The sequence below is a fragment of the Psychrobacter sp. TWR1-1-1 genome (assembly GCF_049895865.1).
In the GTDB taxonomy this organism is placed as follows: domain Bacteria; phylum Pseudomonadota; class Gammaproteobacteria; order Pseudomonadales; family Moraxellaceae; genus Psychrobacter; species Psychrobacter immobilis_A.
Map to the genome: position 1 here is coordinate 1 of NZ_JAFCTE010000001.1, position 57,671 is coordinate 57,671.

Consider the following 57,671-nt stretch of genomic DNA (forward strand, 5'->3'; position numbering starts at 1 on the left):
TTATATCACTACAACCACGAGCGCCCGAATATGGGCAATGGCGGTTTTACGCCAATGCAGAAACTAAACCACGCAGCTTAATTCTATTTGATAAGTGTCTTATGGTTGGGATGATTACCATATGTATTTGCCAGCCTTGGTCGGCAAAAGTATTGAGAGTGAGATGACAAGATTCATCGTTGGTGCATGTTCTATTGCTCAGATTATTTACATGTCTGAAGTGGGCGCGCTGATTTTGAAATCAAACATCAAGCTTAATGTGTTAGAGCTGTTTATGATTTTTATTCTTCGTACTCTGATCAGTTTGGTGGTGATTACCTCAGTGGCGCATCTACTGTATTAGCCATGTAGCCAATATCAACCCATCCTTATCAACCCAGCCTCTAGCATCACGATAATGTGCCAAATAATCGGTTTATTCTTTAGTTAGATAAACCGATTACTTAGCGAATGATTGATAGAGACACTTATAAATGAAATTAAAGACAATAGGTATAAAACAATTATATCAAACCATATAAGGTGATTGACCATCATGGAAATGACGAATGCTAACAGTTTAACGAGAGAAAGCGCCATCCAAACGGTTCACGATGAAGTGATGTTAAATGCAGCTTATATAGATGGCAAATGGATGACTATTGAAGCGCCTGCTACCGATACTGCTGACGCTGATAGCTATGATTCGAATTATGATTTATATGATTCAAATTCGGGAACAATCATCGCTACCACTCGATTGTGTACCAAGGTACAGGTAGAAATGGCAGTCAATGCGGCTTCTGCGGCGTATCCATCTTGGTCGCAAACCGCCGTAAGCACGCGTGCATCGTATCTCAATGCCATTGCCGAGACGATGGAGGAGCAGTTTGACAAATTGGTGGGATTGTCTGTGTTAAATAATGGTAAGCCCATTGAAGAGGCAAAAATAGACGTGAGTGATGCCATTGCCTGCTATCGCTATTATGCCAATCTCATCACAGAACAAGCGACGTGGTCGGAGGTATCCACCAGCGAGTCAGGCATACGCTTGCTAAAAACGTATGCACCTGTTGGTATTTGCGCCCTTATTGTCCCGTGGAATTTTCCAATGGTCACTACTGCTTGGAAGTTAGCCCCTGCATTGGCTGCAGGCTGTACGGTGCTATTAAAGCCCTCCGAGGTGACATTATTGCCAGAGTTGATGCTGGGCAATATGTTGTCTGCTATTAAACTACCGAAAGGCGTCGTTAATATTTTGCCGGGTGCAGCTGAAGTGGGCGCTGCCATGACCTGCCATCCATTAATCGACAAAATTTCTTTTACTGGTAGCAACGCCGTTGGTGAAAAGGTAATGAGCCAAGCGGCAAAAGGTATTAAGGATATCAGTCTAGAGCTGGGCGGTAAGTCAGCCATCGTCGTATGTGCAGATGCTGATATCGACCACGCTTGTGATTTGATTATCGGTGGTATATTTACCAATGCCGGTCAGATCTGTTCAGCCACCTCAAGACTGCTTGTTCATGAAAGCATTGCTCAGTCGTTGTTCGATACATTAAAAGTTAATACAGAAAGTTTGCAAATTGGTGATGGCTTTGACACTGACACGCAAATGGGTCCACTGGTTAGTGAGCAGCAACTAAATCAAGTAAAAAAATATTTCGACCTTGCTGCTGCCGAAAACCTGACTTGTCTCACAGGTGGTGAGATCTTAAATCGGCAAGGGTATTTTGCGATGCCGACGATTTATACCAATGTTCTAGTGACCAGTCAGTTATGGACAGAAGAGGTTTTTGGGCCGATACTAGTGAGTCAAACGTTTACCGACCATGCCGAGGCGATTGCTTTAGCCAATGATAGCCAGTTTGCTTTGGCCGCGAGCATTGTCAGCGCTGATGAAACGGCGGCCGTAGAGATGGCGCTACAGATTCAAGCGGGTCATATCTGGATCAATGAACAGCAAATTGTACTGCCAGAATCAGGGTGGGGCGGATTTAAGCAAAGCGGTATCGGTCGTGAGCTGGGCGTAGACGGCTTGTCTGCGTATCAAAAAAGCAAGCACGTGCTGTTGAGTCATTAAACGTTGGGCGCTTTCATATCTTATTTAGCCATTAATATTGCTACCAATGGCTAAATAAGATATTTGCTTTGTAAATTAACTTTACTGGACTAAGAATGCCATTCGATATAAAATTGAGCAATCATTCAAATTTTATCGCTGTGCTTATTTTTATATGAGATTACAGCTTTTGAGATGGAAAAACTATGTCACGTACCGCACTTTATAACCGTCAGGATGCCTTAGAACGCGCGTTACAGCTTTTTTGGCAAAAAGGCTTTCATGCTACTTCGTTAAAAGACATAGAAGAGGCGCTCGATATGCGTCCAGGAAGCATTTATGCTGCGTTTGGCAGTAAAGATGGATTATTTCAAGAAGCGTTAGACTACTATGCTCGCCTAGGTTTGAGTGAGCTTGAGCGGGTAATGGGCGCTTATCAATCGCCGCTGTTGGGGTTAGCCGCTTTCGTGCGTCAGCTGGGCGGTATTCGTGATAAAGGGCTGCCGAGTCAGGCTTGCATGTTGGTCAAAAGCTTACTGGAGCTTGGTGCTCGTGAGCAGACAGCGCTACAAAAAGTTGAAATGCTGCTGGCAGGTATGGAGCTGCGTTTTATAAATTACTTTACCGAAGCACAGCGGCTGGGTGAGCTTGATAGTAAGTTGGATCCGACTAGGTTAGGTCGTCGCTTGCAGGCTGAAGTGATGGGATTGCGTGCTTTTGCGCAGCGTGATGTCGAGAGTGCAGCGGTGCAAGCGTTGGCTGAAGATATGGCACTCTCTATAGAAGGGCTGCGTATTGATAAGCCTGTTGGCGTGTAGTTCATGTTGACTATTTGCAAATAAGCACTGCTAAAGGGTTATTGCCGATTAAGTAAGGCTGATTGCTAAGATATTTTTGGTATGAAAAAAGGGTTTTAGAGTTACTGTATAGTCTCGGGCTATACAGTAACTCTAAAACCCTTAGCTTTTCTAAAACTCTCAGCTTTGAAGACTAAACCATGACTTCATGGTTTAGTCTGGCATGTCAGCTAACTGCTGCAAAATGCTTTTATAATTTTCAATACCTTGTGCGCCGCTAATTAAATGACGCTCATTGAAAACCATAGAAGGCACACTTTGAATGCCTTGTTGCTGCCAATGCTGCTTTTCTTTTTCTACCGCTGCAGCAAATCGCTGATCTTTTAAGACCGCTAGTGCTTCGCTACGATCCAGTCCAACATCGGCCGCAACATCGGCAAGCACACTATGATCTGATACATTTTGATTATCGACGAAATGTGCGACCAACAATGCTTGCTTTAGCTCGTGCATACGCCCTTGTTGATCGGCCCAATGCAGCAACTGATGCGCATTAAAAGTATTGTAAGTACGAAAGTCATCGGTAAACTGAAAATTAAATCCAGCTTCAGCACCTACTTCTGTCATTCTAGCTCGGTTCTCTTGAACGTCCTCAGCAGTCGTACCGTACTTCTCCATGATATGCTCACGATAGTTTCGTCCTTCGTGCGGTGTATTAGGATTTAACTCAAATGGATGCCAGTGAATCTCGTGTGGAGTGTTGGTTTGTTTTAATGCCTCGGCTAGTTGACTATAGCCGATAGCGCACCAAGGGCAGACCACGTCTGACACGATATCTATTCGTAATGGCTTTTTTAAATTACTCATGGTGGCTCCTTATTTGGTTCTTATATAATTAGACAGCTTTATGCCATTCAAACTTTTGGAAAGGCTTGTCGATTGGCGTGTTGGCCAAATGGTTGGTGTAGTTGCTCATCACTTTTTGAGCCGCTGCAAGAACCACTTCTAAAATCTGACGTTTAGTAAAGCCTGCATCTAAGAACGCTTGCACTGCGTCATCATTTACATTACCACGATCACGAACGACCGATAGCGTAAAGTCGCGTAATGCTTCTAGTTTTTCAGTTGGTAGTGGTGTCTCATTACGTAATGCATCAGTAATGGCGTCATCTACTTTCATGCTTTTGGCGATGCCAGTATGAGCGGGTACACAGTAATGGCACTCATGCTCGACGTTGATGGTTTGCCATACGACCGTGACTTCCTCATCATCGAAACTGCTGTCTAAAAACAACTGATGCAGGCGTTGATAGCCTTCTAATAGCCCAGGTGCTTCAGCCATGACGACATGTAGGTTAGGTACCATGCCAAACGCTTTGATAGAAACATCAAGCAAGTCTTTGCTTGCTGCTGGGGCTGTGTCTTTGTCGTGTAGAGTAAATTCAGTCATGTGAAAGTCCTTCGGATAATTATTAGTGAATTGTTGTAAAAGTAAGTGTGTAGAAACGACTTGAGAACCTATTATATAGTTGAGTGAATACTCAATTTTATAAGTGAGATTTTCGTGAGTCGCTCAACAACTGCAGCCACTATAATTCATTTTGAGCAATCGTTCAAATAATATTTGAGTGAATGCTCAAGTTGTTTGTAACTTTGACTTACATTCGAAGCTAGGCGACATCACGACAGTTATTTGTTTTTCTTAACCAAGTTATTGCTAAATGGCATTGTTAACAATCCCCATAGCGAGGCATTTTGTTTGGCTGCTGGGTATTCTTTTAGCCCAATATCTAGCTCATTATCAGACTGCTTTGCTTTACCCTTATAACTACCAAAAATCCAATCCCACCAAATGACACTAAAACCATAGTTTGAGTTGGTCTCACTAACGCGTTGGCTGTGATGAATACGATGCAAAATCTGCGTCATCAATATTAAGCGCAGCTGTTTTTCAAGCGCAGGTGGCAGGCGAATATTGGCATGGTTAAATATCGCTAAGCCATTTAACGCAATCTCAAATATCAATACAGCGATGGCAGGAACACCCAATAAGCTAACGGCAGCGAGCTTTACTAGAATGCTTAAAACGATTTCAATGGGATGAAATCTAAGCCCTGTGCTGGCATCAACATGCGCATCAGCGTGATGGACTTTATGCAAACGCCATAGCATAGGCACGCGGTGAAATAATCGATGCTGCCAGTAAATGATGATGTCGAGCAATATCAAGCTTAGTATGACGACGACGATGCTTGGCAAATTGATGATATTAAATAGACCAATGCCATTCTGCTGATTATACAGCGCCACAGCCGTTAGACCGACAGGCACCGCTAGACGAGCAATAACTGACGAGATAAAAACCAAGCCAAAGTTAGCGAACCAGCGTTTGCTGCTTTTGATCGGTGCTTGACGTGCAGGCATGCGCCATTCTATCAGCATCATAATCACTAAAATGCTTAAAAAGAACCCAAGCCGCCACCATACTTCGTTAGTCATTAGCTGCCTCTTAACTTATTCTATTTATATACTGTTTTTATCTATTTCTAGCTGCTTAAGGGTATGATAGCCGCCATGGATACGGGTAAAAATCGTAATTGCGCAAGCAGTGGCAAAAATGCTGGCGAGTAATACAAAGTGCTGTGGCCACAGGCAAAAGGCGACAAACAGTGCGATGGTTTCGGTGCCCTCAGTCAAACCGTTTAAGTAATAAAAGCTTTTATATTTAAACTGTGGTTTATCCAGTGTAAACTTTTCCGCAGCAATGGCAAACGCTAAGAAGCTAGAGCCTGTGCCAATAAAGGTGGCGAGTAATAAAGCGCCAGCAATGGCATTCTGTTCAGGATTTGCCAAGATAAAACCCAGCGGAACTGCTGCATAAAAGAGAAAGTCGAGCGTAATATCTAAATAGCCGCCTGCGCTTGAGCTTTGCTTTGCGTGGCGAGCAAGCGCGCCATCAAGACCATCAAAAATACGATTCAATACAATGGCTACCAGTGCGCCATACCAAAGCTCAAATGCAATTAATGGCAAAGCTAACATGCCGATGAAAAAACCCATCACCGTGAGTTGATCAGCCGTAATGCCGCGTTTATGCAAGACAACGACGACAGGGCTTAGTATCGGCTTAATCATGGGCGTAATAAATTTGTCTAGCATGCGCTTGCCTTTTGGATTTCGCTTTGACGTTTAAGATTTTATATATAAAACGATAACTCTAAAACTACAGTTCTAAATGAATGATTTTACCGTTTGCGGCCTCGGCATCGCTATAATCGTGGGTGACCATGATGGCGGGAAGTTTATGAGTGCGGATTTGCTCAAATACCAGTTGCCGCGTATCTACTCGAAGTTGGGTATCAAGCTTGCTAAAAGGCTCATCGAGTAGTATCGCTTTTGGTGCGCTGAGCAAGGTTCGCAGTAGCGCCACTCGTGCTTGTTGTCCGCCCGATAAATTGTCAGGATGGCGATTTCCCATGCCTGCTAAACCAACTTGTTCAAGTGCCTGCTCTATTTTTTCAAAGCGCTGTTTTTTATTGAGCTTCTCAGCGCTATTCTTATTGTCTTTAGGCATCGCAAAAGCAATATTACCTGCGACCGATAAATGCGAAAATAGCAGAGCATCTTGATACAGTACCCCAATATGACGCAGGTGCGTAGGCAGATGGCTTACATTTTTATCATTTAACCAGACCTCACCAGTAGCGGTAAAACCATTTGGTAAGGTGCCTGTTAGCCAGTTCAATAAGCTCGATTTACCACTGCCAGATGGGCCCATGACAGTCAATATTTCACCACCAGAAATCTGCTCATCTAGGCTGAGGAGTAGCGTGTCTTGTCGATATAACTGTAAGTCTTTTATCTGTAAAGAAGATTGCATCAAAGGCCCTTTTATTTGCGTTTTTATTATTAGGTATTTTCAAAATCAGTGCTATTAAAAATAATTTTCTTCAAAATAAACAGTTTTAACGCCTGCTGTTGCTGCCACTTTTAAAGAAATATTTGGGCAATACCCACGCCAATATAAAGCCAATTAACGGTAACGCCATTTGGATGATGGCGTACACCGCACTGGTGCGCCTACTGGCACCATTTGCGAGAGTCACCGCTTCGGTGGTGATGGTGGCGATACGTCCGCCGCCTGCCAATAATGTCGGCAAATACTGACCAAAGCTGATTGCTAAACCAAGGGCGATAGCAATTAACAGCGGCGCAAATAATTGTGGTAATTTCACCTGCAAAAATACTTTGGCTGGGGTTGCACCAAGGCTGGCGGCGACATGAGCAAAACGCGGATCTAAACGCCTGTAACTACTGGCAAGCGATAAAAATACATAGGGCAGCACAAAGAGCAGATGGGTGAACGCCACATTAAAAAAAGCCGTTTGGTTATTCACCAGTTGCTGTAGCCACACCAAACCAAATAAAAAGGCAATGCTTGGCACTAACAATGGCAGATAGATAATGAAACTGGTAAATTTTGAGAGTGGTTTTTTATTTAATTGTTCAGCTTCTAGACATAATAAAGTCAGCACAATGGCAAATACGGTACTCAAGATACCGATTGCAATGGTATTAAATAATGGCGTACCCATTTGCGTAAAGGCACTTTGAAAATGTAATAACACCAATTGCTCTGGCAATACGGCGGGAAAGCGCCAAAAACCAGCCACTGACCACAACACCAGTCCAATGAGCGCCAGCAAGATAAAGCCAATCACCACAGTGGTCAACGCGGCGGTGATTTTTTGCCAGAGTGCATCAGCATAGTGGCGCTTACCATTTATCAATGTGGCATTAAAGCAAGCTTTTATTGCTCTCTCACCACCCAGCCACAAGGCGATTAAACCACCCGTCAACGCCAATTGTAATAACGCGCCTGCCGAGGCTTTTATACGTAAGTTCAAATCCACATCGTTAAACCATTGCATGATAGTAACCGCAAGCGTTGGCGGCGTGTTTGGACCCAATATCAATGGCATCTCTACGCTGGCACTGGCATAGGCCAGCACGGCTAAGATAGGTAAACGTAAAAAAGGATAGAGGATAGGGAGTACGGCTTTAAAAAAGGCAGTAATGGGGTAATAGCCGAGATTTAACGCAACTTTATATTGCTGGCGTAACTTTTTACCAAGCTCAGGTTGTGCCAAAGCGCCTAATGCCATTAATAATAAAAACGGCAGCTCTTTTAAGGTTAAACCCAAAATGATACTAATGCCATAAGGGTCATGGGGAAACATACCGCCTGGTGCCAATTCCCAACCGCTTAGCCACGGTGAAATAAGCCGTGAAAACATACCAGAAGGCGCGATTAAAAAACCAACCGCGATGGCTGCCGCTGCATGAGGAATGACTAAAATTGGACTCAGCAAACGCTCAATACGGGTCAGCCAAACGCTATTAAAAAATGCCGCCAATATCATTAAGGTCATGACAAAAGCGAGTAGCGTACTTATCAATCCAGTAGCGATGCTTAACGCTACCATTTGGATAAGACCAGGCGTCTGCCAAAGATCGTTAAAGCCTTGTAGACTAACGGTCGTTTGCTCAAGTGCAGGTACCCAGCTAAAGGCAGGTAACAGCACGCTAACCAAACCACCGAGCACGGGTAATATCAGCAGTAGCAATAAAAATTTCGGACTCAAAGATACAATGCGCGTAAATAGATCTGTTTTATAAGGCGCAGTTATGCCAGTGATTGTTGCAGAATGGACTTTTTCCTTTGCCGTTTTATGATTAGTATCTCTACTCATGGGCTGACCCCATAACGCGCTTGCCAGCCTTGCATAATGGCATCAACCCAGCTTGGATGTGGTTCACTCACGGTAAGTTTGATGCTATCAAAGGGCAGGGCGCTAGGATGTGGTTTATTGTCTTTAAATAGCGCTTGTTGCTCAGGGTTGAGCGTAGAGGGAACAAGTACGGTTTTATCACCCCATATAGTAGGGGTTTGCTTTTTTGCCTGTGCTTCTGGGCTCAGCAAAAAGTTGGTGACCAGCTGCGCGGCTTGCGGATGGCTGGCGTTATAAGGAATGGCCACAAAATGCGTGTTACTTAAGCTGCCATCACTCATTGCATAGCTACGAATGCTCTGGGGTAAATCATAACGCTGCACTGCCGCTGGCACTTCAGGCGCGGAAAATGTAAAAGCCAAGCTCAGCTCGGTATCATCAACCAAGCGCCGCATTTGCGCGCCCGTTTGTACAAATTGTTCACCTTTGCGCCATAGGGTGGGGTGCAAATCATCTAAAAATTTCCATAAAGGAGCTAATACAATATCTGTATTTTGCTCAGTGGCTGGCAGGTTGAGCTGTGCTTTGGTGTTTTCGCCTGTTTTCGTATCCTGAGTTTCGTGCAGCATGACTAACGCGTATTTTAAAAAGCTCATTCCTAAAAAGTCAGGTGGCTTTGGGTAGCTAAAGCGTCCAGGATTTCGCGCTGTCCAATTGACCAGTTCATTCAAGGTAGTTGGTGGATTATTAGTCGATAAGCTGTCGTAATAAAAAGTCAGCGAGGCTTGTCCCCATGGCGCTTCCATGCCATTGGTCGGCACACCAAAATCAAAGTTAACCGCAGGATTATTCTCTGGATCGGTCAAGGCAAAGTTAGGGAGCTTATTTGCCCATTGTTTCAGTAATAATGAATTCTCACTCATGGTGGCAAAGTTGGCACCATTTATCCAGATGAGATCCACGCTGCCTTTATCATTGTTGTTGGCAGACTTTTCTGCGAGTACGCGACTGACGGCTTCACTGGTGTCGCTCAATTTGACATGAACTAAGTTAATATTATATTTATCATCGACTTGCTTGGCGGCCCATTGTAGATAGGCATTTATCTGCGGGTCACCGCCCCATGCATAGAAATAGACGTCTTGATTGCTACCTTGCGCCTCTATTTGCTGCCAAGATGATAAATTTTGATTAAGGTTACCAGTAGTGGGTGAGGCAGTGCTTGCTGATATACCAACACAAATGCTAAGCACCATAGCATAGGCGCTATAGCGGCTTAGATTTTTTAACGTGGTCAAAGCGGGCAGAGATTTGATAACGTACATTTAAGTTTCCGTTATGATGATATGTTTTCAGCGCAGTTAACAAAAACTCACCTAACCTCGACGCCATGTATGGTATTTCTCAAGCCAGTTTAATACCGTTTCAGCTGCATGATTGCGTTTCCATTCACCAGCAGCGTACTTATTAGCCTCTGCCCACGTTGGATACATATGGATAGTGCCGAGTATTTTATTCAGCCCTAAACCGTGCTTCATCGCCAGTATGAATTCTGGCATTAAGTCCCCAGCATGTTCAGCGACGATGGTCACGCCAAGTATTTTATCTTTGCCTTTAGGGGTAATGACTTTGATAAAACCATGATTGGCGCTTTCTGTCACTGCACGATCTAAGTCTTTAAAGTCGTAGCGGGTAATCTCAAAGTCGATGCCTTTTTCAATAGCTTTCTGCTCATTTAAGCCAACGCGTGCGACTTCTGGGTCTATAAAAGTCGTCCACGGAATGACGCGGTAATCTACTTTAAACTTCTTTAGATGTCCAAACAAACCGTTCACAGCGGCGTACCATGCCTGATGGGAGGCCACATGGGTAAATTGATAAGGGCCAACAACATCACCAGCAGCGTATATATTGGGGTAGAGGGTTTCTAGATAATCATCGGTAGTAATGGTACGTTTCGTTTCGATGCCCAAATCTTCAAGACCATAACCTTCTAAGCGGGCACTACGTCCAACGGCACAAAGCAACTCATCATATTCAATCGCGATTTCTTGCTTATCTATACTATCGCCTTGCGGCTCAACGATAATGAACTTTTTACCATTGCGAGTTTCACAGCGCATCGCTTGATGCGAGGTTAAGATATTCACACCACTCTCCACGAGCACTTTCTGCGCAAACTCTGAAACTTCCACGTCTTCTTTTTTCATGAGACGCGCGCCTCTTTCGATTTGGGTTACATTAGAGCCTAAGCGTGCAAAGGCTTGCGCCAGCTCAGAGCCGATTGGTCCGCCGCCAAGGACGACCAGTTGTTTCGGTGCTGCTTCTAATTCGGTAAATTTATTCCATATAGTATCGCTGGTCACATAACCCGTTTCTTCCAAACCCGGCAAATCTGGGATAAATGGGCGCGCGCCAGTAGCGATAACAATGGAACGTGCGGTGAGTGTTTGCGTGCCGCCATCGTTTAGCGCGATCTCTACTGTCCACGGGTCGATGAATTTGGCATAGCCTTTTAGCACTTCGACACCCAAGTCCGTATAACGCTCAACGCTGTCATTTGGGGCGATGTCAGCGATGATTTTATGGATGCGGGTCATGACGTTTTTAAATGAAAACTCTGGTGGGGTATTTTCCAAGCCGTAACGCTCAGCATGGCGCATTTGTTCTGCCACTTTTGCGCTTTTAATGAGGGCTTTACTGGGTACACAGCCATAATTTAAGCAGTCACCGCCCATCTCACCTGCTTCGATTAAGGTTACTTTTGCTCGGACGGTCGCCGCGATGTAGCTGGTGACTAGTCCGCCAGCACCAGCGCCAATCACAATCATATTACGATCGAATTTTTTAGGCTTGGTATAGTGTTTATAGACGCGGCGTTTTTTTAGCATATTTAATATGCCTTTTGCGATTAATGGGAAGAAACCTAACAACGCAAATGAGACAATCAAATTAAACGATAAAATCCCAGACAAACTGTCAATTTTCGCCAGTTGCGTACCGGCATTAACGAATACAAAAGTACCCGCTAGCATACCGATTTGGCTTACCCAGTAGAATGTCCTTGCTTTAATCGCGGTGACACCCATCAATAGGTTGATTAAAAAGAAGGGAAATATCGGCACTAAGCGTAGGGTGAATAAGTAAAATCCGCCTTCTTTTTCAACGCCAGCATCTATAGCCGCAAGACGCTCAGGAAAGCGCTGCTTAATCGTATCACGTAGTAAATAACGTGAGGTTAAAAAGGCGAGTGTCGCGCCAATACTGGAGGCAAAGGAGGCGACCAGTAAGCCTTGCCATAAACCAAATAATGCACCAGCTGCCAAGGTTAAAATAGCGGCGCCTGGTAAGGATAGGGAGGTGACGACGACATAGAGTAAAAAGAACCCACCGATAATTAATAATGGTGATTGCGTTTTATAGTCATTAAATTGCGCCATGGAGCCTTTTAAGCCGTCAAGCGTCAATAATTGATTGAGGTCAAAGTAGAAAAAGCTTGCTGCCAATATTAATATTAACAGTATCAACAATATTCTTTTAATCATAAAATATCCGGCTAAGTAGTAGAGCGAAGGCTAAAGTCATCGTCATTCTTTTATGATTAAGAACCTTGACCGTGTTACTGATAATGAAAAGTTAGTGGTAATAACAATTACGTTAAGCTTTTTGCATGGTTTGTTCATTTATTTATAATAAAGCAGCTAACTAAATCAGGGGTCTTCATAATATAGGGCTTAAGTTTCGTAGGCTAGTATTTATATTTATGCATGTTCAATCTAACGATAAATATGACTGATGTTTATGCTAAAGAGACTTTTTTGCCCAAGGTTAAGGGGTACAACGTTCTCATTAAGAAAAGCATCAAGCATGCTACGGTTATAGAGCATTGTTACGTTTTTCAACCAAAGCAGCAAGGCTCGCTTAAAGGTGCTCATTTTTCACATAATAAAAAGCCTTTCATAGACTGATATAGTCCATGAAAGGCTTTTCGCTTACATCATAAGCATCAAGACATTGAACGGTTACCACATCAAGTCATCGGGAATCACATAGGCGGCATAAGGATCATCTTCTGCCAGTACTTCTTCTGATGTATCGTTAGACACGACCATGAAGCCCTCCATTTTCGCATCGATGCGATCTGCCAACGGACGAGGAAGGAGGGCATAGCCTTCTTCTAAGCGTGCAATCACCACATGACCGGCGACGATTTGGTCATATAGTTTTTGAGTGACAAAGATTTTTTTAACCTTAGCATTATCGACAAATTGATAATTGACATCGCCATTGGTATCAGCAATCTGATGCTGCTTAATCATTTGTACGATATTGGCCTTGAGCATCTTCTCTTCTAAAACACGTTGTTTTTCTTGATTGAGCTTTTGATCTTTCTCTAGTTTTTTCGCTTGGGCTTCTGCCAACGCTTTTTTTGCTTCCATGCTTTCTGAGTCACCAGTACGCTTGGCATGCTGAGTCTGCTTGCTGATTTTTTTGGCTTTTTTGCTATCCACCAATCCTGCTTTTAATAACTGAGCCTGTAGGGCATTTTTGGCCATAATTCCATCACCTAGATAAGGACACTTAAATCATAAATGCTAAAAAGCCATTGTAGCAAAATTTGCTAAGGCATGTTGTTAGACGATGACAAGACTTTTTAGTGTAACAAGGCAGTCTATCAAGACAATGTTTGAAGGTAGTGCTTTAAGACGATGCTTCTAAAGGCTTTTTAAAACCTTGAGAAATGAGGATGATAATAAACTGACTATTATGCTAGAAGCAGACACACATCGCTGGCTGAAGCCGTTTAAATTGGTTATTATCAAAGCAGTAGATACGCTTTTTTTGCTACTATGTTTTTTGGTAACCATGTTTTTCGGTGACCATACTTAGAGTGGGCATAGAAAGCTGTATAGGATTAAATTGTTAAATTTAAGGATGAAATATGACAACATCACAGCACATTTTAGCCTGTATAGACGGCTCGGCAGTGACTGAATCGGTTTGTGATTATGCAGCATGGTATGCCAGTAAGTTAAATTTACCCGTAGCGTTGTTGCATGTGAGTGAGGTTCCAGCCTCGACCAGACGCGATTTGTCAGGTGCAATAGGAGTCAATAGCCGCCAGTTTTTATTGGAAGAGTTGACGCAGTTAGACGAGCAAAGAGCGAAGGTGGTGAACAATTATAGTAATGCTTTGGTGCAAGACGCAAAAAGCCATATCCAAGGCAACTTTACTCAAGTCGATATTCGTATCTACCAACGTCGCGGCAAGCTGTTACCTGCCATTGAACATTTTAAAGCAGAAAATCGTGCCATCGTCATGGGACGCAGAGGTGAAGATCACAAAAGCAGCCGTATTAATATCGGTAGCCAAATCGAAACCGTTGCCCGCGCATCTGACGTTCCTATATTGATTTGCTCAGAGACGTTCAAAGAACCCAGCTCATACATGATAGCTTTTGATGGTAGCAAAACCGCCATTAAAGCAGCATGGATGGTTGCAAGAAGTCCTGTATTAAAAGGATTGCAAGGTCATATTGTCATGATAGGCAATCATAACGACGCGTCAAAACAGAGCTTAAGCGCCGCAGCTGCACAATTGGAGGACGCAGGTTTTAGCGTAGCGGCACATCATTTATCTGCCTCTGATGCCGTTGACGGCTTGTTAAGGTTTCAGGTAGAAAACAACATTGATATGATGGTAGTGGGTGCTTACGGGCACTCTAAATTGCAACAATTATTTCTTGGTAGTACCACGACAGAAATTATCGCTAGTACGCTATCTCCTGTGATTTTAGTACGTTGAAAACTCGGTAAGGTTTATAATAGCGAGGTGCAATCATTGCGCCTTCAGCTGTCGATAACGTTCAATGATCATCACTGACGTTTGCTAAAGGGTCATCTCATCATACTGTTTCTGGACATGGTTTTATGCTTATTAACGCAGACTTTACTCGCCGCGCTGCCCTTACATCTGAACAACACCAGTGGATTAAGTCACCACAAAATGGGGTAGAGCGCGTGATGCTTGACCGTGTGGGTGCAGAAAAAGCACGTGCCACTAGCCTTGTACGCTATGCGCCTAATTCTTATTTTCCGCATCATCTGCATCCAGGTGGTGAAGAGATTTTAGTATTGTCAGGTACTTTTTCTGCAGATGACAAACATTACCCAGCAGGGTGGTATTTGCGCAATCCACCGACCTCAGGACACAAGCCTTATAGTGATGAAGGCGCAGTGATTTTCGTCAAGCTACGTCAAATGCCAGCTGATGAATCTCATTATGTGGCTATCGATACTAAAGATAAGGCTCATTGGCAACAGCAGAGCAGCCGTGATGTTTGTCCTCTATTCTCAGGTGATAATGAGCAAGTGAGTTTGCAGCGTATCAAGGCAGGCGAGTTACTGTTTAATGAGGCAGTCTGTGGCGGTGCAGAAATACTGGTATTAGCAGGCGAGTTGATAGATGAGGGTCAAGTTTATCAGCGCGGCGGCTGGATACGTCTGCCAGCAGGTGAGCATGCGCAAATACAGGCAGGATCTGAAGGAGCTACAGTGTATCTCAAGACAGGTCATTTAATGCAAGTGATAGGGTTGTAAGGGTAGTGATCACATTTTATGAGCAGCTCACCAGCTGCTCATATTCTACAATGTCACTATATTTTGTCACCATACTTTTATTTAGCCAACAAAAGTAGATAAGAAGCGGGGTAAGGATTGGTAACGTAAAATTTAACAATCATTATTTAAACCGCTTTCAAAACAGTTCGAAAATACAAAACGTCATTGCTTATCATTCTATACTTTGGGCATCCTCTCGTTTGACAATTTTATGCTGATCCTCTGTGCTATCGACTTTCCAGTAGCTAGACACATATAAATGCGTCTTTGGTACTGCGCGCTCAACTTTGAAGTACTGACGTAATGCTCGCATACTATGGAACTCGCAAGCTGCCCAAATAGCAGGTTGTCCTGTTAGCCACGTAAGCGTTTTAACGCGATCAAGTAATGGGCTGCTTTGTTCATTTGGATGTGCATTTGGATGCGCATTTATCACCCAATGAATGTCAACGTTGTCTGGCTTCTTGAGTAGTTGCTTATCTGCTTCAGTGGTAATCTCAAGGACTGCATAGCCGTGTGCGTCAGCAGGTAGCTGGGCAAGATTGACGGTAATCGCCGGCAGCGCTGTCATATCACCGATCAATAAAAACCAATCAGCCTCATTGTTAATCAGCTTCTTTGGTCCAGGGCCGCCTACCAATATTTGCTCGCCCACTTGGGCGTTACGTGCCCATGCTGAAGCAGGGCCTTCTGTCTCATGCAACGCAAAATCGACATCTATTTCGTCATCACGTTGAAGGCTGACGGTATAGGTGCGCATCAATGGTCGAGCCTCATCGCCTTGAGGGAATATCAGCTTAATGTACGCGCTTTCTTGATCTGCCGGAAAATCAGTCAGTCCAGCACCGCCAAGCGTGACACGGCACATATGTGGCGTGAGGTATTTACTGCCAATTACATCTAGCATTCTTGGGGTGGGTTTTGCCATTTTAATACCTTCCTCCATTTAATTGTTTCATGTTTGAAGTCATTTTTGATCCATTTGGTCAAGTTCGTTCAGATTGAGGACACGTCTAGTAAGCGTAAGTTCTACATTGCCTAAAAACTGGCCTTTAGGCTGACGGACATTTGGCGCTCCGGTCCCATCCAGCAATTATTAATATCATAACAAGCGCCGACGTAGGTCTTATCAAAGAGATTGTTGATACTCGCGCCGACAGTGAGCATCGGATTGATTTGATAATTGCCGCCAATGTCTACCAAAGTCACGCTTGGCAGCTCATCTGAATTTTGTTTATCAAGTTGCATACCGCCTTCATAGCGCATGCCAGCATTGAGACTGAGCTTGTCAGTAGCATAATAATCTGCCCACAATGTTGCCTTGTGTTTAGCCGTTTGCGCAGGGGTATTGCCGACCACCTCAGGGTTGAATTCATCTTCTGTAATTTCAGCATCGGTATAGCTGTAACTGGCAGCAATATCTACCCAGTCGTTAAGCATGTGGCTGCCTGAAACTTCAAAGCCTTTAGAGGTAATTTCACCCGTTTGCGTTTGACTTCTATAATTGATTTCATCAGCCACCACGACGTTTTTTTGGGTGATATCAAATACTGCTAATGTTCCTTGTGTGGCGCGATTGGCAGAGAGATATTTGACACCAGCCTCTAGCTGATCGGCGGTGGTGGGTTTGAAGGCTTCATTGGTAATAAAATTGCTGCCAACGACTGGCTGAAAGGACTGAGAATAGCTGGCATAAGGCGATAATCCATTATCGAAGTCATAGATAGTTGCGAGACGACCACTGGTTTCTGACGCATCGTTATCAATGGTTCTATCACTATAAATGGTACCTTTAGAAGCCTTGGTTTGCTTAGTGATACTATCAAAATTATCGTGACGTAAGCCTGCTACTACTATCAAATCTTGCCATTTCATCTCGTCTTGCACATAAAAACCAAGCTGGCTTTGTTTAATATCCTCTTCTTGACGATAAGCCTCTAAAGGCAACGTATTGGCATTGATTTGCGAAAAATCTGGGTTGGGTAAGTCAAGATTTGGCGTGCCATCTGCACCAGCATCATAATAAGTGGCGGTACTGTCTGTCTCTTGATACTCAATACCAAATAATAAATTGTGCGAGGTATGGGTAGTATCTAACTGATAAGCAAGCTGGTTGTCCGTGATCCAGTTGCTCATGCTCTCATCGGTGGTGTAGGCCACGCGATTTAGTATCTTATCACTACCGCTTACAAACCCGCTGTTGTACATATTACGCTGCTGCGCGTCGGCATCGGTATAGCGCAGAATGTGTTTAAAGGTGAGCGTATCATTGATGTCCCAGTTCACCGTGACACTCGGCATGAGTACTTCTTTGCTGAAGTGATTCCACTCATCACCGGCATAGGCATCACTGCCCAATTTGCCATAGCTGGCATGGTAGACAGTGCCAACGGCAGGCAGTGGGGTGGAAGGCACCATTTCTGGATCATCCTGATAAAACAGATTGGCAAGAACGGACACATCTTCTGTCGGTTGCCATTCCAGTGACGGATTGATCAGGGTGCGTTCTTCTTCTGTGGTTTGCATCTGCCCATTTTTTTTGCGTGTTAATGCCACCAAACGATAATTGAGCGTGTCTGAGATAGGTCCTGTCGTATCGACCGCTACTTCTTTTAGGTTTTGACTGCCCACTCGCAACTGTACCTCAGATGCTTGAGTGCTTTTTGGGGTTTTGGCGACTTGATTGACCATGCCACCTGGAGATGCATAGCCATAGAGTGAGGATGCTGGCCCTTTGACCACTTCGACAGCTTCTGTTGCGTAGATATCGACTTGCGGCATCAGATTCCAAGCCCCATCGTAGGGCAGTCTTAATCCATCGTAAAAATTGGAGTACGTTTTAAAACCGCGAATATTGTATTCATCAAAGATGGACACCGTACCGCGACTCTCAGTGCTCACCCCTGGCTCATAACGTAACGCTGCATTGACACTGTCTGCTTGACGTTTTTGTAACAGCGCTTGATCGATTCTCGTATAGCTCATGGGCGCGTCATTGGGATCTAACGCTGTTTTGGTGCCCGTGCTACGGTAGTTGTCGGCATAGACAGTAATGGTATCCAAGGTGGTCGATGGTGTCACGGTCTCATCATTATTAACGTCGTTCTCAACACTGTTTTCGATATTATTCGGCATTGTCTCAGCATAAGCTGCGTGGCTCAAACCCATTGCCAATCCCAATTGCACCGCGAGAGTTAAACGTTTTTGACGAATGGATGTAGACGTTGAGATAAAACGCATCATTATTTCCTTGTAAGTTATCAAATGCCGAAAGCGAAAGAAAAGGAATAATAACATTAATGATTATCATTATCATTAAAAATTTACAAACAAAGCGTTGTTAGTGAGGTGTCGAGTGAAGTAGCCCCATTTTTAGCCCATCAAGATGACTATGATGCAAACATGAAAATTGAAGAAACGCCCTAATATGACGATAATTTTTGGCTATAAGCAATGGTGTTTATAAGGCTTTTCTCGTATGATGCAGCCGTCTATTTGGAATCAACTTTTAGATCAACAGGCAGACAGGATTGATTACTACTATTAATAGGTCTAGATCGTTCATTGAGCAACCAAAGATTGTTAAAGGTCATATTTATGAACAGACATACAAGTCAATCAACCAATACTCAACGCTATTTTACGGTATGGCGTTGGCATTTTTATGCGGGAATGTTTATAGCACCTTTTTTAATTATGCTAGCTTGCAGCGCACTTGGCATGCTGTTGATGTCTAACCTTGCAGGTCGTGATGACGATCGCCTCACCATTACCACCCCAGAGTCGGCGATGACCGCACCTATTTCTACGCAAGCTAAAAATGCGCTGAACACTTTACCTAACAGCACGCTGGTGAAATATATCGCGCCTCGTGATACGGACACCGTTGCCTTGTTTCAAGTTAAGTCAGCCAGTCATGAGAATATGGTGGCGGTGAATCCTTATACGGCTGATATCGTCAAAAGCACACCGACTAATAGTGGTTTGTACTATACCTTTAATGATATTCATGCTGATTTACTATTGGGCAAAGTCGGTGACTATATCCAAGAAACCACTGCGTCATTAACCATCTTAATGATTCTAACGGGTTGGTATCTATGGTGGCAAAAACGCAAATCGCTCAAAGCCATGCTTATCCCCAGTGATGCTGTAAATAATAAGAAAAAACGCTCATTCATACGTACCATTCATGCGACATTGGGCAGTTGGATATCTGTGTTGCTACTGTTTTTCTGTATTTCAGGAATGGCATGGGCAGGCATCTGGGGCGAGCGTATGGTACAGGCATGGAGTCAGTTTCCTGCCGGCAAATGGGGCGTTGCGCCAATGCCGCTTTCTATTGATCACAGTCAACATCATGCTGGTATGGATATTAATAACGCTGAAGCCACGCCGCACGTTCATGGAGCAACACCAGTCACAGCACCCACGCATGGTGATGCACTAAATACGGGTAGTACCAAAGATGTGCCTTGGGTGCTTGAATTGACACCAATGCCAGCATCTGGCACTGTCGCTGGCAAGGATGGTATCGCGTCCAATATACCGATTATGATCGATACCGTAGATCGATTTGCCCGTGAGATTGGTATTGTCGGACGTTACCAATTAAATCTGCCACAGGGTAGTACGGGCGTCTGGACGATTAGCCAAGACTCAATGAGCTATGATATGAAAAATCCAATGGCTGATCGTACGGTACATATCGATCATTATTCGGGCAATATTTTGGCAGATATCCGCTTTGATGATTACAATGCTTCTGGTAAATTTATGGCGGCAGGCATTGCGATTCATATGGGGACACTTGGATGGTGGAGCGTACTGGTCAATGTCCTATTTTGCTTATCGGTTATTGCTATTTGTGTGAGCGGTTACATCATGTGGTGGCAACGCCGTCCACGTCATGCCAGTGAAAAGGTTGGACTGAATCCACCAGCGCGTGGTCTCAGTTTTTCTATATGGTGGCCGTTTGCGATACCTTTGCTGATTGTGTCCATTATTTTTCCAACGGCAATTATTGCTATTGTCGTCATCAGTTTATTGGATTTTCTGCTGATTTCTCGTGTTGGGTTTTTACAGAAACTATTGAAATAAATGAGTGAAGTAAACGATTAGACTTAATAATTGACTCGTATCTATACTGAAAATAGGGGCGTCTTTCTAAAAGACGCCCCTATTTTTTATCGTTATTGCTTTGTTTTCAAGTATTTTATTCTTCAGGCCGTATTTTTACCATTTTCAAAAACTTGAGTAGCAAGAAAGATGAGTGCAAGTGCTATATTTCATAGACTAAGCGAATTTGACACAGCCAATCATATTTTTTGGCATTGGTATTACTTCAACATAGAGATTGCATCGGCACTGGCGCGTTGTCGCTCTTCAGCATTCAGCTCGATCAATTTTCCCTCTTTCATCAGCAGCAATCGATCAGCATGCTCAAAGTAGCTGTCATCATGACTGATAATAAATAGGGTTTTACCCAGCGCTTTTAGCTCAGGAATCAAGGTTTGATAGAACACACGACGAAAAGCAGGGTCTTGGTCAGCCGCCCATTCGTCAAGTAATAGTATGTCCTTATGTTCAGCGATAGAGATTAACATGGCCAATCGTTTACGTTGTCCCTGCGATAATTTGTCTGTAGACAAGCGATGATCTATCACACTGACTTTATCCTGTAAATTTAACTTGTGTAGCCATGTATTTACGAGTGCTTCATCGGGCTGCTTTCCCTCTCTACCAATCAGTTGTTTAAAAAGATGCTGATCGCTAAAAATGGCAGAAAAAAGCTGTCGATAATCGGTATTATTTTTTGAGTCAATAAGCTGATTATCTATATGCACAGAGCCAGTGGTCGGGGTAAAAATCCCCGTAATAATCTTTGCAAGGGTAGACTTACCGCTACCATTAGCGCCGATCAAAAAAACCACATCGCCACGTCTTAAAGTGAGATTGACGTCTTTTAATATATCGCTTGAGTGAGTAGTGTTTTCTATTGCTAAGACAGACGTATCAGAATCATTGTTTTCGTAACGGTAGTGAATATTGGTCAAAGAAATAGACTGCCAGTCTGTTGCGACGGTGTCAGTGGCAAATGCTGGTTGATAATTCGCCAGCTCCAACGACTGTATTTTGTCCAAGGCGACTTGTGCCGTTTGCATGGTTGGATAAGCACCAACCGCATGCAGAAGAGGCGACTGCATAAACAAAATCGTTAAAGAAAAAGTGGTCGCAACGCCCATGGGTATATCAAGATAGTTGGACACGGCAAACACCACACCAATCGCTGCAAACATCATGATGTTCGACCAGTTCACCGCCGATAAATGATAGGTATCTGCTTTAATAATTCGCTCTTGATAAGACTGGGCATGATTTAAAAAATCATGTTTGTAGAGTTTTTCGGCGCGATGATGGTTCAACGCGAGCTCTTTACGACCTTCTATAATAGATTGATAATCTGCATATAACTCATCGTTGATCTCTCTGATGGCAGTTAGATGGTGATAGACATGTTTGACCAGAATAGTACTTATCCAAATGGTCATTACAATCCAAACCATGATAATCAGCAATAGAGGCAATGACAGCCAGCCCAAATAAAGAGCGACACCAGTAGACAAAATCACCCCTTGCACCAATTCTGGCATGCGCACAAAGGCAACGGTAATTGATTGGATATCTGAAGACAGGCTGGCGAGTAATCGCGCGCTACCCAAATGGTCTATTTGTGGGACGTTGGTATCGATGATTTGTTTGACCAGTTTGGTTCTGAGCTCATAGACAAACTTGTGACCCAAACGAGTTAAGGCATATTGTGATAAAAAAGTAGTGACCAACAGCAGTACAACCAAGGCTGAAAATTGACCCAAACTTGCCCACGATAGAGTATTAAAAACAGGCTGACTGATAAAAGTGTGATTGATAAAAGCGATGATGCCCACACTGACAGCCGCATTAACCAAATTAAGAAAGATAACTTTAAGAAAGGGCAGGCGATAGTGTGCCCAAATCATGTGGTATAAAGAGACGGTGGTGCGAGAGGACATAATGGCTCAATAATAGAATAGTTTTTTGCGTATTTTTGATGGCATAAAAGGGAGTAGGTTGTGCCTAATCCCTTTTATCTAAGTCTTATAAATGTGGTTTAACCCGCATGTCTTAAAAGTCGAAAGTCGCTGACACTTTTAGGGCAGTAGGCTCACCGGCATTTAAATATCCAGCACCCGCATAACCGCCTACTGATTGCCAATAGTCTTCTCCTGTCACGTTAGTAACCACTCCTTTTAGCGTCACGTCTTGTCCAGCGAGCATGGTTTTGTAGCGAGCACCTAGATCTAACGTGGTATAACCGTCAACTTTTAAGCTGTTGGCAGCATCGGCATAACGTGCACCTGTGTGAATGATATCGCCGGTCAAGGTCATTCCTTCAACTGCTGCTAAATCATACTCTAGATTGACGTTGCTTTGTAGCGTCGGCAGTCCGATGACTCGGTTGCCGTCTAACGTCACATCGCCCGTGTCTTTTTGCTCAGCATTTAAGTAAGTAACACCAGCATTGAAGCGCATGTTTTCACTCGGGCTACCAAATACCGTTAATTCCACCCCTTGATGGCGATTTTCTCCAGCAGCGGTAAACGTATTTGAGTCATTGATATAAGCACGCGGCTCATCGGTGCGAAATATCGCCAAACTACTGCCAATCAGACCATTGTCATACTTAACGCCAACCTCAGTTTGCTCACTCACATAAGGGTCTAAATTTTGACCACCATTGGTGACAGCACCACTACTATTAGTCAGAGGTGCCCTTGCGCCTGGCGCTAAGCTTTCGATATAGTTACCGTAAACAGACCAGTCCATGCTCGGTTGATAGACGATACCGATACTTGGTGTCCACTCACTTTTATCGTAATCAGCAGTTTGTACTTGATTATTAGGATCATAGCTGGTGGTTTTTATATTCTGATGACGCACGCCTAAGGTAGTTTTTAGTTTGTCATCGAACAGTGATATGGTATCGGCCAGCGCAAAACTTTGGAATTGCTTCTCGTTGGTTAGTTTCGGATCGTCTAAGTTACCACCGAAGATTGCTGTGCTTGTAAAAGGGACCTCAGCGTAGTCGGTAGGATGGTACAAATTGGTTGCAGGTTGATTGCCAAAATCAAACGCGAATGCCCCTTTTTCTTCTTGGTCATAGAGATCTGCTGCTAGTACCCAATTGTGAGCCACTTCACCTGTTTGCCATTTTCCGCGCAAACCGAGCTCGGCACTTTGTACCAAATCTTTTCTAGAATTATCAAAGCGATAAAACGTACCTGCACCATCAACATTGTTGACGGTTAGATTGGCCAGTGAGTTTTCTTCCTCACCACTTCGCACACCGTAAGCACCATAAGCGGTAATATTATCAGTAAAATCATATTCTCCTCGAATGGTACCAAAGACATCTTCTTCATCTGAATACGTCCAAGGCTGCGCCCAATTCTTTGAGCCGTCTGGTGCTTTTGGTACTCTAGAAACACCAGCAAGTGTGACACTAGGACGGGTCTCTTTGAGTTTGTTGTCTTGCCAGCCCAAATCAGCTGATAGTCGATACTGATCGCCTCTATAATCTAATCCTAACGCTGCCAGACCCAGTGTTGAAGATTCATCATCAATCGCGCTGTCGCCATCTTGATAAGCGGCATTAAAGCGAACGCCAAACGCATCCTCCGTGCCGAAGCGATCGCTGACGTCTACGGCAACTTTGCCTTGATCGCCCTGACCATAACCGAGTGTCACCTTACGTAGCGGATCATTGCCAGCTCGTTTGGGCAGCAGGTTAATCGTACCACCGGCGTTACCACCACTGGGTGCTGCGCCATTGAGCATGGCGGATGCCCCGCGCTGAACCTCAACACGCTCGAACAATTCCGTTGCGATATACTGCCTTGGCAATATGCCGTATAGACCATTGTACATCGTGTCGTCAGAGGTTGTGACAAAGCCGCGCATAAAGTACGCTTCTTGAAAGTTGCCAAAGCCTCTAGCGACACGAACAGTCGGGTCTTTTTTGAGCAGGTCGCCCACACTCTGGGCTTGTTGATTGCTGATATACTCATTGGTATATGAGGTAGTGGAGAACGGCGTGTCCATGATGTCTTGATTGCCCAAGATTCCGACACGGCTTCCTGTCGCTACTTGACCACCTTCATAGGCATCTGGCAACCCATCGGCTGATGCATCAGCACTACTGGTCACGACAATCTCATCGAGTACCACGCTTGGGGTATCAGATTGAGCGTCAGCACTTAAATCTGTTTGTGCCCACGCGGCTTGGCTTGCACCCAGTAGTATTACCGATGTAGACAGACAAGATGAGCACAGTGATTTTAATGACAAGGGATGGCGAGACATATTCAATAGAGTAGGGCGAAATAAAGCAGAGTATAAACGAGACAGTTGCATGAATATTTTCAGCACATAATATTAAATGCTTATTATAATGATAATCATTTTCATTACAATATATTACTGGATTAAATCTCAATATATTTTTATCGTGTTAAGTGTACGTTTTTGTTAGGCAAAGTAGTAAGTCGTCTAAAGTTGGTCAGTCGCGCTATGTTGATTAGTTACGCTATGACATCAGCAAAGATTGTTATTAGCTTAATTTAGCAGTCAGCATAAGCGGTCGGTATGTGGCTAAATACCTATTATTTACTAAATGCTTACTATTTATTAAATGTCTGCTGTTTACAGAGATATGCCACTTATAAAAAACATAATGATTATTGCGCACGCCAGTAGACTTTAATGACCATATCCTGACGTGATAATCCAAGATTTGCCTTTAGTTGCTGTCGTAATGATTTGATATTCGCTGCTTCCAGCGCGCCCCATACTTTGTCAATTTTGACAAGCAGTCGCGCAAATTGTGTATTTAATAATGCCATTATTTGCTCAGTAATATCAGTTGTTGGGGTATTAACCAGATGGCACACATTATTTTGCAAAAAATGCGCCTCATGGCGTAGTTGATTACTGAGCGTTAGGGTATGTAGATAACGGATGTCCTCTGGATCATTAGTGATGGCAATGACGAGGGGTGGCAATGGATTCTGCCAGTTTTCCAATAGATTGGCCACCGTAGGCAAGGAGGTTTCATCACAGATGAGTAAGCACTGACCAGTGCTGAGATGTTCTATTTTCTCTGGATATTCACGTACTGTTTTGATTTGACTGCCACAGTTAAGTGCGCGCGCCCAACTGCCTCCTGCCGTATCGCCATGAATATAAACGTCTATCCACGCTTGGACAGACGAGCTGCTCGAATCTCGCCATGCTTTTCGCAAGGTATAGTAGCGCTGCAAAGGTTTGTCGCTATCTTTCGACTGGTTGTTTGTAGCAGATAGACCGTCCGAATCCAGCTCAAACAAATACGCGTAGCCCGGATGAGAGAGTGGCGTACTATCAGGTGCGGTTACCAGCAGTCGATACATATTGGGGCTGGCATAATAGCCATTAATGACCGTAAAACGCTGTTCTTGAAGCTTAATCGTGCGCTTGCCAAGCTTATTGGCAGAGGTTTGCAATAGCGTTATATATTGCTCTTGTAGCGTCATAGAGTCACTAATAGGAACTATAAAATCGATAAAATATTGACGGCTGAGCTTGCTGCTGTTTGTCAAGGTATCGTTGTCATGATGGGCGGTTGTGACATTCATTAGTATCCCATCAGTATACAGCTCTGTTATCGAGGCGATCTCGTGCTCACTCACTGCCGTGGTAGTAAAGGCATTGATAAACATCGCGAGTTCATCTTGATGCTCTTCATTGACATGACTCATAAACTGGGCTTTGTCAGCCATGTCGAGCGGTGTTTTATCGAAATCGTACTGAGTAAGTGGTTGAGCCATAAAATGTCATCCAAGCCAAAATTTAAATAATTGTTCAGCAAAATTTTTTAATTAATAAATGATTGGCTGCTGATTAAGGGCAAGATGGAAATATAATAGTTAATAAGCATAAAACATTAAAATGTTAATGATTATTAATATCATCTAGGTTTTGATTACGATAATATACCATACGTTAATTTATTTACAATCATAAAAGGACTGGTGTTATCGAATGACTAATAGCTTTCTTGTAATGCTTGGCAGTGGTGACTCTTAAACCGTGTATAAACGTTATCGCCCAACCTATTTTTGCAAGGTTTGATAGCTTACAAAAATAGGTTGGGCGAGCTAAAGTCGAACAGTAGAGTGTTAAGGAGCAGGCTGAATGTCTATTTTAAATTCCCATGAGGTCGCAGTCGTCGCTGAGCTATCAGGGTAATTGATTTTATCCAAACGCACGCGGGCATAGCTATTGCCTTCAGCGGATCTAATGAGCGCGCCTTGAGCGCTGTCAACCGCTTTGGCATTTAGTTGATGGGTCATGCCATTGTAGGTATACCAGCCAAAGTCTAGGTTCGGGAAATTACCCGTATAAGCAGGATTGAGATCCGAGTCTTTACTATCAATGACCCAGCTTCTGGCACTCATCGGTTTATCGTACACAGCGGTGTTGGTAAGGTCGGTTAAAGTCGCTGCACTACCATCGGTCATAAACTTGCTGATAATGGGCTCACCTTTATCATCATAATACCCTATTGGTGTTTTTGATAAGAAGCCACCAACTTTGCCTTTATTAGTGCCAATTGCAGAATCTCCACCATTTAAAATGACGCTATTACGCTTAAAACCAATCTGCCAAGTACTGTTTTTATCGGTGCTACTTTGTCCTGTGGTTAGATCAAAATAGACCCAGTTATCATTGTTTGAGGCATCGATGGTTTTCGTCTGCACCTTGTTCGGTAGCGCCGTATCAATCCAGCGCAGAGTAGGGTAGCCCGAGGTTCCAGCATTATTATAGTAGTTGGTAATCTGCATAGCATAAATAGGCTGCTGGACGCTGCTGTCTGTCATGGTACTGCTATTATCTGTGGTGACAAGATAGACACGATTGTTCGGGTAGAGCTGATGGTTGTCTTTTAAATTGTATTCAAACCAAGGCTGTGCATCAAAAATACCGCCACTACGGTCTTCATTATAGTGCATGGTAATATCACGACTGGTATCAGGATCTTGAGTTGCATTGCTATAACGACTCAGATCTGACCAATCGATTAAACCAAAAACGCCGCCTTTACCTGCGCCAGAATCACCGCTATTTGACCAAAGCTTGACCGAACGCGCTTGATTATCAAACTTGATATCCCATTTATCTTCAGCACACGAGCTTTCAGCTTTGGCATCAAAGTCATAACAGGTCGCAGTGTTGGGCGCTAGATTGGTGACTTGCCAAGTGGCCGTTTCGCTAAAGCTGGCACTGCTCACAGGCGGGGTAGTGCCGCCATTACCGTTACTGTCACTACTGGTGCCATCACCGCCGCCACCGCAGCCAGTCATGCTGAGTGCTAAAATACTGCTACTAAACAGTAATGCCAATTTGGTCGGCTTGGTGTGAACTGCTGGGAGAATGGGGGTCATATCAGCTTCCTTGAAGGTTGTGGTTTCAGATAGAGGGTACAAAATAAGGGTAAAAATAGCGGTACAAATACACTTGCTTTAGAATGATTGTGAATTAAAGGCTTACCAATGGTAGCTGGCGCCAAGTAACCACTCGCGATTATCAATGGGACGATAGTCACTGGTATCGGTAACATCACGCTGCACATCAAAGATATTATTAATCGCTGCATACAAGCTCAAGTTTGCAGTGGCGTCATAATTGAGTTTGCTATCGAGCGTCCACCAAGACGGTGAATATGCTTGCTCGCTGGTACTAATCAGCTGTTTGGATTCATAATTGAGGCGCGGGATTAGCTGTAATTTGTCATTAAGCTGATAATTTAGTGCCAGCATCGCTTTGTGATTGGGTTTATAAGTCAGCTCGGTATCCGTCACATTGTTATGCGTTTTTAAATAAGCATAGCTGGCTTGTAGTTTGGCGCGCTCATCCACTTGCCAGTCAATACCAATATCGCCACCATAAGTTTTGGCACTATCGACGTTCATATATTTATAAATGGCGATGTTACCGTCGAAGGTAGCGTTGTCTTCATCGGTTTGGATCAGGTCATCTATCTCGTTATAAAAACCATTAACCGTCAAATTCATGGTGTCGCTCAGTTGACCTTGATAGCCGATCTGGTAACTGGTTGAGGTTTCAGGCTGCAAGTCAGGATTGCCCATGACTTTATAACCTAAATTGCTATGGTCAAAGACGTAGTAGCGTTCTTTTAGATTGGGCACGCGATAACCACCGCCAATACTGCTACGAAAGACATGGTCACGACCGCTGGTATCCAAATGGTTGTATTTAAGTGATATTTTTGGCGCCGTATGACCACCAAAGTCTTCATCGTTTTGATAGCGAATACCGCTCAATACTTCCCAGTTATCGCCGATCAGCCAATCATCTTGTAGATACAGCTCACCGACATCACGGCTGACGTCATCGCTGATAAGCTCGCTGACTTGGTTTTTCGTTTGGCTTAACTTGTCTTGCTGAACCTGACCGCCGACTTGGATAAGATGAAGGTGCTTATCGGATAGCAATAGCTCAGGTAAGTCGAGCTGGGCTTGCGCCAACGTCGTACTAATCTCTGTATCACGGGCACTAGTGATGGCTTGCTGTGTTTTAGTATTGGATTCGCTTTGATATTCCTCATGCAGCGCTTGAGCGGACAATCGATAAGTCCTGCTGCGATCATCGACATGCGGCGCGATATCAGCGCGCGCCCCGATACTAAAGCGCTGCTTGGTGATTTGCTCATCTCTTTGCTGTGCCAAATAGCGCGGCGCGACATAGTAATTAAAGCGACTAATATCGTCTTCTTTATAGTGACTGGCTTCTAGCCAATATTGAGAATTTTTGACCAGTCGGCTATCGTTTTGGTCATTGTTATTACCTGATGTGTCGTTACCGTCAGGGCGGTAGCTGAGGCGGGCACTGACTTGTGATTGCTCGCTGGCATCTTTTAATTTGGGCCACGCTTCATGATCTAAGCTTAAGCCATCATTGTCCAGATACGAGCCTGATAGACGCGCGTGAAAGCGCTGGTTTTTATCTAACGCCCCTTCCACGCTGGCTTCTACATAGCGCTTATTGGCATCTAGCTTTTTACCAGATGGATTTTGCTGCCCATTGCTGGCAATCTCGGTGGTGATATGTCCTGTTGCCGCGCCAATGGGTTTGGTGATGATATTAATGACGCCGCCCATCGCCGCGCTACCAAACTGCGCTGATGCCGCTCCTTGCATCACCTCTATCTGTTCGATATCCATATTCATATATTGGTTCAAGTTTACTGTCGAGCCAGTGCTTGCTGTAATCGGTAAACCGTCAATCAACACCAATACTTGATCACCTGTGAAGCCTTGCATGCTGACTTCGTAACCTGTCTTGCCGTGGACTTCACGTAAGTAGACATTGGGCAACAAGGCCAGCGCTTCTTTTAAAGTATGTGCATGGTTGTCATCGAGCTGCTGGCGGCTAAGTACTTGCAGGGCAACTGGCGAATCACTTAAAGCGCGCTCAGAGCGAGTCGCCGTTACCACGATAGGGTCTAAACGTGTGCTCGGCATGGCTGTATCGTTAGTCATATCACCATTCGTCTCTGCGAAAATTGGCGCTGCTTGGACTGAAACTGACGTGAATGCAAACAATGGTAATGCCACACTTATGGCTAATGGGCTACGACGCAGCAGTGAGGGATGGGTGTTTAGTCCCGTATGAGTCAACGATAAATCAAACGCTAAAATTGACATAAATAAAACAGCCATCGTAAAAAGAGAAAGTAAGAAAGTCGCGCTGCTTAAAGACCTTTTGCTACAAAAAGAGCGATCTAAAGCGACCTTTTCATAGTATTAATTATTAAAGGTTTGGTTACTTGATTCACTAGATTAAGTAACAAAGCCCAGACATAGTATTTCAAACGATAATAATTATCAAGATGTAAATGATAATTATTATTATTTACAAAGTGAAAAAATGTTGCCATAATGATTTCGCCCGAAGCCTAGAGACAAAATTATAAATGATGAACTAGCAGCGATAATTGCCAAAAGTCTGCTTGGTAAATACACTCTTGCTGCATCCTTGCAAGCACTGTAGTACAGCAGGCATTGGTTTTATCAAACATCAATCATCATCGTCGCTGCTATTTTCTGAAGATATTCATATCTCAATACTATATAGCCAAGATTGTTGGCTTTTTTACTGCTATTCATTTTATGGAGACCATCATGAGTCAACCGTTATCGTTAACCAAAAAAAATACTGAGCTGTGGCAACAGTACCAAGCATTAAAAGCAAAAACACCGATGCTATTTCCCACAGAAGGAGCAGCTGCATTAGGTGTCAGCGAATTTGAGCTGATGTTGGCATCACCCTATAGCCAGTATATGGGTGATCAGTGCAAAACTGTATTAAAGCAATTTGAGAACTTTGGTGACATGGAAAGCATCGTCAGAAACGAGCTGGCCGTGCATGAAAAAACGGCGCCGTATCATAATCTTAAGCTTGGCGAAAAGATGGGATTGGCACTCAATGTTGGTGGTCTAGATTTGCGATTCTTTATGTGGCAATGGCAGCATATGCTGGCGGTAACGGATACCAGCCGCGCCGATAAGCCCTCTTATAGTATTCAGTTTTATAACGCGCAAGGCGGTGCGATTGATAAAGTCTATCTACGAGAGTTAAGCGCTGAGACTATTGCGCGCTGGCAAGCGATGATTCAGGAGCAGCAGCAAACGGTGAATAATGAGACGCTGACGTTAGAAGCACAAGAACCGCTAAATGACTGGCGTTACAAGGCATTAAGTGAAGAGAGGCGTACGCAGTTACAACAAGGCTGGCAAGCAATGACAGACGTGCATCAGTTTCATTCATTATTAAAAAACCTCGATATAGATCGTGCTAGTAGCTACTGTCAAGCACCAGAGCAGATGACGCAGCAGCTTGATATTAGCGCGGTCGAAGCGGTTTTCGAGCAAGCGCGTGATGCCAAATGTCCGATTATGATATTTGTTGGTAATAGAGGTCTGGTGCAGATTCAGACTGGCACCGTGCAGACGCTCAAACGTATGGGCGATTGGTTTAATATTTTAGATAAAGACCATAATGACTTTACGCTGCATTTAAAAGACAAAGCATTGGCGCAAGTGTGGAGCGTTAAGCGCCCAACCAAAGACGGTATCGTGACTTGTATCGAAGGTTTTGATGATCATGGCGTCAGTATCTTTAGTGTGTTCGGTCAGCGTATTGAAGGCACGCCTGAGCTTGAAGCATGGCAGCAAATTGTATCAAAGGTCATCGAAGCGCATCCATATGCAGAAGCCTTAGCACCAGTGGTTATGGCTGAAGAAGAGAGCGTGTAAACCCGTCATAAAAAATCAGCAAATTTTGCGATATTGACACTCACATAACGGATAAGTCATAGCTGTTGTGTGAGTTATTTGGGATGCTTAATACACGTTAATGGTTCTGTTAATAGTGTCATTTTTTACGTTAGCAAATTAGGAATGCTTATGTCTTCTGCATTATCAAAAACAGTAATAACCCATGCGGTTATAAATAAAAAATTGATGAGTCGGGCTATCAGCACTGCTGCCATTATTGGCGCATTTGCCGTGCCCTCACTTTCTGCCCAAGCTTATGATCGTATTGTCGCGATGAGCCCCGATGTTGCAGACGTCGTGGTGGCACTAGGAGCGACCAATAAGTTGGTTGGTAAAGATGCAACCAATCATAATCCAGCGTTAAAGAATGTACCAGCCGTGGGTATGCATCGTAATATCACTGCCGAGTCAGTGTTGGCGGTCAAGCCTGATTTAGTGCTCGGCAGTTATATGGTGCAGCCTGCGAGTATTTATCAGCGCTTAAACGGCTTAAAAGTTAAAGCCGTCAATGTCGCGCCTAAAGAAGAGGTAAGCACCTTTGCCAATAGTATTAAATCTATCGGCAGTTATGTTGATAAAAAATCCGAAGGATCGCAGCTTGCGAAGCGTTGGAATACAGGGATGAGTCCAATGGCAAAGACGGGTAAGCGTTATTTATTAAGTTACGATGGTCGTATCGTTGCAGGTAAGGGTACGGTAGGGGATGAGTTGATTCGCCGAGCTGGTGGGATTAACGCTGCAAACGTATCGGGGTTAAAACCCATGTCCCGTGAAGGCTGGCTGGCCGCCAAGCCCGATGTGATTATTATTGCCGATCATAATCAGGCAGTGGTTGGCGGGGTCAGTAAATTTAGTAAACGTCCTGAGGTTGCAGCAAGTGACGCAGGCAAGAAGGGCGGCGTACATTTTTGGCCAGCAGATGACTTTCTGCGTTATGGCTTGCATTCGCCTGACGTCTTAAAAAAGCTGAACGCTGTAGCAAAATAGCCTAAGCAAACATACTTTATCTCATATTCAACAAAATGACATCTCACATGGCAAATACGATTTCTGCTTCTATTCCTACACAAACTAGAAAACATAGACCTAGCATCTACTATATTGCTGCTGCTGTCACATCTGTATTGCTAATTTGGTTGGCGCTTGGTATTGGCTTTGGCGAATGGTCAATTCCCAATCATCTTGATGACACCATCTGGCAGCTACGCTATCCGCGTGTGGTGACGGCATTACTGGTTGGTATGGCATTGTCAGTTAGTGGTGCAGCATTACAGGCTTTATTTGAAAATCCTTTAGCGGATCCAAGTTTAATCGGTACGTCAGGTGGCGCGGCGCTTGGTGTTGTTTTGGTTCTGGCATTGGGATTTGGTGGCATTGGGATACCGCTTGCTGCGTTTACCGGAAGCGTGCTGGTGTGCTTGTTTATTCTCGCTTGTCATCGGTTTTTAGGTGGTGGGCAGATGGGCTTGCTGATATTGGGATTTGTCATCAGTGCTTTTTGTGCCGCTGTCGTCAGCCTGATTTTATTCATGTCTGATGACATGGTGCTGCGCTCCGCTACCAATTGGCTGTCAGGTAGTATGGCGGAAGCGGGCTTTGTACCGCTGCGTTATTCGATTATTTCTATGGTTTTAGGCTTAGCGATTTTATTACCGTTAGGTCGCCAATTGGACGGGTTGATGCTTGGTGAAGCCGCTGCTAAGTCCTTGGGTATCAAAGTGGGTGTGGTTCGTTGTTTGGTCGTGATTGCCTCGGCATTATTAACAGGGGCAGCGGTGTCTTTAGCAGGCGTCATTGGTTTTATTGGCATGATGGTGCCAAACCTGCTGGCTATTCTGTTTGGTGGCGGACGTATGCGCCTCATGATTTGGTCTGGCTGGCTTGGCGCGATATTATTACTCGTCATTGATGGCGCGGCGCGGCATGTTGCTTATCCAGTGGATGTGCCCGTTGGCATCGTTTTAGCGTTGCTTGGCGGTCCATTCTTTATTTGGCTGTTTGTGCGTAGTAGCCGCCGTTAATTGGAGAGAGTGTTTATGTTTCATTCGTATTTTACGGCTACATCAAAGACATCATTAGCGAGTCGAGACAGTCGTATAAATAGTAGTGATATCAAGAGTAGTGATGCAGGCGAGTTGTTGTCGATGCAAGATATTCATATCTCGCACGGTCATAAAACATTGTTAAAGATAGACAAATTAACAGTACCAAGTCAAAAGCTGGTCGCATTTATCGGACCAAATGGCGCAGGTAAAAGTACGTTGCTGCATACGGTTTTAGGTCAACACACAGGAACCGCGCTTAAAACGGATGGTCACATTACGATTTACGGTCAGCCGATCAACGAGGTCATGAATGATGGTCATATCGCTTGGGTTGGACAACATGAGCGTTTTGAGCTGCCGTTAACGGTATTGGATTATGCGCTGTTAGGAGTCTCGCCAAATCTTGCATGGTATCAGCGCCCAAATAGCCATCATGTTGAGCGCGCGCAACGTTTATTACAAGATTTTGAGTTATCAAGTTTGGTCAGTGCCCGCGTGCAAACCTTATCAGGCGGTGAAAAACAGCGCTTGGCTATCGTAAGGGCACTGATGCAAGACACTAAAATCATGATGTTTGATGAGCCGACAAATCATCTTGATATTCGCCATCAGCGTTTCTTACTTAATTACTTGCATAATTTGGTACGACAGCAGCGCAAAAGTATCTTGGTTGTGTTGCATGATTTGACCCATGCGCATCGCTATACTGATGAAGTGGTATTATTAAATGGGGGAGAAGTTGTTGCACAAGGAACGCCTAGTGAGGTGATGACACGCTCACAATTAAGCGATGTTTATGATGTCGATATTAAGGTGCATCAAACTGAAGATGGCTTAGTGTTTGTATAATTCTGAGCACTTGAGTTATTATTTTGACTTTACGATAGGCATTTGATGATCAACTTGGCTTTTTAGTCTGTATCTATCGCACTGATTTATTCGGCAATAAAAAACCCTTCATGCTATATAAATAATAGCATGAAGGGTTTTTTCACATCTTAACTATTGTAGTGAATCAAATATTTTTAATATAACCATGCAAAATATAACCATACTAACAGGATGATTTTCAGTTAATAAATGATTTTAAACCTAAAAAATTTTGCAGTAAACTCGCATAACGATCGGATTTAGTAGAAACTGTAAACCACTAGGTACTTGTTCTGAACGGGAGAAACTCATTGCGCGCTATTCCTTATAAACTGATTGTTAGCGCACTACTGCTCATCATTGTTGCGGGCTTTTTTGCCTTTCGCTGGTGGCAAGGACCACTATTACCAAGCTATAGAATATCTTCGATGCCTTTGGTGCAGACGGTCGTAGCGACTGGACGGGTCGTTGCCGTATCGAATACTGACATTGGTAGCGAGATATCAGGTGTCGTATTAGAGCGACGGGTAGCAGAAGGCGAACAAGTCGCTGCAGGAGATTTATTATTGGTACTAAGCTCCGATGACGTTGCAGCCCAAGTGCGTCAAGCAGAAGCCGAGCTGGCGGAATTGATTAGTAGCACTCGTCCACAAGCAGTGGTGGACTTGACCAATGCCGAAGTAGCGTTGGCGCAAGCTGACCGTAATGTCGAGCGTAGGCGCGAATTGGCTGCTATCTCGGCCATCTCTGATGAGGAAATGGAGCAGGCGATTCAAGCCCAAGCTCAAGCACGCAATAACCTTGAAAATGCACGCCTGAGAGCGAATGCACTCTCCTCTGGTGGTGTTGAAGAAGATTTATTACGTGCTCGTATCGCTGCATTGCAGGCTCAGCTCAATAAAGCGCAAGTACGTAGCAAAGTATCAGGCATTATTCTGACCCGTAATGTCGAGGTAGGCGATTTGGTACAGCCAGGTCAGAGCTTGTTCACTATTGCCCTCGATGGTAATACTGAAATAAGAGTACCGCTTGATGAACGTAATTTATCTCGGTTGGCTTTGCAGCAACCATCAGTCGCTATTGCCGATGCCTATCCAGATAAACCGTTCCCCGTACGTATTAGTTTCATTGCACCAAGTATAGATCCGCAACGCGGTACGGTAGAGGTGAGATTGTCCGTCGATCCTGTACCTGATTTTTTGCGTCAAGACATGACAGTATCAGTGAATATCGAAACGGATCAACGCGCAAAAGCCTTAGTTATTCCGAATGATGCACTAGCCAATGTTAAAGAAGACAGCGCTGAAGTATTATTATTGCGTGATGGTCAAGTCCAGCGCCAGCGAGTAAGATTGGGATTGCGCGGGCTATCAGCTTCAGAGGTGCTCTCAGGACTGAGCGCAGGTGATGAGATATTGGTTGATGCGACAGTCTCACTGGCTGATGGAAAAAGAGTGAGAACCGCGCTTCAAGCAGCACCTTTTACCTCTCCTGATGCTGACAAGATGAAGACTATAAGTGATAAGAGCCAAGCAGCGGAGAAAGTCAATTGACGGCTTTTTTCGGTAGACTATGGATTGATGCCACTATTGCCATCAGTTTTTTGCGCGAGGGACGCATACAGTCGTTGATGATTACTCTGGGAGTGGCGATAGGTGTTGCCGTTATTATATTTATCACCGCACTCATCCAAGGATTACAGACCAACCTTATTGACAGCACCCTTGGCAGTCAGGCACATATTCGCTTAGTAGCGCCAGATGAAGTCAACCTAATAGCGCCGTATGCTGATGATACGCTGCAACTGATACAAGAAGACAAGCGTCCACAGCGGCTACGTTCTATTAATAATTGGCAGCAAATCACTGATACGCTAGATCAACTGCCCTTGTTAACTGCCGTATCGCCAAACGTGTCTGGGCCTGGGTTCGTCCGGCGTGGTGAGGCATTAGAGTCGGTAATACTAGTAGGTACTGACTTGGCGCGTTATCAGAATATAATCCCACTTGATGAATACTTAATCAGTGGTGAGCTGCGAGTGGGCGCAGATAATGTATTGATTGGTAGCGAACTGGCTAAAGATTTGGGTGTAGAAGTCGGCAGCAAATTACGTTTAGATACGGGTCAAGACAGCAGTAGCAGCAATAATCTGAGTAACAACATTAGTAGCAACCTTAGTAACAACAGCGCTGTAATCAATATCGCTGGTATATTTGAGCTCGGCGTACGAGAGCTTGATGCGCGCTACGTCTATCTAGACCTAAAACAAGCGCAGTCATTACTCAACCTACCGGGCGGTATCACAGTCATTGATTTGACGGTTAAAGATATTTTTGAGGCGGAGGAAATCGCTGCACAAGTGGGTCGTTTGACCTCATTGCAAGCAGAAAGCTGGATTCAAACCAACGCCCAACTGCTGAGTGGTCTCACGGCTCAAAGTTTATCTAGCAATATGATTGTTGTTTTTGTGGCGATCTCAGTAGCTTTTGGCATTGCCAGTGTGCTGTCAGTCAGTGTGGTTCAGCGTACGCGCGAGATTGGTATCTTACGAGCCATGGGTGCAACTCGTCAGCAAATCCTACGCATATTCTTAATTCAAGGGGCTATATTTGGCTTGCTAGGCTCGATTGTCGGTAGTGGTGTTAGCTATGTATTGGTCTGGTCTTTTAATACTTTTGGGCCCGACATATTTACCATTCCCATATCGATAAACCTGATCTTAGTGACTATGTCGTTAGCAACGCTAACTGGTGTGATAGCAGCTGCTATTCCAGCGCGGCGCGCAGCAGCACTTGATCCAGTGGTGGCTATTCGTTATGTCTAATCATGATTCTAGCGACACTTTTAATAATGAATTTAACAGTGACTTTAAAGATGTTTCTGCCAATCCTTTTAATAAGAGGTCAACTCCTATGTCCAGTCAATCTCACGAAGTTCTGCGTTTAGAGGCACTAAAAAAGTCTTATAACATCGGTCAACCTAATGAGATTGAGGTGCTGCACGGTATTGACTTAACCATCAGCAATAACGACTTTGCCGCCCTGATTGGTCCTTCTGGTTCAGGTAAAAGCACTCTACTAAATGTACTAGGATTACTAGATCAGCCGACCAGCGGTGAGCTATATCTGTTGGGTCAAGCAACCAGTGCTATGAATGATGCTGGTCGCACCGCTTTGCGTGGTAGTAGTATTGGCTTTGTCTTTCAGTTCCATCATCTGATTCAAGCGTTTAGCGCATTAGACAATATCTTAATGCCGCTAACATTGACAAGGGATCGTCCAAATAAGCTTGCTATCCAAAAAGCGCGCGAGCTACTGGCAGCGGTTGGGTTAGAGCGCTTCGCTGACAGTAAACCTAACGAGCTATCAGGTGGTCAGCAACAGCGTGTTGCCATTGCACGTGCCTTGATAACCGAACCGGCATTGCTATTGGCTGATGAACCTACAGGTAATCTGGATACCTTGACGGCTGGCGAAGTGTTTGAGCTGTTCCGCAAAGTCAATCAGGAACGTGATTGCGCGGTATTGTTGGTTACCCATGATCCACGCTTGTCAGCATCTTGTGATCGCACGATTAATTTGGTTGATGGTCGTATTGATAGTGATACGTTGAATAATTGAAAAATATCGTAGTGATAATAAAAGTCATATTGGTGGATTACTTATCGGCTTAACAAAGATTTCTATCAATACCGCCGTCAATATAGTCATTCCACTATAAAAGCATTACAGCGTTAGCCTCGCTTGAAGTATTTAATATACATCTACACTCGGTTGCCTTGTACTACTTTTAAATTGAATCGACTATAGTGACATCAATAAAGGTAGCGGCTTCGATTGTATGAAATCTCATGCAAAACAACCGATAATCACAAACCCTTTTTTATAAAAATTTAAGGTAAAAGCTAAATATATCTATATTTCTAGGTCAATGTATCCGTGTCATCACCTTTAGAGCCATGTTCATTCAAAATGATTTTGTTATCTATTGTTAAATACCAGTAGATGCTATGTATAATGCAGCACTAGCATAGCTTTCACTCAGTATGGCTTTCACTCATATGCCTTTAATAAGAAGATTACATTATGTCAAACAAGCGTCCTTTATATATTCCCGTTGCAGGGCCCGCTCTTTTAGAGACTCCTTTACTCAATAAAGGCAGTGCTTTTTCATCAGAAGAGCGTGATAGCTTTAATTTAACTGGGCTATTACCTCATAACATTGAGACAATTGAAGAGCAATCACTACGCGCTTATCATCAACTACGCTCATTCACTAATGATATGGATAAGCATATTTACTTGCGTAACATACAAGATACCAATGAAACCTTATTTCACCATCTAATTGAGCAGCACATTGAGGAAGTCATGCCGCTCATTTATACCCCAACCGTGGGGCAAGCATGTGAAAAATTCTCGCAAATTTATCGCCGTAAACGCGGTTTGTTTATCTCATATCCTGAGCGCCATAAAATTGATGACATGCTGCAAAATGCCACCAAGCAAAACGTCAAAGTGATCGTTGTCACTGACGGCGAACGTATATTAGGCTTAGGGGATCAAGGCATTGGTGGTATGGGTATTCCTATTGGTAAATTGGCTTTGTACACCGCTTGTGGTGGTATTAGCCCAGCTTATTGCCTACCAATTTTGTTGGATGTTGGTACCAATAATCAACAGCTACTTGATGACCCTATGTACATGGGCTGGAGAAACCCACGCATTTCTGGTGATGAGTATAATGAGTTTGTCGACTTATTCATTCAAGCCGTTAAACGTCGTTGGCCAGAGGCATTATTACAGTTTGAAGATTTTGCCCAAGAGAATGCGACACCATTATTGAATAAATATCGTGACCAATTATGCTGTTTTAATGATGACATTCAGGGCACTGCTGCTGTTTCAGTCGGTACCTTGATTGCCGCGTGCTTGAATAAAGGTCAAAAGCTTAGCCAACAAAAAATAGCATTTTTAGGCGCAGGGTCTGCTGGTTGCGGTATTGCTGAACATATTATTCGCCAAATGCAGCGTGAAGGGTTAACGGAGTCGCAGGCTCGCAGCCAAGTATTTATGGTTGACCGCTATGGCCTACTTACTGATAACATGACGGAGCTACAAAAATTCCAAGAACCGTTAGTACAAAAAGAATCCGCTATTGAAAGCTGGGATAAAAGTAAGAAACTCGGTTTAGCGCAAGTGGTTAAACAAGCAAAAATAACCGTATTATTCGGCGTCAGTGGACAAAAAGGTCTGTTCACCCAAGAGGTGATCGAATCCTTGTGTGTTAATACTGAGCATCCTATTGTATTACCACTTTCAAACCCCACGTCTCGTGTGGAAGCAACACCGCAAGAAGTGACTAATTGGAGCAAGGGTAAGGCAATTGTTGCAACAGGTAGCCCTTTCCCTCATACCACTTTTGAAGGTCAGTCTTTCGAGGTTTCTCAGTGTAATAACAGCTATATTTTCCCCGGTATTGGTCTGGGTGTTTTAGCAGCACGGGCGACGGGTATTAGCGATAATATGCTCATGGCGGCAAGCCAAGCCCTTGCAGATATATCAATGGAATACGAAAAAGCACCTGGTGCCATCCTACCGCCGATTAAAGTTATCAGAGAGATCAGTGAAAAAATAGCGTATGCGGTGGCATTGCAAGCGGCTCAAGATAAGCTAGCACTACCTATCACAGCGGAGAATTTACAACGTCGATTAAAAGCGAATTTTTGGTTACCTGAATATCGTAATTATCGCCGTACTTCTTTCTAATGTTAGAAATTAGATATAACAAATTCTAATATTAGGCACATTATCTAAGTAAAATATTAAATGAAAAAAGGTTGCTAACGCTATATTACATATAGTGTTGGCAACCTTTTTTACTGCTATCCAATCTATTAGTTTAGCAAGTTTACTTTTACCGGTTTTTCAGCATAGTTCAATGATTGTTTTTTATTAAATTCTAGACAACAAAAAACCCTTACAAGCAAATGCCTGTAAGGGTTTGAATTTGGTGGGCCCAGTAGGACTTGAACCTACGACCAAAGGATTATGAGTCCTCTGCTCTAACCAACTGAGCTATGGGCCCTAACGCTAGACGGACAATGATACCTGAATTTTTTAATTTTTCAAGTAAAAGATAGGTAGTAATCAAGATATTTTTTATGATGCTCTACTTTTCTATCAAATATGACCACCAGACAATGTCAGGCTGCGACCACCATCAACAGTAATAATCTCAGCAGTAACATAATTGGCCTGTACGAGGTACAACACATGATGGGCAATCTCGTCAGGTCGACCTATACGCTGCATAGGAATTGAGTCAATGATATCGCGCTGCTGCATCTTTTTAAATTTTCTTAACATTGGTTTCGTGCTTGCAAGTGCTCAATTCTGGCTTGTCGTAATGCCGCACCAATCGCAGGGCCTGTTAGTGCTGAGTCAATATCCTGCATACTAATGGCATGAAAGCTATTCAATGCTATCATCATCTGACGGTGCTGTGTTGCCAATTGCAACACGTGGCTGGTCACTAATAGCTGCGATAACTTATCAGGCTCTTTATGAGCGCCGCAAGTTTGTGTGAGGTCAATTTTTTCAGCCGCGCTTAAATGGTTTATTGTGCTTAGCTTTGTGGCTTGCTGAGTGAAGAGAGTCGAAAATTGAGTGTGTGCCTTTGGTACCTTAGCGGCGTTGCCTATATCATTGATACCTTTTGTATTGGCTGCTTTATTCACGTTTTCATTTGTATGTTCTGAGGTAAATAAAAATGAATTAAGGCTACTCATTAATAGTGCCCAGCGCTGTGATAGATTCAATTGCATTTGCCCTGCGAAATAAAGCGCAGTCTGTACCGTTTCACGTATCTGAGTATTAGTCCAAGCTTCATGTAGTGGGGCAAAATATTCTGTGAGCGCACCAATCTCAAACAGCTGTTGCCAGTATACGTGCGGCGATAGCTGCATAGTTGCACGGCTAGATTCTTGCCAAATGCGCTCTGCACTTAAATGCGCAAGCTCTCCAGAGTCAACCAATTGGCGCATCAACGTCAAAGTTTCATCAGCAATGACAAAACCTAAGTCATAATAACGGCTATAGAAGCGAGCGGTTCGAAGCACTCGTAGAGGGTCTTCGCTAAATGCACCTGATACATGACGCAAGATTTTGCTTTCTATATCAGCCATGCCACCATAATAGTCAATGACGTCACCGTTGATAGGCGTATCATCAGTTAAGCTGGTGACTTCTATCGCCATGGCATTAATCGTCAAGTCTCGACGTTGTAGATCCTCTTTTAAGCTGACATCAGGACTGGCATGTACGCTAAAGCCTTTATACCCCAAGCCTTCTTTGCGTTCAGTGCGTGCCAATGCGTATTCTTCATGGCTATTAGGATGCAAAAATACAGGGAAATCTGCACCCACTTGCTGGAACCCTGCATCAAGCATTTCTGCAACAGTTGCACCAACGACGACAAAATCTTTATCTTTAATAGGACGTGCTAACAGTTGATCGCGTACCGCGCCGCCGACAAGGTAAATTTGCATGAATGCCTCTATCTTTTATTTTTATTGAGCAAGTGATGACTGATACTGAATAAGGCTACGTTGCGTCTTAGCCAATGTATAACAAGCAAAAAAAACCAGACAACGCTATTTAATAGCATTGACTGGTTTTAGTATAGCAGACAGTCTCTATAAATGAATAACAGAGACCATCTCGATAACACATACTACTAGGTAGCGCAGGATATATTACTGATTTTCGCTCGCCAAATCTTGAGCTTCAGTAACGGAAAGAGCAGTCATATTGACGATACCACGTGCAGTTGCTGATGGTGTGAGAATATGTACTGGTTTGCTAGTACCTAATAAAATAGGACCAATAGAGGCGCTACCAGTTGCTGTCTTGAGTAAGTTAAAGGCAATATTTGAGGCGTCAAGTGTTGGTAAGATGAGCAGATTTGCAGCACCTTTCAACGGACTTGATGGCATGTTGTTTAAACGAATATGTTCATTCAACGCGGCGTCACCTTGCATCTCGCCGTCGAATTCAAAGTCTACATTCATATCTGTCAGCAGTTCATAGACCTTGCGCATTTTTACAGCACTGGTGCGATTTGAAGCGCCAAAGTTAGAATGAGAAACTAGTGCGACACGTGGTGTAATGCCAAAGCGACGTAACTGATCAACCGCTAAGACAGTCATTTCAGCCAATTGTTCAGCCGTTGGATCTTCATGGATATAAGTATCGGCGATGAAAATATTACGATCTTGCATGAGTACCGCATTCATAGCATAGAAGTCATTCACACCTTCTTTTTTGCCAATAACGCTTTGTACATATTTTAAGTGCAACTGATAATGGCTAAACGTACCACATACCATGCCATCTGCAGCGCCATTTTCGACCAATAGTGAGCCGATCAATGTGGTCTTACGACGAACATCACGGCGAGCAAGTTCAATACTTACACCAAGACGTTTGTTCTTCTCGTAGTAACCCTGCCAGTAGTCTTTATAACGAGGATCGTCATCAACGTTAACGATTGTAATGTTTTCGCCATCTTTTAGACGTAACCCTAGTTTTTCGATATTGGCTTCGATGACTGAAGGACGACCAATTAAAATAGGTTGGGCTAGCTTTTCATCAACGACCACTTGCACAGCGAGTAAGATATTATTGTCTTCACCTTCACAGTAAACGATACGTTTCGGATCGGCTTTAGCGCGAGCAAAGATTGGTTTCATCACGAATGCAGAGTTATAGACAAACTCAGACAGACGCTGACGATAAGCTTGCATATCAGCAATAGGTAAGGTTGCAACGCCTGAGTCCATCGCAGCTTGAGCGACCGCAGACGCGATCTCGATGATTAGGTTTGGCTCTAAAGGTCCTGGAATCAGGTAATCACGACCGAAACTTTGCATTTTTTCAATGTTTCTAGCGCTGGTGGTCGGTGTTGCTTCAACGTGTGCCATCGCAGCGATAGCTTTTACACAAGCAACTTTCATCTCTTCGTTAACAGTCGTGGCACCAACATCTAATGCGCCGCGGAAGATATAAGGGAAGCATAAAGCGTTGTTTACTTGGTTTGGATAGTCTGAGCGACCCGTTGCCATGATGACATCTGGACGTACAGCGTGCGCCAATTCTGGCATGATCTCAGGCGTTGGGTTAGCAAGTGCAAAGACGATAGGGTCTTTTGCCATACGGCGAACCATATCTTCAGATAATGTACCAGGCATCGATAGACCAAGGAACATATCGACATCATCCATCACTTCGTCGATAGTGGTCGCAGTCGTCTCACGAGCATAGCGCTGTTTGGTTTCGTCAAGATTTTCACGGATAGTCGTAATGATACCGCGTGAATCCGAAACAAAGATATTGTTTTTGTTCACCCCAAGTGCGCAAATAATATCTAAACAAGAAATGGCGGCGGCACCAGCACCTGAACAGACGATTTTAATCTCTTCGATTTTTTTGCCAGTAATCAATAGCGCGTTGAGCATCGCTGCTGCAACAATGATTGACGTACCATGTTGGTCATCATGGAATACTGGAATGTTCATGCGCTTACGTAATTCACGCTCAATTTTGAAACATTCTGGTGCTTTGATGTCTTCTAGATTGATGCCACCGAAAGTAGGCTCAAGAGAAGCAACTGCCTCGATGAATTTGTCTGGATCATTTTGTGCAATTTCAATATCAAAAACGTCGATACCTGCGAATTTTTTGAATAGAACCCCTTTACCTTCCATTACAGGCTTCGATGCCAATGGCCCGATATTACCTAGACCCAGTACCGCAGTACCGTTGGTGATAACACCAACCAAGTTGCTACGCGCAGTATATTTAGCCGCTAACGTCGGATCTCTTTGAATCTCAAGACAAGGAACTGCCACACCTGGTGAATAGGCAAGTGCTAAGTCACGTTGGTTTGCCAACTGCTTAATAGGGGTGACAGAGATTTTGCCTGGACGTGGAAACTCATGATAATGTAAGGCAGCTTGTTCAAACTGCTCTTTTTCTGTACTAAGGTTATCCGTATTCAAAGTGGTATCGTCATTCATAATAATTGCCATGGTTAGAATAAATTGGAATAAAGTAAATGGAGATAAAAATAACGTTTTACCCTCAAAACATCATGGAATGATAATCCTCTAAGGGTAACGTGACGCTAAACAGCTAATAATTTAAAGTGTCAGGATTAGCGATTAAGCATTGAGCCAAAAAAGTAATCTAGTGGAATAGTTATTCTAGCACTATTGCCAATTCACTGCCTAGTCAGCTGCCGTGAACGGCGAGAATAATATAGTAAAATGATATTCATTATTTAGCCAATTAATAATGCTAAAAAATAGGGTTAAATATCAACCTTAATCTCATAATGTTTCAAAATATTACAGAATAGCAGTTTAATAACATATCATTAAGACGAGCAACTAATCGGCATTTGCGGCGCATGTGGGGTAGGCGGCATCGTATCGAGAAGGGTAGCGATTGCTTGTACCTGATAAGGGTTAGCCAGTAAATCGAATACTCGACTCACTTCTTCGAACTGTCCTTGTTCTGCTGCCGTAATGGCACGCTGCGCCATACTATTACGCAGTACATAAACAGGATTATTGTGCTGCATATCATCGATAACTTGCTCAAGTGGCAGCTGTTGTATTTGAGCCACATAACGAGTCGACCAATCTTGCCAGACTTGTTGGGCATCATCGCTAAGCTCATTCGTCATGGTTGACAATAGCTGCTCTTCATAATGGTGCTCATTCGGCGCGACCAAACCGAGTAGCGCACGGAAGCTATTGGTATAGTCTAGCAAGTTGTCTTCTAGCAAGGTTAGCCATTCGAAAGCCAAGGTTAGACTCTCTTTTGCATGCGGCAGCCCAAGCTTGCGGCACAGTCCTTGCAGATAGTGCTGCATAAATGTGGCTTCATAAGGCGCTAGGCAGTCTGCTAACGCCTCACGTGTTACGCCCTCTAAGCGCATAAAATGTGGCAGCCAAGCATTGAGATTCCAGTGACCAATAGCAGGTTGATTCTGATAAGCGTAGCGACCAGTATGATCAGAGTGGTTGTTGATCCAAGCAGGGTTGAAGCGCTCCATAAAACCAAATGGACCAAAGTCTAAGGTGCTACCAGTGATAGATAGGTTATCGGTATTCATTACCCCATGAGCAAAGCCAATCAGTTGCCAGTCAGCGATCATTCGTGCGGTTCGCTCAACCACCGTGGTTAAAAATGTCAGTATGGGAGCGTCATTATCACGGCACTCTGGATAATAAGTGTCGATCATATAATCGGTGAACTCAGCGAGTAAATCAGGAGCAAAGCTGGCAATCCACTCGATATGACCTAAGCGAATGTGACTATCAGCCACGCGCATCAATGCCGCACCTGCTTCCATGCGCTCACGGCGCACCCTCGTATCGGAGACAACAAATCCCAAAGCATTAGAGGAAGGAACACCTAATTGTGTAAGGGCATGACCACATAAATACTCGCGAATAGTGCTGCGCAAGACAGCGCGACCATCACCCATCCGCGAATAAGGCGTCAGACCAATGCCCTTAAGGTGCAAGTCTTGCAATTGATTATTGTGATCGAGCACTTGTGCCATTAGCAAGCCGCGCCCATCACCCAATTGGCCTGCCCATTGTCCAAATTGGTGACCCGCATAAACCATGGCCAATGGCTTAAAATCCGCTGGCACGTATTGACCACCGAGTATCTCTACCCAATGTGTCATTAAATCTTCATCATTTGTCCAGCCTAACTGCTGCGCAACTTGCATGTTGAAGTGTCCAGCACGTGGATTGTCCAGCGGCGTTGGCGGTTGCTCATGATAAAGGCGAGTGTCTAGATTGACATAGGTATTTTGATAGCGCATACAAGCCGTTCCTGCTTTTGAAATATAAGTAAAGTGTAGGGGCGATAAAAGCACTATAGCATAGCCTTGATATTACATCGTTTCACTCTGTCCATCTCTTGTAATAGCGCACCCAAAAACCATTAGTAATATTGAATGCATTTAGCCTATCAAACAAAGATATTGCTTCCACCTATCTTTTTTATTTTCATAAATCAATGTTCGACACGATCTATAAAAGATGAGCAAAAAAATCCCTCTATCTGCTACAAATAGAGGGAAGGAGAAGCTTTACAATTATTGTTCATCACAAAGGTAATAAAATACAGCTAAATAATCAGCAATTATGCCGCTTTTTTACTGATACCAATCGAGCGAAACGCGGTTTTTAAATTGCTATTATGCTCAAGAATTTTTTGTTCAATCTTAGCATAGTCGTGCTTTAGCTCATCTTCCACTTCATGCAAGCGATCGGCATATTCTGTCTTTTTCAGCTCAATCGTTTTGGCTTTGAGCGCTTGCCATTCTTCAACAGTCTGCATAAAGGCATCATATTCAAACTTAATACGATCTTGGAAGCTTTTCATGGCATGAGGAAGATCAAGACCGCCCACTGCTGCCGTATCAATCTGCTGCTGTGCCGCTTTAAATTGCATTTGTACTTCTGCATGCTTGATAGTGGTGTCATCAACGGTACGTAGCTCACTGGTTAAGCCCAGCTTTGATAGGCCAGCAATCAACCATTTAGTAGGATCATACTGCCACCATTTTACGCCGTTACGATAGTCGTATTGGAAGAAGTGATGGTAGTTATGATAACCCTCACCCCACGTAAAGATAGCTAAGAAGAAGTTATCGCGAGCAGTATTGGTATCCGTATAAGGACGCGTGCCAAACATATGACATAGCGAGTTAATAAAGAAGGTAAAGTGGTGCGTCAGTACTAGACGTAGTAAGCCTACGATGACCAAAGTACCCCAAACATCACCCAATAACCAACCGATCGCAGCGACCACACCGATGTTTAATGCCGCAACCCATAAACCGTAATATTTATGCTGAATTTGCAGCGTTCTATCTTTGGTTAGGTCAGGGATATTTTTATAGTCAAATTTACCGCTAGGATAATTGCGTAGCATCCAGCCCATATGACTAAAGAAAAAGCCACGCTTTGCTGAGTACGGGTCTTCTAAGCGGTCATCGACATGACGATGATGCGTACGGTGACCAGAAACCCAATCAAACGCTGAACCTTGTACGGCAAAGGTAGAACCTAGCAATAAAAAGTTTTTGACGATTGGATGCGCTTTATAAGCACGATGCGATAGCAGGCGATGATAACCCGCCGTAATACTGATACCTGTCCATACCATAAAGGCACCAAATACGCCCCAAACTGGCGGGCTAACATCATGAGTAAACAAATACCATGGTGTAATGATCGCAGCAGCAATAGGTGTGGCTACTAGAATAGTCGCTGGAATCCAGTTGATCGGCGCTTTTGTAAACTCAAACTCGCGCATATCAATGCTGTCTTCTTTAGTAGCGACATCTTGCTCTCCCGCAGCATGGGCGTAGTTGCGTTTGGCAACAGGCTGCTCATTAAGCGAGCTTGCAGTTTTACTCTCGTCAAAACGTGTCTTAAAACGTGTGGCTTGAGTGCTGGCGGCTTTGATAAGTGTATCACCAGATTTGATAGCGAAACGTAAGCCTTTAAGCGGTAAGCCAAGTGCTTTTTTTGCAATCATATAATATCCCTAGCGGTATTAATTTAAGCCTATATGATACCTTAAAAAATCAATAAAGTGAACAGTTATACACTGTAAAAATATTGCTAAATAACAATAACTTGTATTGATTATGGAATGTATTAACGAAAATAATGGATGACTTATCAGGCATTGAGGAGAAGTGTAAGTAACACCGTAGATATGTAGATGATTTTAAATAAATCAAATAAAGGCGATGCTTATTAACCCAGCAGTAAATGACTTGGATAATCAGTGATGATGACGTCAGCTTGCCATGCGATCAGCTGTTTAATCGTGTCAATATCATTGACCGTCCACGCACTCACTGGCAAGCCATAACGGTGGCTATGTTTAATGACTGCTCGACTAATAAGCGGATAGTGGATACCTAGCTGAATACAGCCAAGTTGCAAGGCGGTATTCGGCGCAGTCATTAAGATTTCAGGTGTGCGAATGAGCAAGCCGCGAGAGATCTGCTTGAGTAATGGATGACGTTGCAAGCGAGCATGTAGCTCTACATCAAAGCTGGTCAGCACAATGGGTAGTTTGGCAAGTGGGCTATCGATGAGGTTGCGTGCCAATGCTTGTACCAATTTAGCATAATCAGTACGGTCATGCGTTTTAATCTCCAGTTCAATATCAGTAAAGCCCTTTAGCAACGGCGCTACCTGCCCTAATGTGATAATCTGATGACCAAACTGCGAATGGCGTTGAATCTCAGCAAGATTCAACTGATCAACACGTGCTTGCTGACCACACATGCGTTGCAGCGTGTCATCATGAAACACGATTAAATGACCATCCGCACTCAGTTGTACATCAAACTCAACCCCTGCTAGACCCTGAGTGTTGAGACGTTGAGTGTACTCAAAGCCTGAAAAGGTATTTTCTAATGCTTCGCCACGCGCACCGCGATGACCCAATAAAAGCGTGTTTTCAAAATTTATCATAATTTATATGGTTGGTTAGTGATACGCGCAATCATATAGTGCTAAAACAACAGCGTCTAATACAATTTGCTCAATAGAGCAATATTACTATGTGGTTCCTTTTATCCAAAAACTTTATAGATATGAGCTGAGCGAAATCTTAGAATAGGTTTACTGTCTGTCAAACATTCAACAGACCCTAGTTGATAGCGGTAGTCTAAAAGCGTATTTACAGCGAATTCATAAGTATGTATTTGTTATGTTTTTGCAACTAAATACAGGTTTTACCTATAATGAGGGGCGTTATTTGTATATCCATGGGCTACACTAATGAACATTTTATTTAAACACCGTATAATAATCTGGTTTTCAAACCTAGGGCAGCTAGGGTTGCGGTTTGAACATCAATCACTGTCCATCAGTGGCGGTACGTATTAGTAAATTGGGAGCAAAAGAAATATGAGCGTAGCAAATAAAAACGTGAGCAAGTGGTATAAAGTGGCTGGTATTGGCATGGTATGTGGTTTAGCGCTTGCTGGCTGTGATCGCTCAGAGAAGGAAGATACCACCGAGACGGCAGAGCTCACAGAGCAAGAGTCTGCGTCTACTGAAAACACCGCAGCTACTGCGGTGAGCTGTGATGACCCAATGGTACAAGATCGTCTCAAAACGGCTCTAAAAAACACGCTCAATCAACAAGCACAAACGCTGGCTGCCAACTACGCAAATGATGCAGAGATCAGTCTCGCTAGCGGCGCTATCACTAATAAAACCAACGGCATTGTGATTGATGTACAAAATGCTGCAGTCTTACAAGCAGCCAATGACAATGGTATGACGACTTGTCAGGCAAGCGTGAGCATGACGTTACCAAGCGAAGATTTGTATCAAGCCAGTCAAGTACAAGCAGCCAACAATCTGCCGAGCCTACAATCACGCTTAGCGCAAAATAACATTCGTATCAACAATAACATGTTGGTTGATGATGCCTTTACTTATGTCGTTGGTACTCAAGGCGGTCAAGTACGCACACGTATTGCTGGGCAGCCAGCATTGATTACTGTGGTCGCCGATGTGATGGCAGGTTCTGTATTTAAATCAGCGATGGATGAGCAGCGCGCCCAACGTAGCAATGAGCACCGTGCAGCACAAAACGATGACAGTCAGTCAGCACCCGTTCGTCAGCCTCAAGTAGTCAAGCCAGTTGAGCCGATTCGTCCTACTCAGCCTGCCACGCCGCCGACTATTAACAATCCAAGCAGTAGTAATACGGATAGCAGCGCGTCAGCCACCCCTGAGGTTAAAACCCCAGCCACACCAGCCGTACCGAAATCAGTACCTAAAGATGAAAGTATCGATATGGTCATTATTGAAGATGACAGCGCTACTTACTAATTAGTAAGATTTAAGCTGTTCTCAAACAATATTGTCGTGACTGAATAGTATTAATCAGTCAGTAAAAAGCCCGCAGTGTTAAGATTGCGGGCTTTTTTATATTTTATTCTAGGGCTTGATTCTAGGGTATTATTTTAGCGTTTTAGTCCACTGAAGTAGTCATACGCAATCATTTTTTATCAGCGAATTTTTGTAATACCTGACTGTCCCATAAGACTTCAGAGACTTTGTTGGGATCTGTACAAAAGCGAGCAGCGACAAACAACCAATCCGATAAGCGATTGATAAAACTCACGGCCGTACTGCGAATCGCTTGTGGACGCTCTTGCTGTAATAGCACTGCTTGGCGCTCAGCACGGCGACAGACCGTACGCGCAACGTGCAGTTGGCTGACCAATACCGAACCTGTGGGCAAGATAAAATCTTTTAGCGGCGGCAAGGTGGTATTCATCGCATCAATTTGCTGTTCTAACCATGTAATGTGAGTGGCATTGACGCCTTCATATTCTGGCATAGCCAGCTCACCACCGATATTAAACAATAAATGTTGAATGATGACTAACGCTTGAGAAAATTCTTTCTCTATAGACTGTCCTTTATTATGCTGTAATTGAGCACGTACCAGACCAATGTGTGAGTTAAGCTCGTCGATATCACCCATTACGCTAAATAGATTATCTGCTTTGCTGACTCGGCTGCCGTCTGCCATGCCAGTGCTACCGTCATCTCCAGTACGCGTATATATTTTGCTTAAACGATTGCCCATATCTAAATCCTTAACAGTTTTTTATGATTGAATGATGTTAGTTGCGGGCTCATTGTAGTATTTTATGGCTGTTTTCGCTAAGATAATGGGTTAAGTTTTATATTGCTGCTATTTTTGCCGCTGCTTTTACATTCATAACAACCGTAATCAGTGCTATTTAATACCCAAGCATTGATTGTATTTTTGTTTTTATTTTATCTATTTCATTTATATTAAAAGGCTTTTTAACCATGACCACACCACTTGCCGATGCGATGTCTCAGCTTGCTATTCATGACTCACTGACTGGCGGAAAACGTCAGTTTGTACCACTCAAATCAGGGCAAGTAGGCATGTATGTGTGCGGTATGACCGTTTATGATTATTGTCATATTGGGCATGCGCGGGTGATGGTTGGTTTTGACATGGTAGTGCGCTGGTTGGCTCAGTTAGGCTATGACGTTAATTATGTGCGCAATATCACCGATATTGATGACAAAATCATCACTCGTGCCGCTGAGAACGGCGAAGAGATTGGTATGTTAACGCAGCGTTTTATTGAAGCCATGCACGAAGATGCAACCGCTCTTGGTTGCGAGATGCCAGACGCTGAGCCGCGCGCGACTGATCATATCGATGATATGCAGCAAATGATTGAGACCTTGGTCGCAGGCGACTATGCGTACGCAGGCGACAATGGTGATGTCTACTATGCCGTCGATAATTTTGCAGATTATGGTAAATTGTCTAAGCGTAATCTCGATGAGATGCAAGCAGGTTCACGTGTCGATGTCGAAAATGATAAGCGCAATCCGTTTGATTTTGTCTTATGGAAGGCAGCAAAACCCAATGAGCCACAATGGGCGTCACCATGGGGTCAAGGGCGTCCAGGTTGGCATATCGAATGTTCAGCGATGTCGACTAAGTGCTTAGGTAATACCTTTGATATTCATGGGGGTGGTCATGACTTGCAATTTCCGCATCACGAAAACGAGATAGCGCAGTCTGAAGCCGCGACTGGCTGTGAATACGCGCGTAACTGGATGCATGTCGGTTTCATTAATGTCGATGGCGAAAAAATGTCCAAGTCGTTGGGTAACTTTTTTACCATTCGTGACGTGATGGCAAGATATCTACCTGAAACGGTGCGCTTTTTCTTATTATCAAGCCATTATCGCAGCCAAGTCAATTTTTCTGATAACGCATTGGACGAAGCACATAATAGCCTAAGCAGATTATATAATGCATTAAAATTGGCTGAACAGCAGAAAGGGCAAACAATCGTAATTGGTCAAAACTTGACCATCGAAGCTTATAGCAGCAGCGCTGGGCAAGACTTTATCAAAGCCATGAACGATGATTTTAATAGTTCAACAGCGATTAGCGTATTGTTTGGGCTGGCGCGCGATATTAATAAAGCTATTAAAGTTGAAGACGTAGACACCGCATGGCAATTGGCAGAGCAGCTCAAAGCGTTGGCACAGGTGCTCAATATTTTACAGCAGCCAGTTCAGCAATTTTTGCAAGCAGTGATTGGTGACAAGGTGGATGACGGTTTAACCGATGCGACTATCGATGGTTTAATCATTGAGCGTGCGGATGCCAAAACCAATAAAAACTTCGCGCGTGCTGATGAGATACGTGAGCAGTTGAAAGAGGCTGGTATTGAGCTTGAAGACAGCCGTGCTGGTACGACATGGCGCCGTGCTTAAGGCAATCATGTTACAGAACACCCATATAGATAGTCATAAACTAAGTCAGCTTTGAGCTGGCTTTTTTTATAGACTAAACTAGGGCGTATCATCATTCTAAAAATGGTGCTAAGAACAAGATAAATTGCAGTCAAACCATAAAGATGAAGCTAAATTGGCTATGCAATATAGGTAAAAACAAGCTTTGTAGGCAAACTTCAAAAGATGGAAACATCAAGTGAATTAATGGCTTTTAAAATATGAATATTCTCAAAAAAAGCATTGTTGGCGGTCATTGTATAGCAATTGATACCGACAGTGACCACTATCCTAACCCCCAGCGTTGGAATGTGCGCGCCAGTATTTTGTCATTACTATTGGTTTTTTTTATAGTCAGCATGAATGCTGTGTTTGCACCCGCTAATGCTGCAAGCACTAGCGATAGCGAACAAGCTGCGGGTGAGCAGTCCAACTCATCATCGAATTCAATCAGCAAGCCCGATAATCTGGCTGAATATGCCACTCAGAAAATCAATACAATTAAAGACGAAAGCCTCAGCATCTCTGGCGTTGCAGAAGAGATATTTGATCCTACCGAGCGCAATGTAGTAGAGCAAGCGGGTAATTTGCAGGGCGATTCTGGACTGACGGGTGAATACAATGAAAGTTATTATTTGCTAGACAAGCTCAATGTAGGCTTGCCGCCATTATCGGAGCCGCCAAATTTAACCACGCCACTGGCGACTTTAGAGTTTTTTCAGTCAGCGGTCATGAAGCAACAATACGACTTGGCCGCTTATGCACTCAACATGAATTTAATCGATCAGAAAATTCAGCGTAACCACGCGCTTGAGTTATCAAAACGGTTGGATTTTTTGTTAACGGAAAAAGAGCTTTACGTCTTTGATGATCTGCCAGATCGCCCAGATGGTTTAATCGAGCCGCCACTTGGTAATACCAGTAGTATCATGGGCATCCCTAGACGTTCGATTCAGCTAGGTTATATCGACTATCGTGAGCGCCGTGTTCCCATCTATTTGCAACGAGTACGGGTTGGTGAGGCTGCGCCTATTTGGGTATTTTCTGCACAGACCGTTGATAATATTGACAATCTCTATGAGCAATATCATCCAGCGGAATTTGAGCGTTATTTACCTGGATGGTTAAAACTTAAGATTTTCAGTATCGCACTATGGGAGTTTTTGGCATTAGCACTGTTTTTCTTAGTGACCATGGGAGTAGGGTGGTTACTCAGTAAAGGCACGGAAAAAATCATCAGCCGTTATATCGACGATGAAAAATACAGCAATTATGTTGGTAGTACGAATGGCGTGGCAGATTTGGTTAATAAGCTGACCGTGCCGTTGACTTTTACCATCAGTTTTTTGCTCGTCTTTACTTTGGTGTCAGGCGGCTTTCCTTATTTGGATGCGGTAGCTTCATCGACTCGTCCGCTTATCTGGATTGGGCTAGTATTTAGCACCTTATGGCTTGGCATCCGCGTGATTAACTTTTTTGCTAATCGCTATCAAAGCCTACAAATTGAAAATCTGGCTGAAGAGCACTTTGATAAAGAACGCCGTCGCCGTACTTATGTATCGATATTTCGCCGCGTCTTTATTTTTGTCATGATTTTGGGCAGTATTTGGATTGGTCTCAGTGAATTTGCCAACATGGAAGGCCTTGGCAAAACGCTATTGACCTCGGCTGGTATCGCAGGCGTGGTCATCGGAATTGCCGCGCAGCCGATACTGGGTAACATCATTGCTGGGGTACAGGTGGCCGTGACCCAGCCGGTACGGATTGGCGACAGTGTGATAATGGATGGCAATTTTAGTACCGTTGAAGACCTGCGTTATACGTATGCGGTACTCAAAACATGGGATGAACGTCGATTGATCGTGCCGATGCGCGAACTGATCACCGAAACGGTAGAAAACTGGTCACATACCGAAGTACATCAGACCTGTCCTGTGTTTTTATATGTCGATTATGGTGCAGATATTGACGCCATTCGCCAGCAATTTATATCGGCGGTTAAAGACAATAAGCTTTGGGACAACAAAACTGAGCCTGAAATGTTTGTCGTTGAGGTGACTGCCAACATTATTCACTTGCGCGGCGCTGTTTCAGCGGTAGGTCCCATAGAAGCATGGACACTGGCCTGTGAGATACGTGAGCAGATGCTGAATTATTTATATAGCAAACAAAAAGCTTATCTGCCTGCTGAACGTTTGATATTGAAGGGTAATGACCAGTAACCGACGATTGAGTATACTTTCTATGCTTTTAAATAGCTGAGCTTTACAGACGTCGGTATCGATAGACAAGCGCTAGCAAAATAAGCTGACAAATATAGCATGCGATTTGTCTGATTATTTGTTATAATATGGCGTTATTTTTAAGGGATAAATGAGCGATTAAGAGTAGGGGCGCGCTATATTTGTGCAAACTTATTAGCATCAATCAATTGCAATTTTCGAGTGTCTCTGTTTGTTTAATCACAAACACTGGCTGGCTCATTGCTGATTATCTAAAACTTTGTGATACAAGGTCTTTAATTTTAAGACTTTAGCTTCATAAAGTCATATCGGTGATTTTGGTTGATTGTCTTAATGCCAGAAATATCCCACCCATCAAAATAACCACCACTAGGGGTCTGTATGTTGCGAATTGTCGATGAAGCCTTAACCTTTGATGACGTTTTATTGTTGCCAGCTTATTCTGAAGTCTTGCCAAAAACTGCCGATCTGACCACCCGTTTGACCAAAAATATCACGCTGAATCTACCGCTGATTTCTGCTGCGATGGATACCGTGACCGAATCTGAAATGGCCATTACGATGGCACAGCTAGGCGGTATGGGTATCTTGCACAAGAGCATGGATATCGCCAAGCAAGCCACACAAGTACGCCGCGTCAAAAAATTTGAAGCAGGTACGGTTGTAGATCCGATTACCGTGCATCCAGAAATGACGATTGGTGATCTGCTACAGCTGACGCAAGACAATAATATCTCAGGCGTACCTGTGGTAGAAAGAGGCACTGATAATGTCGTGGGTATTGTGACTCACAGAGATTGGCGCTTTGAAACCAATCTGTCTTTGCCAGTTAGTAAAATCATGACGCCAAAAAATCAGTTGGTAACAGTACATGAAGGTGAAAGCAACGAAAACATCAAGCGTCTGCTACATGAACACCGCATTGAAAAAGTCATTGTTATCGACGATCATTTTCGCTTACGTGGTTTGATTACGGTTAATGACTTTGCAAAAGCTGAAAACAATCCAAATGCTTGTAAAGATGAGCAAGGTCGTCTGCGTGTTGGTGCTGCTGTTGGTACTGGTGCAGATACCCAAGCGCGTGTTGAAGCGTTAATCGCTGCTGACGTCGATATCATCGTGGTTGATACCGCACATGGTCATTCAAAAGGCGTGATTGATAAGGTGTCTTGGATTAAAAAGCACTATCCACACGTGCAAGTCATCGGTGGCAACATCGCAACAGGGGATGCTGCACTTGCACTACGTGATGCAGGCGCTGATGCGGTAAAAGTCGGTATTGGCCCTGGCTCTATCTGCACTACGCGTATCATCGCTGGTATCGGTGTGCCGCAAATCTCAGCTATCGATAACGTCGCTAGCGCATTGAAAGACAGTATTCCACTGATTGCTGATGGTGGTATTCGCTATTCAGGTGATATGGCAAAAGCCATTGCCGCTGGTGCTTCGTGCATTATGGTAGGCTCATTGATGGCTGGTACCGAAGAAGCGCCAGGTGAAGTTGAGCTGTTCCAAGGTCGCTACTACAAAGCTTATCGCGGTATGGGTAGCCTTGGTGCGATGTCAGGCTCAAATGGTTCATCAGATCGTTACTTCCAAGATGCTAAAGATGGCGTAGAAAAATTAGTACCAGAAGGTATCGAAGGCCGAGTTCCTTATAAGGGTCCAGTTGCTGGTATTGTTAATCAGTTGGTTGGCGGTTTGCGCTCATCAATGGGTTATACTGGCTCTGCGACCATCGAAGATATGCGTACCAATCCGCAATTCATTAAGGTGACATCGGCGGGCATGAAAGAGTCGCATGTCCATGATGTTCAAATCACCAAAGAAGCACCGAACTATCGTGTAAATTAAAAAGTGTTTTATAATCCTGCATTACGTCAACGATAGCTGTTTTGCAGGGCTGCAGTGACCTTAAGATACAAACAGCCAACAATGCCTTGTTATTGTTGGCTGTTTTTTTTGTAAAATACACAAGCGGATTATAATAATAACTACTTAGACTGTTTATACGTTATTGTTTGCGTATTCGTCTGGTTTTCACTCTTAGATTTGGGAGCATACATAATGAGCTACTTTGGCACCGATGGTATTCGCGGAAAATTCGGTGAGTCGCCGATCACACCAGACTTTATTTTAAAATTGGGCTATGTGACGGGACGTGTGCTGATAGAGAATAATGACAATCCTGCGCGCAAGCCAAGCGTGGTCATCGGTAAGGATACGCGGCTGTCAGGTTATGTGATTGAAGGCGCATTGCAAGCGGGATTTAATGCCGCTGGTGTTGATGTGCATATGCTTGGACCATTACCCACACCAGCGATTGCGCATTTGACCCGTAGTTTTAATGCAGATGCTGGGGTAGTTATTTCAGCGTCGCACAATCCTTACTATGATAACGGTATCAAGCTGTTTTCAGGAGATGGCAAAAAGCTGACTGATGAGATGCAAAACTC

General features: G+C 43.8%; 42 protein-coding genes and 1 tRNA gene (1 of these 43 running past the window's edge). 19 read left to right on the forward strand and 24 right to left on the reverse strand.

The features are described from left to right. The first annotated feature begins 121 nt into the window (after positions 1-121). The 3 genes from ACP69U_RS00005 (at position 122) to ACP69U_RS00015 (ending at position 2,856) form a co-directional block, all read left to right on the forward strand. A complete protein-coding gene (locus ACP69U_RS00005) occupies positions 122-343 on the forward strand; it encodes a hypothetical protein (RefSeq protein ID WP_426137406.1) in 222 nt (73 codons plus the stop codon). A 192-nt stretch (positions 344-535) separates the two neighbouring features. Continuing rightward, complete coding sequence (locus tag ACP69U_RS00010; RefSeq protein WP_314885024.1) at positions 536-2,059, forward strand: aldehyde dehydrogenase family protein; 1,524 nt, start codon at positions 536-538, stop codon at positions 2,057-2,059. Positions 2,060-2,244: 185 nt separating this feature from the next. Further along, complete coding sequence (locus ACP69U_RS00015; protein WP_193008790.1) at positions 2,245-2,856, forward strand: TetR/AcrR family transcriptional regulator; 612 nt, start codon at positions 2,245-2,247, stop codon at positions 2,854-2,856. A 192-nt stretch (positions 2,857-3,048) separates the two neighbouring features. Here ACP69U_RS00015 and ACP69U_RS00020 read toward each other — a convergent pair whose 3' ends face one another. The 9 genes from ACP69U_RS00020 to ACP69U_RS00060 all read right to left on the reverse strand — a co-directional run bounded on the left by ACP69U_RS00020 (position 3,049) and on the right by ACP69U_RS00060 (position 13,123). Continuing rightward, the gene (locus ACP69U_RS00020; RefSeq protein WP_193008791.1) at positions 3,049-3,702 is read right to left on the reverse strand and encodes a DsbA family oxidoreductase; all 654 of its coding nucleotides are present in this window, start codon (positions 3,700-3,702) and stop codon (positions 3,049-3,051) included. 28 nt (positions 3,703-3,730) lie between these two features. Further along, complete coding sequence (locus ACP69U_RS00025; protein ID WP_314885023.1) at positions 3,731-4,285, reverse strand: carboxymuconolactone decarboxylase family protein; 555 nt, start codon at positions 4,283-4,285, stop codon at positions 3,731-3,733. A gap of 239 nt (positions 4,286-4,524) precedes the next feature. Next, complete coding sequence (locus tag ACP69U_RS00030) at positions 4,525-5,334, reverse strand: sterol desaturase family protein (RefSeq protein WP_426137407.1); 810 nt, start codon at positions 5,332-5,334, stop codon at positions 4,525-4,527. Between the two features lie 24 nt (positions 5,335-5,358). Then, positions 5,359-5,994, reverse strand: coding sequence for a CDP-alcohol phosphatidyltransferase family protein (locus tag ACP69U_RS00035; protein ID WP_426137408.1), 636 nt, complete (start codon positions 5,992-5,994; stop codon positions 5,359-5,361). A gap of 64 nt (positions 5,995-6,058) precedes the next feature. Continuing rightward, positions 6,059-6,715 carry an ATP-binding cassette domain-containing protein gene (locus ACP69U_RS00040; protein ID WP_426137409.1) on the reverse strand — a complete coding sequence of 219 codons (657 nt, stop codon included), beginning with the start codon at positions 6,713-6,715 and terminating at the stop codon, positions 6,059-6,061. An 85-nt stretch (positions 6,716-6,800) separates the two neighbouring features. Beyond that, positions 6,801-8,588, reverse strand: a complete 1,788-nt coding sequence (locus ACP69U_RS00045; protein WP_426137410.1) for an ABC transporter permease — start codon at positions 8,586-8,588, stop codon at positions 6,801-6,803. After that, complete coding sequence (locus ACP69U_RS00050) at positions 8,585-9,892, reverse strand: ABC transporter substrate-binding protein (protein WP_426137411.1); 1,308 nt, start codon at positions 9,890-9,892, stop codon at positions 8,585-8,587. The genes ACP69U_RS00045 and ACP69U_RS00050 overlap by 4 nt, the downstream gene beginning before the upstream one ends. Positions 9,893-9,943: 51 nt before the next feature. Further along, the gene (locus ACP69U_RS00055) at positions 9,944-12,112 is read right to left on the reverse strand and encodes an FAD-dependent oxidoreductase (protein WP_426137412.1); all 2,169 of its coding nucleotides are present in this window, start codon (positions 12,110-12,112) and stop codon (positions 9,944-9,946) included. Between the two features lie 477 nt (positions 12,113-12,589). Beyond that, positions 12,590-13,123 (reverse strand): DUF2058 domain-containing protein, encoded by a 534-nt coding sequence (locus tag ACP69U_RS00060; protein ID WP_426137413.1) that lies wholly within the window; start codon positions 13,121-13,123, stop codon positions 12,590-12,592. Positions 13,124-13,509: 386 nt separating this feature from the next. Between ACP69U_RS00060 and ACP69U_RS00065 the strand changes: the two genes are divergently transcribed. Together ACP69U_RS00065 and ACP69U_RS00070 are read left to right on the forward strand one after the other, a co-directional pair. Next, positions 13,510-14,373 (forward strand): universal stress protein, encoded by an 864-nt coding sequence (locus ACP69U_RS00065; RefSeq protein WP_198331363.1) that lies wholly within the window; start codon positions 13,510-13,512, stop codon positions 14,371-14,373. Positions 14,374-14,498: 125 nt separating this feature from the next. Then, a complete protein-coding gene (locus ACP69U_RS00070) occupies positions 14,499-15,167 on the forward strand; it encodes a cupin domain-containing protein (RefSeq protein ID WP_426137414.1) in 669 nt (222 codons plus the stop codon). A gap of 193 nt (positions 15,168-15,360) precedes the next feature. On the opposite strand, the gene ACP69U_RS00075 is transcribed toward ACP69U_RS00070, so the two are convergent. Continuing rightward, positions 15,361-16,116: a siderophore-interacting protein gene (locus tag ACP69U_RS00075; protein ID WP_426137415.1), complete on the reverse strand. Its 756-nt coding sequence runs from the start codon at positions 16,114-16,116 to the stop codon at positions 15,361-15,363. A 110-nt stretch (positions 16,117-16,226) separates the two neighbouring features. Beyond that, complete coding sequence (locus tag ACP69U_RS00080; protein WP_426137416.1) at positions 16,227-18,431, reverse strand: TonB-dependent siderophore receptor; 2,205 nt, start codon at positions 18,429-18,431, stop codon at positions 16,227-16,229. Between the two features lie 354 nt (positions 18,432-18,785). Here ACP69U_RS00080 and ACP69U_RS00085 point away from each other — a divergent pair, with 354 nt between their 5' ends. Next, complete coding sequence (locus ACP69U_RS00085; protein WP_426137417.1) at positions 18,786-20,288, forward strand: PepSY-associated TM helix domain-containing protein; 1,503 nt, start codon at positions 18,786-18,788, stop codon at positions 20,286-20,288. Between the two features lie 239 nt (positions 20,289-20,527). Here ACP69U_RS00085 and ACP69U_RS00090 read toward each other — a convergent pair whose 3' ends face one another. The 5 genes from ACP69U_RS00090 to ACP69U_RS00110 form a co-directional block, all read right to left on the reverse strand. Then, on the reverse strand, positions 20,528-22,240 hold the full coding sequence (locus ACP69U_RS00090) for a multidrug ABC transporter permease/ATP-binding protein (protein ID WP_426137418.1): 1,713 nt from the start codon (positions 22,238-22,240) through the stop codon (positions 20,528-20,530). Between the two features lie 112 nt (positions 22,241-22,352). Further along, entirely contained in the window at positions 22,353-24,641 is a 2,289-nt protein-coding gene (locus ACP69U_RS00095) for a TonB-dependent receptor (protein WP_426137419.1), read from the reverse strand. A gap of 323 nt (positions 24,642-24,964) precedes the next feature. After that, positions 24,965-26,092, reverse strand: a complete 1,128-nt coding sequence (locus tag ACP69U_RS00100; RefSeq protein ID WP_426137420.1) for a siderophore-interacting protein — start codon at positions 26,090-26,092, stop codon at positions 24,965-24,967. A 351-nt stretch (positions 26,093-26,443) separates the two neighbouring features. Then, positions 26,444-27,709, reverse strand: coding sequence for an HmuY family protein (locus ACP69U_RS00105; protein ID WP_426137421.1), 1,266 nt, complete (start codon positions 27,707-27,709; stop codon positions 26,444-26,446). Between the two features lie 102 nt (positions 27,710-27,811). Next, positions 27,812-29,992, reverse strand: a complete 2,181-nt coding sequence (locus tag ACP69U_RS00110) for a TonB-dependent receptor plug domain-containing protein (RefSeq protein ID WP_426137422.1) — start codon at positions 29,990-29,992, stop codon at positions 27,812-27,814. A gap of 477 nt (positions 29,993-30,469) precedes the next feature. On the opposite strand from ACP69U_RS00110, the gene ACP69U_RS00115 reads away from it, so the two are divergent. From ACP69U_RS00115 to ACP69U_RS00150, 8 genes are all read left to right on the forward strand, one after another. Continuing rightward, positions 30,470-31,603 carry a ChuX/HutX family heme-like substrate-binding protein gene (locus ACP69U_RS00115; protein WP_426137423.1) on the forward strand — a complete coding sequence of 378 codons (1,134 nt, stop codon included), beginning with the start codon at positions 30,470-30,472 and terminating at the stop codon, positions 31,601-31,603. A gap of 150 nt (positions 31,604-31,753) precedes the next feature. Continuing rightward, positions 31,754-32,611, forward strand: a complete 858-nt coding sequence (locus ACP69U_RS00120) for a heme/hemin ABC transporter substrate-binding protein (protein ID WP_426137424.1) — start codon at positions 31,754-31,756, stop codon at positions 32,609-32,611. A gap of 47 nt (positions 32,612-32,658) precedes the next feature. Continuing rightward, positions 32,659-33,645 carry a FecCD family ABC transporter permease gene (locus tag ACP69U_RS00125; protein ID WP_426137425.1) on the forward strand — a complete coding sequence of 329 codons (987 nt, stop codon included), beginning with the start codon at positions 32,659-32,661 and terminating at the stop codon, positions 33,643-33,645. A gap of 15 nt (positions 33,646-33,660) precedes the next feature. Then, entirely contained in the window at positions 33,661-34,518 is an 858-nt protein-coding gene (locus tag ACP69U_RS00130; RefSeq protein ID WP_426137426.1) for an ABC transporter ATP-binding protein, read from the forward strand. Between the two features lie 332 nt (positions 34,519-34,850). Beyond that, on the forward strand, positions 34,851-36,092 hold the full coding sequence (locus ACP69U_RS00135) for an efflux RND transporter periplasmic adaptor subunit (RefSeq protein ID WP_426137427.1): 1,242 nt from the start codon (positions 34,851-34,853) through the stop codon (positions 36,090-36,092). Then, a complete protein-coding gene (locus tag ACP69U_RS00140) occupies positions 36,089-37,363 on the forward strand; it encodes an ABC transporter permease (protein ID WP_426137428.1) in 1,275 nt (424 codons plus the stop codon). Before ACP69U_RS00135 ends, ACP69U_RS00140 begins: the two co-directional genes overlap by 4 nt. Before the next feature lie 88 nt (positions 37,364-37,451). Beyond that, positions 37,452-38,159 carry an ABC transporter ATP-binding protein gene (locus ACP69U_RS00145; RefSeq protein ID WP_426137429.1) on the forward strand — a complete coding sequence of 236 codons (708 nt, stop codon included), beginning with the start codon at positions 37,452-37,454 and terminating at the stop codon, positions 38,157-38,159. Between the two features lie 465 nt (positions 38,160-38,624). Next, complete coding sequence (locus tag ACP69U_RS00150) at positions 38,625-40,307, forward strand: NAD-dependent malic enzyme (RefSeq protein WP_060491285.1); 1,683 nt, start codon at positions 38,625-38,627, stop codon at positions 40,305-40,307. A gap of 242 nt (positions 40,308-40,549) precedes the next feature. Here ACP69U_RS00150 and ACP69U_RS00155 read toward each other — a convergent pair. The 7 genes from ACP69U_RS00155 to ACP69U_RS00185 all read right to left on the reverse strand — a co-directional run bounded on the left by ACP69U_RS00155 (position 40,550) and on the right by ACP69U_RS00185 (position 49,123). Continuing rightward, positions 40,550-40,626 (reverse strand) — tRNA-Ile (locus ACP69U_RS00155). Between the two features lie 95 nt (positions 40,627-40,721). Then, on the reverse strand, positions 40,722-40,907 hold the full coding sequence (locus tag ACP69U_RS00160) for an SDR family oxidoreductase (RefSeq protein WP_426137430.1): 186 nt from the start codon (positions 40,905-40,907) through the stop codon (positions 40,722-40,724). Continuing rightward, entirely contained in the window at positions 40,901-42,088 is a 1,188-nt protein-coding gene (locus ACP69U_RS00165; protein ID WP_426137431.1) for a tRNA nucleotidyltransferase, read from the reverse strand. The genes ACP69U_RS00160 and ACP69U_RS00165 overlap by 7 nt, the downstream gene beginning before the upstream one ends. Before the next feature lie 207 nt (positions 42,089-42,295). Beyond that, positions 42,296-44,617, reverse strand: a complete 2,322-nt coding sequence (locus tag ACP69U_RS00170; RefSeq protein WP_426137432.1) for an NADP-dependent malic enzyme — start codon at positions 44,615-44,617, stop codon at positions 42,296-42,298. Positions 44,618-44,976: 359 nt separating this feature from the next. Further along, positions 44,977-46,443 (reverse strand): protein adenylyltransferase SelO, encoded by a 1,467-nt coding sequence (locus ACP69U_RS00175; RefSeq protein ID WP_426137433.1) that lies wholly within the window; start codon positions 46,441-46,443, stop codon positions 44,977-44,979. A 323-nt stretch (positions 46,444-46,766) separates the two neighbouring features. After that, complete coding sequence (locus ACP69U_RS00180; RefSeq protein ID WP_426137666.1) at positions 46,767-47,945, reverse strand: acyl-CoA desaturase; 1,179 nt, start codon at positions 47,943-47,945, stop codon at positions 46,767-46,769. 449 nt (positions 47,946-48,394) lie between these two features. Then, positions 48,395-49,123: a glycerophosphodiester phosphodiesterase gene (locus ACP69U_RS00185; RefSeq protein WP_426137434.1), complete on the reverse strand. Its 729-nt coding sequence runs from the start codon at positions 49,121-49,123 to the stop codon at positions 48,395-48,397. Positions 49,124-49,561: 438 nt separating this feature from the next. Here ACP69U_RS00185 and ACP69U_RS00190 point away from each other — a divergent pair, with 438 nt between their 5' ends. Continuing rightward, positions 49,562-50,497, forward strand: coding sequence for a hypothetical protein (locus ACP69U_RS00190; protein WP_426137435.1), 936 nt, complete (start codon positions 49,562-49,564; stop codon positions 50,495-50,497). 169 nt (positions 50,498-50,666) lie between these two features. On the opposite strand, the gene ACP69U_RS00195 is transcribed toward ACP69U_RS00190, so the two are convergent. After that, on the reverse strand, positions 50,667-51,263 hold the full coding sequence (locus tag ACP69U_RS00195) for a cob(I)yrinic acid a,c-diamide adenosyltransferase (RefSeq protein WP_045446323.1): 597 nt from the start codon (positions 51,261-51,263) through the stop codon (positions 50,667-50,669). Positions 51,264-51,493: 230 nt separating this feature from the next. Between ACP69U_RS00195 and cysS the strand changes: the two genes are divergently transcribed. From cysS to glmM, 4 genes are all read left to right on the forward strand, one after another. Beyond that, positions 51,494-52,954, forward strand: coding sequence for a cysteine--tRNA ligase (cysS, locus tag ACP69U_RS00200; protein ID WP_426137436.1), 1,461 nt, complete (start codon positions 51,494-51,496; stop codon positions 52,952-52,954). A 239-nt stretch (positions 52,955-53,193) separates the two neighbouring features. Next, complete coding sequence (locus ACP69U_RS00205) at positions 53,194-55,194, forward strand: mechanosensitive ion channel family protein (protein ID WP_426137437.1); 2,001 nt, start codon at positions 53,194-53,196, stop codon at positions 55,192-55,194. Between the two features lie 402 nt (positions 55,195-55,596). Further along, on the forward strand, positions 55,597-57,069 hold the full coding sequence (gene guaB, locus ACP69U_RS00210; protein WP_087814171.1) for an IMP dehydrogenase: 1,473 nt from the start codon (positions 55,597-55,599) through the stop codon (positions 57,067-57,069). A 213-nt stretch (positions 57,070-57,282) separates the two neighbouring features. Continuing rightward, positions 57,283-57,671, forward strand: the start of a protein-coding gene (glmM, locus tag ACP69U_RS00215; protein WP_426137438.1) for a phosphoglucosamine mutase. It continues 982 nt past the right edge of the window; 389 of the gene's 1,371 nt are visible here — the first part of the coding sequence; it begins with the start codon at positions 57,283-57,285; its stop codon lies beyond the right edge, outside the window.

Bases quoted from the DNA above. Each gene is read 5' to 3' on its own strand.
- ACP69U_RS00005 (WP_426137406.1), top strand. From the start codon at position 122: ATGTATTTGCCAGCCTTGGTCGGCAAAAGTATTGAGAGTGAGATGACA.
- ACP69U_RS00010 (WP_314885024.1), top strand. From the start codon at position 536: ATGGAAATGACGAATGCTAACAGTTTAACGAGAGAAAGCGCCATCCAA.
- ACP69U_RS00015 (WP_193008790.1), top strand. From the start codon at position 2,245: ATGTCACGTACCGCACTTTATAACCGTCAGGATGCCTTAGAACGCGCG.
- ACP69U_RS00020 (WP_193008791.1), bottom strand. From the start codon at position 3,702: ATGAGTAATTTAAAAAAGCCATTACGAATAGATATCGTGTCAGACGTG.
- ACP69U_RS00025 (WP_314885023.1), bottom strand. From the start codon at position 4,285: ATGACTGAATTTACTCTACACGACAAAGACACAGCCCCAGCAGCAAGC.
- ACP69U_RS00030 (WP_426137407.1), bottom strand. From the start codon at position 5,334: ATGACTAACGAAGTATGGTGGCGGCTTGGGTTCTTTTTAAGCATTTTA.
- ACP69U_RS00035 (WP_426137408.1), bottom strand. From the start codon at position 5,994: ATGCTAGACAAATTTATTACGCCCATGATTAAGCCGATACTAAGCCCT.
- ACP69U_RS00040 (WP_426137409.1), bottom strand. From the start codon at position 6,715: ATGCAATCTTCTTTACAGATAAAAGACTTACAGTTATATCGACAAGAC.
- ACP69U_RS00045 (WP_426137410.1), bottom strand. From the start codon at position 8,588: ATGAGTAGAGATACTAATCATAAAACGGCAAAGGAAAAAGTCCATTCT.
- ACP69U_RS00050 (WP_426137411.1), bottom strand. From the start codon at position 9,892: ATGTACGTTATCAAATCTCTGCCCGCTTTGACCACGTTAAAAAATCTA.
- ACP69U_RS00055 (WP_426137412.1), bottom strand. From the start codon at position 12,112: ATGATTAAAAGAATATTGTTGATACTGTTAATATTAATATTGGCAGCA.
- ACP69U_RS00060 (WP_426137413.1), bottom strand. From the start codon at position 13,123: ATGGCCAAAAATGCCCTACAGGCTCAGTTATTAAAAGCAGGATTGGTG.
- ACP69U_RS00065 (WP_198331363.1), top strand. From the start codon at position 13,510: ATGACAACATCACAGCACATTTTAGCCTGTATAGACGGCTCGGCAGTG.
- ACP69U_RS00070 (WP_426137414.1), top strand. From the start codon at position 14,499: ATGCTTATTAACGCAGACTTTACTCGCCGCGCTGCCCTTACATCTGAA.
- ACP69U_RS00075 (WP_426137415.1), bottom strand. From the start codon at position 16,116: ATGGCAAAACCCACCCCAAGAATGCTAGATGTAATTGGCAGTAAATAC.
- ACP69U_RS00080 (WP_426137416.1), bottom strand. From the start codon at position 18,431: ATGATGCGTTTTATCTCAACGTCTACATCCATTCGTCAAAAACGTTTA.
- ACP69U_RS00085 (WP_426137417.1), top strand. From the start codon at position 18,786: ATGAACAGACATACAAGTCAATCAACCAATACTCAACGCTATTTTACG.
- ACP69U_RS00090 (WP_426137418.1), bottom strand. From the start codon at position 22,240: ATGTCCTCTCGCACCACCGTCTCTTTATACCACATGATTTGGGCACAC.
- ACP69U_RS00095 (WP_426137419.1), bottom strand. From the start codon at position 24,641: ATGCAACTGTCTCGTTTATACTCTGCTTTATTTCGCCCTACTCTATTG.
- ACP69U_RS00100 (WP_426137420.1), bottom strand. From the start codon at position 26,092: ATGGCTCAACCACTTACTCAGTACGATTTCGATAAAACACCGCTCGAC.
- ACP69U_RS00105 (WP_426137421.1), bottom strand. From the start codon at position 27,709: ATGACCCCCATTCTCCCAGCAGTTCACACCAAGCCGACCAAATTGGCA.
- ACP69U_RS00110 (WP_426137422.1), bottom strand. From the start codon at position 29,992: ATGTCAATTTTAGCGTTTGATTTATCGTTGACTCATACGGGACTAAAC.
- ACP69U_RS00115 (WP_426137423.1), top strand. From the start codon at position 30,470: ATGAGTCAACCGTTATCGTTAACCAAAAAAAATACTGAGCTGTGGCAA.
- ACP69U_RS00120 (WP_426137424.1), top strand. From the start codon at position 31,754: ATGTCTTCTGCATTATCAAAAACAGTAATAACCCATGCGGTTATAAAT.
- ACP69U_RS00125 (WP_426137425.1), top strand. From the start codon at position 32,659: ATGGCAAATACGATTTCTGCTTCTATTCCTACACAAACTAGAAAACAT.
- ACP69U_RS00130 (WP_426137426.1), top strand. From the start codon at position 33,661: ATGTTTCATTCGTATTTTACGGCTACATCAAAGACATCATTAGCGAGT.
- ACP69U_RS00145 (WP_426137429.1), top strand. From the start codon at position 37,452: ATGTCCAGTCAATCTCACGAAGTTCTGCGTTTAGAGGCACTAAAAAAG.
- ACP69U_RS00150 (WP_060491285.1), top strand. From the start codon at position 38,625: ATGTCAAACAAGCGTCCTTTATATATTCCCGTTGCAGGGCCCGCTCTT.
- ACP69U_RS00160 (WP_426137430.1), bottom strand. From the start codon at position 40,907: ATGTTAAGAAAATTTAAAAAGATGCAGCAGCGCGATATCATTGACTCA.
- ACP69U_RS00165 (WP_426137431.1), bottom strand. From the start codon at position 42,088: ATGCAAATTTACCTTGTCGGCGGCGCGGTACGCGATCAACTGTTAGCA.
- ACP69U_RS00170 (WP_426137432.1), bottom strand. From the start codon at position 44,617: ATGAATGACGATACCACTTTGAATACGGATAACCTTAGTACAGAAAAA.
- ACP69U_RS00175 (WP_426137433.1), bottom strand. From the start codon at position 46,443: ATGCGCTATCAAAATACCTATGTCAATCTAGACACTCGCCTTTATCAT.
- ACP69U_RS00180 (WP_426137666.1), bottom strand. From the start codon at position 47,945: ATGCGCGAGTTTGAGTTTACAAAAGCGCCGATCAACTGGATTCCAGCG.
- ACP69U_RS00185 (WP_426137434.1), bottom strand. From the start codon at position 49,123: ATGATAAATTTTGAAAACACGCTTTTATTGGGTCATCGCGGTGCGCGT.
- ACP69U_RS00190 (WP_426137435.1), top strand. From the start codon at position 49,562: ATGAGCGTAGCAAATAAAAACGTGAGCAAGTGGTATAAAGTGGCTGGT.
- ACP69U_RS00195 (WP_045446323.1), bottom strand. From the start codon at position 51,263: ATGGGCAATCGTTTAAGCAAAATATATACGCGTACTGGAGATGACGGT.
- cysS (WP_426137436.1), top strand. From the start codon at position 51,494: ATGACCACACCACTTGCCGATGCGATGTCTCAGCTTGCTATTCATGAC.
- ACP69U_RS00205 (WP_426137437.1), top strand. From the start codon at position 53,194: ATGAATATTCTCAAAAAAAGCATTGTTGGCGGTCATTGTATAGCAATT.
- guaB (WP_087814171.1), top strand. From the start codon at position 55,597: ATGTTGCGAATTGTCGATGAAGCCTTAACCTTTGATGACGTTTTATTG.